This window comes from Paracoccus sp. R86501 (assembly GCF_042466435.1).
In the GTDB taxonomy this organism is placed as follows: domain Bacteria; phylum Pseudomonadota; class Alphaproteobacteria; order Rhodobacterales; family Rhodobacteraceae; genus Paracoccus.
On sequence record NZ_JAXHPZ010000005.1, the window covers coordinates 171,654 to 221,011 of the forward strand.

At 62.5% G+C, this 49,358-nt stretch carries 43 protein-coding genes and 2 pseudogenes (1 of these 45 only partly in view); 19 read left to right on the forward strand and 26 right to left on the reverse strand.

What is annotated here, in order from left to right:
• A protein-coding gene (locus SJY40_RS16840) for an NAD(P)/FAD-dependent oxidoreductase (protein WP_378949484.1) crosses the window boundary here: on the forward strand, positions 1-693 show its 3' portion. Its footprint begins 1,107 nt before the window's first position; 693 of the gene's 1,800 nt are visible here — the last part of the coding sequence; its start codon lies beyond the left edge, outside the window; the stop codon is at positions 691-693.
• 76 nt (positions 694-769) lie between these two features.
• Positions 770-1,822: a 2,3-butanediol dehydrogenase gene (locus SJY40_RS16845; RefSeq protein ID WP_378949487.1), complete on the forward strand. Its 1,053-nt coding sequence runs from the start codon at positions 770-772 to the stop codon at positions 1,820-1,822.
• A 914-nt stretch (positions 1,823-2,736) separates the two neighbouring features.
• Here the strand turns inward: SJY40_RS16845 and SJY40_RS16850 are convergent.
• Positions 2,737-3,972: an AGE family epimerase/isomerase gene (locus SJY40_RS16850; RefSeq protein ID WP_378949490.1), complete on the reverse strand. Its 1,236-nt coding sequence runs from the start codon at positions 3,970-3,972 to the stop codon at positions 2,737-2,739.
• Positions 3,965-4,780 carry an SDR family oxidoreductase gene (locus tag SJY40_RS16855; protein WP_378949493.1) on the reverse strand — a complete coding sequence of 272 codons (816 nt, stop codon included), beginning with the start codon at positions 4,778-4,780 and terminating at the stop codon, positions 3,965-3,967. The genes SJY40_RS16850 and SJY40_RS16855 overlap by 8 nt, the downstream gene beginning before the upstream one ends.
• A gap of 203 nt (positions 4,781-4,983) precedes the next feature.
• Here SJY40_RS16855 and SJY40_RS16860 point away from each other — a divergent pair, with 203 nt between their 5' ends.
• On the forward strand, positions 4,984-5,655 hold the full coding sequence (locus tag SJY40_RS16860) for an IclR family transcriptional regulator (protein WP_378949496.1): 672 nt from the start codon (positions 4,984-4,986) through the stop codon (positions 5,653-5,655).
• Positions 5,656-5,703: 48 nt separating this feature from the next.
• On the opposite strand, the gene SJY40_RS16865 is transcribed toward SJY40_RS16860, so the two are convergent.
• Positions 5,704-6,324: a response regulator gene (locus SJY40_RS16865; protein WP_378949499.1), complete on the reverse strand. Its 621-nt coding sequence runs from the start codon at positions 6,322-6,324 to the stop codon at positions 5,704-5,706.
• A gap of 287 nt (positions 6,325-6,611) precedes the next feature.
• Here SJY40_RS16865 and SJY40_RS16870 point away from each other — a divergent pair, with 287 nt between their 5' ends.
• The 5 genes from SJY40_RS16870 (at position 6,612) to SJY40_RS16890 (ending at position 12,322) form a co-directional block, all read left to right on the forward strand.
• A complete protein-coding gene (locus SJY40_RS16870) occupies positions 6,612-9,152 on the forward strand; it encodes an ATP-binding protein (protein WP_378949502.1) in 2,541 nt (846 codons plus the stop codon).
• Between the two features lie 299 nt (positions 9,153-9,451).
• Positions 9,452-10,264: a CsgG/HfaB family protein gene (locus SJY40_RS16875; RefSeq protein ID WP_378949505.1), complete on the forward strand. Its 813-nt coding sequence runs from the start codon at positions 9,452-9,454 to the stop codon at positions 10,262-10,264.
• A complete protein-coding gene (locus tag SJY40_RS16880) occupies positions 10,261-10,974 on the forward strand; it encodes a hypothetical protein (RefSeq protein ID WP_378949508.1) in 714 nt (237 codons plus the stop codon). The genes SJY40_RS16875 and SJY40_RS16880 overlap by 4 nt, the downstream gene beginning before the upstream one ends.
• A gap of 110 nt (positions 10,975-11,084) precedes the next feature.
• Positions 11,085-11,462 carry a hypothetical protein gene (locus SJY40_RS16885; protein WP_378949511.1) on the forward strand — a complete coding sequence of 126 codons (378 nt, stop codon included), beginning with the start codon at positions 11,085-11,087 and terminating at the stop codon, positions 11,460-11,462.
• A 236-nt stretch (positions 11,463-11,698) separates the two neighbouring features.
• Complete coding sequence (locus SJY40_RS16890) at positions 11,699-12,322, forward strand: YcbK family protein (RefSeq protein ID WP_378949514.1); 624 nt, start codon at positions 11,699-11,701, stop codon at positions 12,320-12,322.
• 76 nt (positions 12,323-12,398) lie between these two features.
• Here the strand turns inward: SJY40_RS16890 and SJY40_RS16895 are convergent, their stop codons facing one another.
• Complete coding sequence (locus SJY40_RS16895; RefSeq protein ID WP_378949517.1) at positions 12,399-13,433, reverse strand: LacI family DNA-binding transcriptional regulator; 1,035 nt, start codon at positions 13,431-13,433, stop codon at positions 12,399-12,401.
• Positions 13,434-13,843: 410 nt separating this feature from the next.
• Here SJY40_RS16895 and SJY40_RS16900 point away from each other — a divergent pair, with 410 nt between their 5' ends.
• The 7 genes from SJY40_RS16900 to SJY40_RS16930 all read left to right on the forward strand — a co-directional run bounded on the left by SJY40_RS16900 (position 13,844) and on the right by SJY40_RS16930 (position 21,078).
• Positions 13,844-14,986 (forward strand): ABC transporter substrate-binding protein, encoded by a 1,143-nt coding sequence (locus tag SJY40_RS16900; RefSeq protein ID WP_378949520.1) that lies wholly within the window; start codon positions 13,844-13,846, stop codon positions 14,984-14,986.
• 86 nt (positions 14,987-15,072) lie between these two features.
• Positions 15,073-15,918, forward strand: coding sequence for a carbohydrate ABC transporter permease (locus tag SJY40_RS16905; protein ID WP_378949523.1), 846 nt, complete (start codon positions 15,073-15,075; stop codon positions 15,916-15,918).
• Positions 15,915-16,751, forward strand: a complete 837-nt coding sequence (locus SJY40_RS16910) for a carbohydrate ABC transporter permease (protein WP_378949526.1) — start codon at positions 15,915-15,917, stop codon at positions 16,749-16,751. The genes SJY40_RS16905 and SJY40_RS16910 overlap by 4 nt, the downstream gene beginning before the upstream one ends.
• Positions 16,752-16,781: 30 nt before the next feature.
• Positions 16,782-17,825, forward strand: a complete 1,044-nt coding sequence (locus SJY40_RS16915; protein WP_378949529.1) for an ABC transporter ATP-binding protein — start codon at positions 16,782-16,784, stop codon at positions 17,823-17,825.
• Between the two features lie 8 nt (positions 17,826-17,833).
• Positions 17,834-19,111, forward strand: coding sequence for a hypothetical protein (locus SJY40_RS16920; protein ID WP_378949532.1), 1,278 nt, complete (start codon positions 17,834-17,836; stop codon positions 19,109-19,111).
• Positions 19,108-19,794, forward strand: a complete 687-nt coding sequence (locus SJY40_RS16925; RefSeq protein ID WP_378949535.1) for a D-lyxose/D-mannose family sugar isomerase — start codon at positions 19,108-19,110, stop codon at positions 19,792-19,794. Before SJY40_RS16920 ends, SJY40_RS16925 begins: the two co-directional genes overlap by 4 nt.
• Before the next feature lie 9 nt (positions 19,795-19,803).
• Complete coding sequence (locus SJY40_RS16930) at positions 19,804-21,078, forward strand: glycerate kinase (protein WP_378949538.1); 1,275 nt, start codon at positions 19,804-19,806, stop codon at positions 21,076-21,078.
• Between the two features lie 10 nt (positions 21,079-21,088).
• Here the strand turns inward: SJY40_RS16930 and SJY40_RS16935 are convergent, their stop codons facing one another.
• The 4 genes from SJY40_RS16935 to SJY40_RS16950 all read right to left on the reverse strand — a co-directional run bounded on the left by SJY40_RS16935 (position 21,089) and on the right by SJY40_RS16950 (position 23,615).
• The gene (locus SJY40_RS16935; RefSeq protein ID WP_378949541.1) at positions 21,089-21,730 is read right to left on the reverse strand and encodes a sulfite oxidase heme-binding subunit YedZ; all 642 of its coding nucleotides are present in this window, start codon (positions 21,728-21,730) and stop codon (positions 21,089-21,091) included.
• Positions 21,731-21,776: 46 nt separating this feature from the next.
• Positions 21,777-22,622 (reverse strand): NAD(P)H-binding protein, encoded by an 846-nt coding sequence (locus SJY40_RS16940; RefSeq protein ID WP_378949544.1) that lies wholly within the window; start codon positions 22,620-22,622, stop codon positions 21,777-21,779.
• Between the two features lie 69 nt (positions 22,623-22,691).
• Positions 22,692-23,183, reverse strand: coding sequence for a nuclear transport factor 2 family protein (locus SJY40_RS16945; RefSeq protein WP_378949547.1), 492 nt, complete (start codon positions 23,181-23,183; stop codon positions 22,692-22,694).
• A 129-nt stretch (positions 23,184-23,312) separates the two neighbouring features.
• On the reverse strand, positions 23,313-23,615 hold the full coding sequence (locus SJY40_RS16950) for a DUF2218 domain-containing protein (protein WP_378949550.1): 303 nt from the start codon (positions 23,613-23,615) through the stop codon (positions 23,313-23,315).
• Between the two features lie 96 nt (positions 23,616-23,711).
• On the opposite strand from SJY40_RS16950, the gene SJY40_RS16955 reads away from it, so the two are divergent.
• Positions 23,712-24,596, forward strand: a complete 885-nt coding sequence (locus SJY40_RS16955; RefSeq protein ID WP_378949552.1) for a LysR family transcriptional regulator — start codon at positions 23,712-23,714, stop codon at positions 24,594-24,596.
• Between the two features lie 81 nt (positions 24,597-24,677).
• Here the strand turns inward: SJY40_RS16955 and SJY40_RS16960 are convergent, their stop codons facing one another.
• The 3 genes and pseudogenes from SJY40_RS16960 to SJY40_RS16970 form a co-directional block, all read right to left on the reverse strand.
• Entirely contained in the window at positions 24,678-26,798 is a 2,121-nt protein-coding gene (locus tag SJY40_RS16960) for an RND family transporter (RefSeq protein ID WP_378949555.1), read from the reverse strand.
• Between the two features lie 507 nt (positions 26,799-27,305).
• A complete protein-coding gene (locus SJY40_RS16965; protein ID WP_378949630.1) occupies positions 27,306-27,797 on the reverse strand; it encodes a DUF6134 family protein in 492 nt (163 codons plus the stop codon).
• A 10-nt stretch (positions 27,798-27,807) separates the two neighbouring features.
• Positions 27,808-28,805: pseudogene (locus tag SJY40_RS16970) on the reverse strand (IS481 family transposase).
• Positions 28,806-29,004: 199 nt separating this feature from the next.
• Between SJY40_RS16970 and SJY40_RS16975 the strand changes: the two are divergent.
• Positions 29,005-30,276: an SLC13 family permease gene (locus SJY40_RS16975; RefSeq protein WP_378949558.1), complete on the forward strand. Its 1,272-nt coding sequence runs from the start codon at positions 29,005-29,007 to the stop codon at positions 30,274-30,276.
• 359 nt (positions 30,277-30,635) lie between these two features.
• Here SJY40_RS16975 and iolB read toward each other — a convergent pair whose 3' ends face one another.
• The 10 genes from iolB to SJY40_RS17025 all read right to left on the reverse strand — a co-directional run bounded on the left by iolB (position 30,636) and on the right by SJY40_RS17025 (position 42,192).
• Positions 30,636-31,454, reverse strand: coding sequence for a 5-deoxy-glucuronate isomerase (gene iolB, locus SJY40_RS16980; protein WP_378949561.1), 819 nt, complete (start codon positions 31,452-31,454; stop codon positions 30,636-30,638).
• A 171-nt stretch (positions 31,455-31,625) separates the two neighbouring features.
• Positions 31,626-33,467 carry a 3D-(3,5/4)-trihydroxycyclohexane-1,2-dione acylhydrolase (decyclizing) gene (iolD, locus tag SJY40_RS16985; RefSeq protein WP_378949564.1) on the reverse strand — a complete coding sequence of 614 codons (1,842 nt, stop codon included), beginning with the start codon at positions 33,465-33,467 and terminating at the stop codon, positions 31,626-31,628.
• Positions 33,467-35,389 (reverse strand): 5-dehydro-2-deoxygluconokinase, encoded by a 1,923-nt coding sequence (gene iolC, locus SJY40_RS16990; RefSeq protein ID WP_378949567.1) that lies wholly within the window; start codon positions 35,387-35,389, stop codon positions 33,467-33,469. Before iolC ends, iolD begins: the two co-directional genes overlap by 1 nt.
• Positions 35,382-36,374 (reverse strand): inositol 2-dehydrogenase, encoded by a 993-nt coding sequence (gene iolG, locus SJY40_RS16995; RefSeq protein WP_378949570.1) that lies wholly within the window; start codon positions 36,372-36,374, stop codon positions 35,382-35,384. Before iolG ends, iolC begins: the two co-directional genes overlap by 8 nt.
• Positions 36,375-36,396: 22 nt before the next feature.
• The gene (locus SJY40_RS17000; RefSeq protein WP_378949573.1) at positions 36,397-37,170 is read right to left on the reverse strand and encodes a TIM barrel protein; all 774 of its coding nucleotides are present in this window, start codon (positions 37,168-37,170) and stop codon (positions 36,397-36,399) included.
• A 1-nt stretch (position 37,171) separates the two neighbouring features.
• Positions 37,172-38,131, reverse strand: a complete 960-nt coding sequence (locus tag SJY40_RS17005) for a sugar phosphate isomerase/epimerase family protein (RefSeq protein WP_378949576.1) — start codon at positions 38,129-38,131, stop codon at positions 37,172-37,174.
• Entirely contained in the window at positions 38,128-39,153 is a 1,026-nt protein-coding gene (locus tag SJY40_RS17010; RefSeq protein WP_378949579.1) for a Gfo/Idh/MocA family oxidoreductase, read from the reverse strand. Before SJY40_RS17010 ends, SJY40_RS17005 begins: the two co-directional genes overlap by 4 nt.
• Positions 39,154-39,243: 90 nt before the next feature.
• Complete coding sequence (locus tag SJY40_RS17015) at positions 39,244-40,068, reverse strand: ATP-binding cassette domain-containing protein (RefSeq protein WP_378949581.1); 825 nt, start codon at positions 40,066-40,068, stop codon at positions 39,244-39,246.
• A gap of 11 nt (positions 40,069-40,079) precedes the next feature.
• Entirely contained in the window at positions 40,080-41,051 is a 972-nt protein-coding gene (locus SJY40_RS17020) for an ABC transporter permease (RefSeq protein WP_378949584.1), read from the reverse strand.
• A 181-nt stretch (positions 41,052-41,232) separates the two neighbouring features.
• Positions 41,233-42,192 carry a substrate-binding domain-containing protein gene (locus SJY40_RS17025; protein WP_378949587.1) on the reverse strand — a complete coding sequence of 320 codons (960 nt, stop codon included), beginning with the start codon at positions 42,190-42,192 and terminating at the stop codon, positions 41,233-41,235.
• 360 nt (positions 42,193-42,552) lie between these two features.
• Here SJY40_RS17025 and SJY40_RS17030 point away from each other — a divergent pair, with 360 nt between their 5' ends.
• Positions 42,553-43,578, forward strand: a complete 1,026-nt coding sequence (locus SJY40_RS17030) for a LacI family DNA-binding transcriptional regulator (RefSeq protein WP_378949589.1) — start codon at positions 42,553-42,555, stop codon at positions 43,576-43,578.
• A gap of 566 nt (positions 43,579-44,144) precedes the next feature.
• Here SJY40_RS17030 and SJY40_RS17035 read toward each other — a convergent pair.
• Positions 44,145-45,209: an ornithine cyclodeaminase gene (locus SJY40_RS17035; protein ID WP_378949592.1), complete on the reverse strand. Its 1,065-nt coding sequence runs from the start codon at positions 45,207-45,209 to the stop codon at positions 44,145-44,147.
• Between the two features lie 12 nt (positions 45,210-45,221).
• Complete coding sequence (ctlX, locus tag SJY40_RS17040; RefSeq protein ID WP_378949595.1) at positions 45,222-46,166, reverse strand: citrulline utilization hydrolase CtlX; 945 nt, start codon at positions 46,164-46,166, stop codon at positions 45,222-45,224.
• A 122-nt stretch (positions 46,167-46,288) separates the two neighbouring features.
• Here ctlX and SJY40_RS17045 point away from each other — a divergent pair, with 122 nt between their 5' ends.
• Positions 46,289-46,714, forward strand: a complete 426-nt coding sequence (locus SJY40_RS17045; protein ID WP_378949598.1) for an Lrp/AsnC family transcriptional regulator — start codon at positions 46,289-46,291, stop codon at positions 46,712-46,714.
• On the opposite strand, the gene SJY40_RS17050 is transcribed toward SJY40_RS17045, so the two are convergent.
• The 3 genes and pseudogenes from SJY40_RS17050 to SJY40_RS17060 all read right to left on the reverse strand — a co-directional run.
• Positions 46,715-47,968, reverse strand: a complete 1,254-nt coding sequence (locus tag SJY40_RS17050; protein WP_378949601.1) for an ATP-binding protein — start codon at positions 47,966-47,968, stop codon at positions 46,715-46,717. It abuts the gene before it with no gap.
• 154 nt (positions 47,969-48,122) lie between these two features.
• Positions 48,123-48,428 carry a hypothetical protein gene (locus SJY40_RS17055; RefSeq protein ID WP_378949604.1) on the reverse strand — a complete coding sequence of 102 codons (306 nt, stop codon included), beginning with the start codon at positions 48,426-48,428 and terminating at the stop codon, positions 48,123-48,125.
• Positions 48,428-49,358 (reverse strand): annotated as a pseudogene (locus SJY40_RS17060) (cytochrome ubiquinol oxidase subunit I); the annotation flags it as partial. The gene SJY40_RS17055 and the pseudogene SJY40_RS17060, both read right to left, overlap by 1 nt.

Consider the following 49,358-nt stretch of genomic DNA (forward strand, 5'->3'; position numbering starts at 1 on the left):
GATTCGCTGATGGAGATCGGGCTTGGCGCGCTCTACTCGGAAGAGGCGCTGGCCAATGGTGTCACGACGGAAAAGGCGGACATGATCTTCGCCTCGCTGCCCTACAGGATCATGCATGAATTCCAGATCCCGCTTTACGATAAGATGCGCGAACGTGATGCCGAGTTCTATGCAGGTCTGGAAAAGGCCGGCTTCGATCTGGATTGGGGAGACGACGGGTCCGGCCTGTTCATGAAGTATCTGCGGCGGGGGTCCGGTTACTATATCGATGTCGGGGCCAGCCAGTTGATCATCGACGGCAAGGTCAAACTGGCCAAGGGACAGGTGGATCATTTCGAAGACGATGCCGTGGTCCTTGCGGACGGCACGCGCATGCCTGCCGATCTGGTGGTCTTCGCGACAGGCTATGGGTCGATGAATGGCTGGGCCGCCGATCTGATCAGCCAAGAGGTCGCCGACAAGGTCGGCAAGGTCTGGGGCCTCGGGTCCGACACGACCAAAGACCCCGGCCCGTGGGAGGGAGAGCAGCGCAACATGTGGAAACCGACCCAGCAGGACCGACTGTGGTTCCACGGCGGCAACCTGCATCAGTCGCGACACTACTCGCTCTATCTGGCGCTGCAGCTCAAGGCGCGGATGGAGGGTCTGGAGACCCCGGTCTACGGCCTGCAGGACGTCCATCACACCGCATGATCGCGACGGTCACAACATGACAAAATTCCGCGGGCCTTCGGGCGCGCGGGACCATCATCACCCAAGGAGAGAGACGATGAAAGCGGCACGTTGGCATGGCGTTAAGGACATTCGCGTCGAAGACACCCGGACACCGACCCCCGGACAGGGCGAGGTCGCGATAAAGGTCGCATGGGCAGGCATTTGCGGCAGTGATCTGCATGAATACCTTGCCGGACCGATCTTCGTTCCCGTGGATCAGGAACATCCCCTCAGTCACGACAAGGCGCCGATCACGATGGGGCATGAATACTGCGGCACCATCACGGCGCTTGGCGAAGGCGTGACCGGTCTGGATGTTGGTGACCGGGTGACGGTCGAGCCGATCTTCGCCTGCGGTCACTGCCCCGCCTGTCGGGAAGGGAAATACAACCTGTGTGACAGTCTGGGTTTTGTCGGCCTGTCGGGTGGCCACGGCGGTTTCGCCCAGCTTTCGGTCGTGCCCGCGCGGATGGTGCACAAGATGCCCGATGAACTGTCGATGGAACAGGGTGCGCTGGTCGAACCGGCCGCAGTGGCATTGCATGCAGTGCGGATGTCCCGGATCAAGGCGGGTGACACGGCTGCCGTCTTCGGCGCGGGTCCCATCGGATTGCTGGTGGTCGAGGCCCTGCGCGTGGCCGGCGCGGCCCAGATCCATGTCGTCGAACCCTCGCCCGAGCGGCGTCGGAAAGCCTTGGAGCTGGGCGCGACCACCGCCATCGATCCGACGACCGACGATCCCGTCGCCAGCATCCGCCATGCCACCGGCGGCGTGCATGTCGCCTTCGAAGTGACCGGCGTCCCCCGCGTCCTGCCACAATGCATCGACAGCACAAGGCACGAAGGTCAGACGCTGGTCGTTTCGATCTGGGAGGGCGACGCCGCCTTCCATCCCAACACCGTCGTTCTGAAGGAACGTCAGCTTCTGGGGACCATCGCCTACAGGAACGTCTATCCCGCCGTCATGGCACTGATGGCTCAGGGCTATTTCAGCGCCGACAATCTGGTGACCAAACGCATCTCGATCGATCAGATCGTCGATCAGGGGTTCGAAGCGCTGGTCGCTGAAAAGTCGCAGGTGAAGATTCTGGTCGACCCGTCTGGCTGAAGGACGATCAGCTTAAGCAACCTTGACATAAGGGATTTTCCTGAGGGTAGAGGCCCGGTTCAAGCTGGTTTCCGCGATGGAGACCGGCTTGGCACCAGATCTTGTATCATACGAGGAATGGGCGTTTTTCGCGGGGGTTCATCTTCGCTGCCCGCGCCCCGAATGGATGCCGGCGGGACATCCACCGCTTCGTTTCCGCTGATATTTCCCAGAATGCACGCAACGGGCTGCCCTGCCGAAATCTCTCGGCGAACTTCGGCATATGGACAAATGTCTGTGGAAGGACATCATGGATGGCACATCCAAATCGGGAACGTAGCAAGCACCCTGCAAATGATCGATAGCACCGTGATCCGCGCATACCATCAGGCAGCGGGCGCTATGGGGGAACTGCGCGTCAGGGTTTGGGCCGTTCTCAAGGTGGCTTCACGACCAAAACTCACCTTTTCGTCAACGCGCACAGGCAATCAATGAATACGGAGATGACGCGAGGATAAACGGTGAACTATCCTGGTTTCGACCCGATCATGGGGAAAATCCACCCCTATAAGGTATGCCGCTCGCAGAACGCGGCCATGATGCAAGACGTATGGCACCCCCCTGCGATTAGACGACTGAAGGCTTACTTGGCTTGATTAATGTCATGGCTAACAAAAATATCGATCCTTGGGACCCGAAAGACAAGCGAACATCGGAGGCTATGTTACTGACGTAATGGGGCCAAAATGCGCTGATACCTTTCACTTTCAAGGCCGGATGTCATGTTTTGCGGGATCTGGCTTAACGGTCTTGCTGTCGCCGGACATTGCGGGGGTGATGTGATCGACGGGCCGATGAAGACTGGGACGTTTTGCTGCAAGCTCGACGCCGGTCCGCGGACACGTCTTCATCACCCGCCAATACATAGCTTCACATCACCGCAGGCCGCCCGCCAGTGAAGCCGAGGTCGGGATAAGCGGTGTCACCGTTGCTTGGAAGTCGTGATAGAGATCCTCGCGCGTGGGATAGACTGTCTGGCTTGGATGGCCTTGGGCGTTGACTTCGTGACGCCAGCCACCGGCATCGTGGTCGATCAGCCTGTCTGCGATGAAATCCCAAGCCTGACGATAGGTCGCCTCGAACCGTGGCTTATTGGTGCGGCGGTGCAGCATCAGGGCTGTATTCGCCAGCTCGGCCTGCACCCAATAGGCACGCACGGAAACCGAAACCGACCCGTCAAAGCCGACGGTATAGACCATCCCCGGCTGACCGTCCGGCGCCCAGCCCAATTCGACCGACCTGTCGAACAGGGACACGGCATCCGTCAGCAGCCAATCCATCGCCGGACGCCCGGCTTTTTTACAGGCGGCCTCGACCTTCAGCAGCAGGCCCGCCCATTCGGCGTGATGGCCGGGCGTCAGGCCATAGGGGCGCGTGTCATCGGCGGGCTGGTCCGCGCCATAATCAGGCAGCAGCGTCCAGTCCGGGGCGAAATGTTCAGGCAGCAGGCCGTCATGCGCTGCCGGAATGTCGTGACCAAAGCGACGTGCCAGCGCGATCGCGCGGTCCAGCCAGCGCGGGTCGCCGGTGGCGTCCGACAGGGCCAGACAGGCCTCGGTCGTGTGCATGTTGCAATTGGCCCCGCGATAGGCCTCGGGGTCGGACCAGTCGGCGGCGAAGGTCGGCTGCATCACCTCTTCCGAGGCGATCCAGAAATGCCGGTCGATGACATCCGTGGCGGCCTGCATCAACTCCTGCCCCCGCGGCAGGCCCGCCATCGTCGCCGAGGCCCCGGCAAGGGCCATGAAGGCGTGCAGATACGCCTTCTTGCGCGACGGACCGCTGGCGTCTTCGAACCAGCCCCTTGCTTCGTGATCGCGCAGGGGCCCGTCCAACAGCGCCGCAATGCCGTGATCGGCCAAGGTGGATGCGCCGGGAATGCCCATCAGCGTGGCAAGGCTGTAGCAATGCACCTTGCGCGCGGTGACGATGCCCTGCGGCACCTTGTTGACCAGCAGGCCATCGTTGCCCAAGGTGGCAAAGCCTCCGGGCACGCGGGCGCGGGCGTAATGGCGCAGCAGGCGGCGTCCCTCGGCGCGCAGCCATTCGCGGTGATCCCGACGGTCGGCCCAAGCGGAGGAGGCGTGGGATGCGGCGTGCAGATCATCCATTGGCGATCATGCCCCCGTTCACATGCAGGGTCTGGCCGGTCACGAAGCTGCTGTCCTGACAGGCCAGGAAGACATAGGCCGGACCCAGTTCCCGCGGCTGGCCAAGACGGCCCATGGGCGAGGACATTTCCTTCAGCATCTTCTTGTCGAAATCCTTGAAGACCAACTGGATTTCGGTGGCCACCGGTCCCGGCGCGACCTGGTTCACGCGGATGCCACGGTCCAGCAGATCCAGCGCCAGCGCGCGGGTATAGCCGACGATGGCCCCCTTGGTCGCGGTATAGGGCACCAGCGCGGCATTGCCGACAAAGGCGTTGACCGAGGTCGTGTTGATGATGCTGGCACCTTCGGACATATGTTCCAGCGCGGCGCGGGTGGTGTGGAAAATGCCGTTCATGTTGACATCGAAATGCTTCTGCCAGTCCGCGTCCGAGATCTCGGACTGGTTGTGATAGGGCTTCTGCATGCCCGCGTTGTTGACCAGCACGTCGATGCCGCCCCATGCCTTGACGACGGCGGCGACGGTGGCCGCGCAATCGGCGGGCGTGCCGGTATCGCCCTGAAGGATCAGGGCTTCGGCGCCTTCGGCCTCGATGCCGCTGCGGGTCTTCTCGGCGCTCTCGGCGTCTTCGTGATACAGAATGGCGACACGCGCGCCTTCGCGGGCCATATGCAGCGCCACGGCACGTCCGATGCCGCTGTCGCCGCCGGTGATCAGGACGCGTTTCCCCGTCAGCTTGCCGGCGCCCTTATAGGCATCGGTGATGTATTCCACGGGCGGCAAAAGGTCGTCGAGTTCTTCGCTCATCATGGTCTCCTTGCGATAGGGCCGTCGGGGCCGTCGATCAATTTCCACAGCACGTCGCGGCGTGTTTGCGGGGTTTCAACGGGTGATTTTCAGCCAAGGTTCCTGAAAAATTCTATCCTTCGGATTTTAAACCGATTGATCTATCAATTTAATTCCACGATGTTGAATATTTATCCTTCCGAAGGTCCGCCATGATCCAATCCGTGTCGCGCGCACTCCATCTTCTTGAAATTCTGGCCCGATCTGGTGGATCGGCGCGGTTGAAGGAAATTTCCGAAATCGCCGCACTGACGGTACCCACGACCCACAACCTGCTGAACACTCTGGTCTCGCTCGGCTATGTCCGGCGGCGTCAGGGGGATGCGCGCTACCATCTGGGCGATCGCATCCTGAACATCGCCCGGGTCGCGGGCAACGACGCGCGACTGCGTGAACGGCTGCGCCCGGTCCTGAAGCGGATGTATGAAACCACAGGGGAAACGGTCTTCCTTGCCGTGCCTTCGGGGGATGAGATCTATTTTCTGGACGCCATCGAAAGCCGCAAGCTGCTGCATGTCGCAGCCCAACCCGGCGAACGTGTCACCATGACGGGATCGGCCATCGGCCAGCTTTTCCTGGCCCATAATTCATCGCTGCGCGCACGGACGGATGTGCCCCCGGACATCCAGCATGAACTGGACCGGATCGCATGCGACGGCTATGCCACCGATCACGAACAGGTCTTCGACGGCATCGCCGCGGTCGCTGTGCCGTGGATCGAGGATGGCGAGATGCTGGCCGGTTTCGGTGTGGCGGCACCCGGCAATCGCCTGACGCCCGACCGCTTTGCGGGTCTGGCGGCCGAAATGCATCAGATCATCGCGGCGCATCTGTGACGGGACATGGCCTGTCCGGGCCGCCGGCTGGAATCTGGGAACAGTGGTTCAGACAAAGCCCGCATCACGGGCGATCATGGCGGCTTCTGTCCGGTTGCGGGCGTCCAACTTGCGGCACAGCGTCTTGACGTGCAGCTTGATGGTCACCTCCTGCAACTCCAGCTCGCGCGCGATCTCCTTGTTGGAGCGGGCTTCGATCAGGCCGCGCAGGACCTGCTTTTCACGCGCCGACAGGTCCTTTTCGAACTCGGTATCGGCAGGATCATCCTTGCCCGACATGAAGCTGAGCGGCGCATAGACTTCGCCCGCAGCCATGAAGCGCACGGCATTGACCAGCGACTTGACCGGCAGCGTCTTGGGCAGAAAGCCGATGGCCCCCGCCTCCAGCGCCTGTTCGGCCACCAGCCGCGTGGCCGTCCCCGAGATGATGCCGACCGGCTTGCCGCCATTGGCCTTGATTGCCGCATCCAGGCCCTGCAGCCCCCTCATGCCGGGCATGGTGTAATCCAGCAGCACAAGGTCGAAGGGGCCGTCGCGGTCGATCAGCTCCAGCGCCTCGGGCAGGTTGCAGGCAGGGACGGTCTGCGTCGCACCATCGGCATCAAGGAACATGCGGACGCTTTCGCGCACCATGTCATGATCGTCGGCTATCAATATGTTCAAGGTCATGGGTGGTCGGTCCTCTGCCGCCTGAGGGTCGCTTGCCGTTCGAAAGTACATGACAACCGGGATATGACATAGCAAAATTTGAATATCTCGGGTCTGACTATCCCTATGAACCCCATCGCTATGCCATCGCAGAGCGGCCATATACCTCTGCGCGATTTCGAAATGCGCCCTGTCCTGTCACAAAGGCTCCTTGAGCTCTGGTCCGGGCGAGGGCGGAAGCCCCCCGTCGTCGCGCCACCGGGAATGCCTGCCCCCGCGCCAGAGCCCCCGCAGCCGAGGACGAACCCATGCCGTCACAGCAGGCCCGATCAAGGTGCGGCAGCAAGGCCATGCTGGCCCTGCCGATACTGGCGACGGTCATCCTTGCCGGATTTCTGATCTTCGGCATCAGCAATGGCATCCGCAACCTTGGCGGCGCGCAGCGGGACAACACCGGCTGGCTCTATGCCCAACTGGAGGTTGACTATCTCAAGCTGGAACGTGCGCTGGCCGGTGTCGGAACCGGTAATGCGGGGGCGATCGACCAGTTGCGCCGGCGTTTCGACGTTTTCTACAGCCGCATCAGGATCGCCGAAAGACGCCAGGGGTCGGATCTGGACACGCCCGACATCGGCAAGGTCCGGCAGATGCTGGACGACATGACCCCGCTGATCGATCGCGACGACGCGGCCCTTGTGGCCAGCCTGCCGACCTTTGCCCGACAGATGGACGCCATCGCCGCCCTGCCCCGGATGATCGCGCTGGATTCGATCACCCAGACTGCCGCCATCGCCGAAGCCGAGCGCGAGCGGATCGTGCGTCTGGTCAAGATCCTGGCCGCGGCCATCATGCTGGTGACGGCGGGGCTGATGCTGCTGACGGTCTGCCTGGCCCGTCAGACCAGAACCCTGCGCACCGCGAACCATGACGCGCGCGACAAGCAGTTGCGTCTGGAAACGACCCTGCGCGCGTCGCTGGATGCGGTGGTCGTCGTCGACGCACACGGGATCATCCATGATTACAACGGCTCGGCCAGCCAGATTTTCGGCTATACGCATGACGAGGCCGTGGGGCGCGACTTTGTTGACCTGACCATCCCCCCTCATCTGCGCGACGACCAGCGTGGCGTTCTGGCGCGGTTCCGGCAGACGGACCAGACGCGCATCGCCGAAACGGGGCGCAGGGAATACGAGATGATGGATCGCGACGGGCGCATCTTTCCGGTCGAGATCTCGGTTTCCATCGCCCGGTCCGAAACCGGCCCGCTTTTCGTCTCCTACGTTCGCGACATCACGGAGAAAAGGCAGAAGGAAGAGGACATCCTCAAGGCCCGCGATGCCGCCTTGGACGCCTATCGCGAAAAATCGCGCTTTTTTGCCATGATGAGCCATGAGATGCGCACCCCCCTGAACGGCGTCATGGCGGCGCTGCAGCTGCTGCGGAACAGCCCCCTTGATGGCGAACAGCGGCGTTTTCTGCAGGCGGCGCTGACGTCGGGGGACATCCTGCTGGACCATATCGACGACGTTCTGGCCATCGAACGCAGCGAGGTCGAGGATCAGGACCGCCCCCGCGCCAGCTGCGACCTGTCCGAGCTGACCTTCCACATCCATCAGATGATGGAGCCGCTGGCCTCGGCCTCGGGCATCGATTTCGGTCTGGAACGGCAGGGTTTGGATGACAGGCTGTTCGACATCGACGGGCGGGCGCTGCGGCAGGTGCTGGTGAACCTGATCAGCAACGCCATCAAGTTCGCGCCGGGGCGGCAGATCACGCTTCGGGCTAGCTATCTGCCGGCGGATGACGGCGAAGGGCTTGCCCGCTTCGAGGTGATCGACACCGGTGACGGCATCGCGGCAGGCGACATCGACAAGATCTTCGACGATTTCGTTTCGCTGGACAGCCGCTATGAACGGCGCACCGGTGGGACGGGGCTGGGACTGGGCATCGCGCGGCGTCTGGTGCGCAACATGGGCGGCGATATCGGCTGCCAATCCGCCCCCGGAACGGGCGCGCGCTTCCATTTCCAGGTTCCCGCAAGGGCCGTTGCGCCCGATGCGGCCGACCGTCCGGACAGGGCCGCCGCGCCATTGCCCGCTGCCGGTCCCTTCGACCTGCTGGTGGTCGATGACAATGCGATCAACCGCGACCTGCTGGAGGCGATGCTGGTGGGGCTGGGTCACCGGGTTTCTTGCGCGGCGGGCGGGCGGCAGGCGATCGAATGCGCGGCGGTCAAAGTGTTCGATGCGATCCTGATGGATATCTCGATGCCCGAGGTGAACGGGATGCAGGCCACGCAGGCCATCCGTTCCGCAGACGGACCCAACAGGGCGACGCCGATCATCCCGGTCACGGCCCATGCCCTGTCGGGCGAACGCCAGGAATTCGTCAAGGCCGGGATGACCGGCTTTATCCGCAAGCCGATCGACATGACGGGTCTGGCGTCCACATTGCAGCAGATCATCGAACCCGATGCGGCGAACCGGCCAGCCCCCCCGCCAAATGCCGGTCTGGGAGAGGACTGCCTGATCGACCCGGCCCAATGGGAGCAACTGACCGAGCTGCTGCCCCATGACACCCTGTCCGAGCGGATCGCCACGATCATCCGTCAGGTCGATACCGATCTGCCGCTGATGATGACGGCCCCCTGCCCGGAAGACCTGCGCAGCAAGGCGCATGAGATGGCGGGCATGTGCGGCATGTTCGGCGCGCTGCGGCTGCACGCGCTGCTGAGTTCGGTTCAGGAAGCCTGCCGGACCGGCCATGCCGCATGGGCCGAACGGCTGCTGGAGCACCTGCCCGCGACCTGGGAAGAAACCCGCGACGCCTGGCGGGCCAAACTGGACTGATCCGCGCAGGCCCAAGGTCCGGTAACCACCCCAAATTCGCATCAATGATTCCCCCCGCCCCGCGGGGCCGAACCCGTTGATCCGCAAGATGGGTGCCGTCGGGACAGTCGCCCCGCCCATCGGCATCGCTGCGGCGCGAAAGCCTATCGTCGCTATACCAAAGCTGGCCCCGTTTACCTTGGTGAACACACGCAGGTGAACGCGCCTCGTTCTAATGTGAAGGAACGAAGGGAAGCGGAAACATGCAACATTCATTTGGAAATTGGCGGAGAGGCGCGGCGGCGTCGATCATCTGCACATTGCTGCTGGGGGCCTGCAATCAGGCCATCGAGCCAGCAAGACCGGTCCAGCCTCTGGTCGGACCGCCGGTCACCGACAATGTGACCCCCTACAGCGCCTGCCTGGTGGCCCTGGCTGCCAACCCCAAACCGAACCGCCCGACCTTTGCGGTCGGACAAATCAGCGACAAGACGGGCAAGAAGGCCTACGACCTGATCAACGACAGCACCGAGCTGTCGCAGGGCGTGTCGGAAATGGTCATCAGCGCCCTCTTCCGGACCCGGCAGGTCAATCTGGCCGAACGTCTGGACCCGCGGGTCGCGCTGGCCGAACAGCAGCTGATCCAGCAGGACCTGATCAAGCAACCGACACGTCCGGTCAATGTGGCCCCCGCCCACTTCCTGGTGCTGGGCGCCCTGACCGAGCTGAACTACAACATCCAGTCCGGTGGCGAACGCCTCTACGTCGCAGGCGTCGGCGGCAGCCGCAGGGTCGCGGTCATTAACGTCGGGCTGGACATGCGTCTGGTCGACATGGCCAGCCTTGGCACCGTCTATGTCACCAGCCTTCAGAAACAGATTATCGGCGTCGAGAGCGAGGCGGGCATCTTCCGCTTCTTCGGCGACCAATTCGTGGAATTCGACGCCGGCAAGGTTCGCAACGAACCGCTTCAGCTTGGCGTGCGATCGGTGGTGGAGATGGCCGTGTACCAGATCCTCACCGAAGGTCTCGGGCTGCCAGCCGAACCCAAGCGTGGCTGCGCACCTGGGGGGGGATACCCCGAAACGTCCGAAGTCAGGACGATCAAAGCTTCAACAGGAGAGAAGACATGAAAACGCAACTGAGCATCTCGGCACTGGTTCTGGCCATCGCAAGCCCGGCGTTCGCATTCGACAGCGTCACCTGGACCTGGGACGCGACCGTTCTGTCCGATGTCACCACCGGCGCCGTCAGCGACGTCGCCGTGGCCCCCACAGGTCTGGAACAGATCGAAAGCGAACAGACGGCACTGGGTGATTTCACCGCCCTCGGTTCGACCCTCGGGGTGACGAACGATGTGGTCAACCTTGGCGGCTTGACGCTGGATGATGTGGCGGCCGTGAATACCGGGGCCACCTCGCTTGGCAACAGCGCCTCGCTTGCCTCGGATGTCTCGACCCAGTTCGACAGCACCCAGTTGTATGGCGGTGCCAGCCTGGCGGTCGGAACCGGCCTGACGGGTGGCCTGGTCGACGTGTCGGTGCCCGGTCTGCTGACCTCGACCGCCACCACCAACGCGGTGGTCAACGCCACCGTCGACAACACCGCGACGGGGGTGGCCAACAACCTGACCGCGGATCTGACCACGATCTCGGATCAGGATGCCTTCATGATCGGCAACAATGTGCAGACCGCCTATGCCGTCGGAACCTCGACCTCGACGGTCGATCTGGTCAGCTTCACCGACGTCAATGATCTGGGAACGCTGGTTGACCCCGCCGTCTCCTCGGTCGCGACCTCGATCGGCAACAACATCGGCGTGACGATCGACGGCATCAACTAAGCCCATTCCCCATGCGGGGGATCCGCTTTCCACAATCACCGCATCGGGAAAGGTGGCCCGGTCTCGCAAGCCGGGCTGCCGCCCATTTGCCCGAACGAAAGGTTCAGACGTTGAAGGGGATCCTGATTTTTTGCGCCTGCCTGTCAGCCGGAACAGGCTGCATCGCGGGCGAGACAACCTTCGTCGCGGGTGCGCGCCCGTGGAACTTCCAACCCCGAAGCCGCGAAAACCACCTGCGTTTGCAGATGTCCGGCCCCGATGCCCTGAAGAGGCAGTCCGCAGGGCAGACGGTTGGACCGGCCACCGGTGCGACAGGCTATCAGATCCTGTCCAATTCCTATGCCATCGGCAACTGGATACAGGTGGACATGCATCTTGGCGACAACTCGGAAGGGTTGATCATGATCGAGAACCACCAGACCAACGAAGGCACGCAGCATTCGGTCTCGGACGTGCTGGATCAACTAATCGAGACCTACGAAGAATAACCCCAAAACCCCCTGCCCTGCATCGATCCCCGCCATTCCGCATGGCGGGGATCGATGCATGACGTATGCAGGCACGGGCCGGATGCGACCCAAATTCCATCAGGATAGTGACCGGTGCCAAACGGACAATGGCATGAACCGACGGACCCCTGCGCCCTGCCCATGCACCCGCCAAGGGGGCCCGTTTCAGGGTAAATTAATGGCCTTGGAATTCACTTGGAAAGCGGATCCGGAACATGAGCGAACAAGCAAATCCCCATCGTCGTGCCTTTCTTGCGGGCATCCTGTCCTGCACGGCCAGCCTGGCCGTCACACCTGCCTTTGCGAACATGCTGCGAATGTCCAGCGGGCGGCTGAACATGCAATCCTCGCGCACGGGCGAAAGGATCGACATCCGCTTCCGCTCGGCAACGGGCTATGACGGCGATGCCCTGCGGGCCATCGACCGGTTCCTGCGCGATTGGCGGACGGGTGAAAGCATGCCCTATGACATCCGCACCATCGAGGTTCTGAGCGCCATCCACAACCAGCTGGGAACCCGCGATCCCTATCAGCTCACCTCGGGGTTCAGGTCGCAAAGCACGAACCTGATGCTGCGCAGCAGGGGCATCGGAGCGGCCAAGAACTCGTTCCACCTCAGGGCGCAGGCGGTCGATATCGTCCAGCCGGGCGTGGCAGTCGAACAGGATCGCCGCCGTGGCCAAGATCTGCGGCGCGGGCGGCATCGGCTGCTATCGGCGCAAAGGCTTCGTCCACGTCGATTGCGGCCCGCAGCGGGTATGGCAGGGATGAACCCGTTTAAGGCCCATAGCTGCCTTGCGGCACGCGAAGATTGGCGACCGATGCAAGGGCCGTCCTGAGGGCTGCGACTTCGGCAATAACCGGGCTTACCCTGTTGAAATAATGTTCTAACTAGAGGCAGTTTGAGAAACAGGATCAACCACCCGAAGCCTCCGCCCGATTGCCAGCGGGCGGCCCTGACGTGGTGGCGCGAACCACAAGCTCGGCCGACACCTCGGATACGGTGACGGGCATTTCGGGGTCCTGAATGCGGTCCAGAAGAACGCGGGCCAGCTTCCGGCCAAGCCGATGCGGCGACACGGCCATGGTCGTCAGCGGCGGCGTCGCCACGGCCGCGTCCTGCACGTCATCGAAACCGATCACCGACAGATCGCGCCCCGGCACCAAGCCCTGCCGTTGCAACCCAAGGCAGGCGCCCAAGGCCACCATGTCGCCATTGCTGACGATCGCCGTCACATCGGGGTGTGATGCGCGTAGGCTCTCGATCGCTTCAAGGCCTGCCAGCTTGTCGTTGGCCGAGTCCCAAACAATTGCCGGGGCAAGGTCGCGTTCGGCGACCACCCGACGATACCCGGAAATGCGGTCCTCGCGCACGCGCGTCATGCCGGTGCCGCCAAGATAGGCGATGTGATGGTGGCCAAGGTCGGCAAGATAGGCCGTGGCCGTGGCCGTCGCTTCGGCGTTTCTGATGCCGACATGATCGATCCTGTCGTTGACCCGACGCAGGAAGGTCACGGTCGGAATGGCATGCTTGGCCAGCATGTCGAAGGTTTCGTCGGGGGTATCGATCGCGGGCACCCACAGCAGCCCGCCGCGGCCATGCCGGATGAAGGAATCCAGATGGCGGCCCTGCCTGATGGCATCATCGCGCGTGTCCAGCACCGAGACCAGATAACCTTCGGCTTCCAGCAGATCGACGACCCCGCCTATGACCTCGGCATTGAATGGGTTAGCCAACTGATTGATCACGAAACCGATTTCCCGGTTCTCGCCGGATCTCATCGATGCTGCGCGTGAATCCGGGATATAATGCAGGGTGCTTGCGGCTTTCAGGACCTTCTCTCGGGTCTCGGCCGAAATCCGGCCCGTGCCGCGCATGACCTGACTGACTGTCGGGATGGAGACGCCGGCCATTTCTGCAACGCTGGCGAGCGTCGGTTTTTTGCTCACTCCACTCTCCTTGGCTGATAGATCGTTTGCGCTGCGAGATGCCTATGTCGTGGAGACTTATCGCAGTCGGCCTTGGAAGTCCAAGTTGCCATTGAACAAAATTATCTTGACCCAAGATATATCGTTATATCATACTTGGGACAGGTTGAGCGAGTTGGCATCAGATCCCGACCCTCTCACTTCAATCAGAGCCGCTGGTGCATCGGCATCTCAACAGTGCGGCCAAGTTCCGACGGGACCAGACGAGGAGGTCTGCCCCGACCGTTCATACTGGGAGGAAACCATGTCACTACGTTTCGAACTCGCGGGCGCCGTGTCCGGCATCGCCATCATCTGCTCGGCCGTTGCGGCGCAGGCGGATGTGCTTTTCTGGTTCAACACAAGCCCGCCCCGCAGAAGAAGCGCAGGCCATGCGCGAGGTGGTGCTGTCCGGCTCGGATGTCGCGGTCGATTATCAGCCCAATGAAACCGGACCTTGGTTGACCCGTCTTCAGGCCGAAAGCCAGGCTGGCACGGGCACGATCGGCCTGCTTGGGTCGCTGCATGGCGATTTCGCAGCGCTGGACCCCGCGATGCTGGCCCCATTGGACGATCTGGGCCTTTCCGCCTCCAGCGAGACCTTCAATGAACTGTCCAAGCTGGGCACCGACGGGATGAAATACATCCCATGGATGCAGGCAAGCTATGTGATGGCCGCCAACAAGAAGGCGCTGCCCTATCTGCCCGAAGGCGCCGATATCGATGCGCTGACCTATGACCAGCTGATCGAATGGTCGGCGAATGTGCAGGAAGGCGAAGGACGCCCGCTGTTCGGCTTTCCGGCAGGCCCGAAGGGGCTGAAGCACCGGTTCTTCCAGGGCTATCTCTATCCCTCCTACACCGACGGCGTGGTGCGCACCTTCGCCTCGGCCGAGGCCGAAACGGCATGGCAGAAGTTCCTGAAGCTGTGGGATCACACCAATCCAGCCTCGACGAACTTCTCGTTCATGCAGGAACAATTGCTGTCGGATGACGCATGGATCGTCTTCGACCACACCTCGCGCCTGGCGCAGGCCTTCAATGACCGGCCCGACGATTTCGTCGCCTTCCCGGCACCCGCCGGTCCGACCGGGCGGGGTTTCATGCCAGTTCTGGCCGGGTTGGCCATCCCCTCGACCGCTGCCGACATGGAAGCATCGAAGGCCGTTCTCGACTACATGATGCAGCCGGAAACCCAGATCGCCACCCTGCGCGCCACCAACTTCTTCCCGGTGGTCGATGTGGAACTGCCCGATGATCTGCCGCCCGCCGTGAAGGCCACCGGCGCCGCCATCGCAACGATGAGCGCCGCCGAGGACGCCAATCCCGGACTTCTGCCCGCCGGTCTTGGCGATCAGGGCGGCGAATTCGACCGCATCTTCGTCGACACCTTCGAGCGTATCGTTCTGGCACGCCAGCCGATCCGTGCCGTGCTGGACGACCAGAAGATACGCCTGAACGACATCATGCAGGAAACCGGCGCGCCTTGCTGGGCGCCTGATGCGGCCTCTGACGGCCCGTGCCCGGTCGAGTGATCCTCCCCGCTCGTCTCTGACGCGGACCTGCCCGGATCCTTCGCGGTCCGGGCACCCCCACCCCCCATTTTGATCGGAGCGATGCGATGAACGCGCGACTGCTTCCCTATGTCCTGATCCTGCCGGTGACGGTCTTCCTGTGCATCTTCTTCCTCTATCCCTTCGTGCTGGTCGCCCAGCAGGCCTTCGGTTCCGACACGGGGTGGTCGCTTGAGAACTTCCGCGATGTGGTCAGCCACTGGAAGTTCTCGATCTCGCTGTGGAACACGCTGCTGCTTGCCGCCGTCGTGGTGCCCGTCCAGCTGGCCCTGTCGCTGCTGATGGCGACGATGGTCACCAAGATGAAGAAAGGGCGCGATCTTGTCCTTTACGTCTGGACGATCCCCCTCGGCATCTCGGACCTGGCGGCGGGCATCATCTGGCTGGCGATCTTCGAACAGTCCGGCTTCCTCAATTCGATGATGCACGGGCTGGGCTTCATCGATGCGCCGATGAACTTCATTTCGTATCAGAACATGACGATGGTCTTCATCGCCATCGCCCTGGCCGAGATCTGGCGCGCCACGGCCATCATGCTGGTGATCCTTGTAGCGGGCATCGGTCTGATCCCCAAGGAATACTATGAAGCCGCCGAGGTCTTTGGCGCATCGCCGTGGAAGCGGTTCCTGAAGATCACGCTGCCGCTGCTGCGTCCGTCGCTGCAGACCGCGCTGGTGCTGCGGGTCATCCTGGCATTCGAGGTCTTCGCCGTCGTCGCGGCCCTTGGTGGCACGCTGTTCCCGGTGCTGATGGGCGAGACCTATTCCTATCAGTTCGACCTGTCCAACAGCGGCGCCGCAGCGGCCCTTGCCCTGATCATCCTCGCCATCTCGATCGCCTCGACGCTTGTCATTCTGCGCGCGCTGCGCGTCCCGAAAGGAGCAACGATATGACCGCCGCCACCGACGCGCCCCTGATCGATGCCCGTCGCAGCGGACGCTGGCTTTATGTCGCATCCGTCATCCTGCTCTGTGCCTGGGTGCTGGTTCCGCTGTACTTCCTGTTCATCAACACGCTGTCCTCGCCCGAGACGGTGAACAGCTTTCCGAAATCTCTGGTCCCCGAGTTCGACTTCGGCAGCCTCAGGTTCTTCGCGGGCTTTCAGGGCATGATCGATGCGCTTTACAATTCGGTTCTGGTCGCGGTGCTGACGATGATCATGTCGATCCTGATCGGCGCCCCCGCGGGCTATGCCCTGTCGCGCTTCGATTTCCGCGGGAAGGAGCTGTTCCGCATGCTGATCCTGCTGACCCGCGCCTTTCCGCTGCCGCTTCTGGCGCTGCCGCTGGCGGTGCTGTTCATCCGCGTCGGTCTGGACGACACCGCCTTCGGTCTGGCGCTTGTGCATACCACGCTGGCCATCCCCTTTGCGGTGCTGATCACCTTCTCGCTGTTTTCGGGCATCCCGATCGAGCTGGAGGAAGCCGCATGGACGCTTGGCTGCACGCGCCTTGGCGCCTTCACCAAGGTCGTCCTGCCGCTGATCCTGCCGGGCATCACCGCATCCGCGATCTTCGCCTTCGTGATCTCGTGGAACGAGGTCTTCGCCGCCGCCGTCCTGACCATCGAGAACCGCACCCTGCCGGCCTTCCTGCTGCAGAGCCTGGCGGAAAGCCCGCTGCATCTGAAGTTCGCGGGCGGCTTCATCCTGGTCGTGCCGGCGCTGATCTTCATCTTTGCCGTCCGCAAATACCTGTTCGCCATGTGGGGCATCGCCAACCGCTGAGGCGGGGCGTATTCGAAAGGAGCCAAGTCAATGGCCGAAATCCAGATCAAGAATGTCGCCAAGACCTTCGGGGCATATCAGGCCCTGCACGACATCAACCTGACCATCGCGGACCAGGAATTCATGGTCCTGCTGGGCGCATCGGGCTGCGGCAAGACCACGCTGCTGCGCATCATCGCCGGGCTGGAAACCGCCACGACCGGAGAGGTCTGGATCGGCGGGCGCCGCGTCGATCACCTGGCGCCCAAGGACCGGGGCATCGCGATGGTTTTCCAGAACTATGCCGTCTTTCCGCATCTGACGGTCTTCGAGAACATCGGCTTCGGTTTGCGGATGGCAAAGGTCGCCAAGGACGAGGTCACCCGCCGCGTCGAACGCGTCGCATCGCTGATGCATATCGAACAGCTGCTCAAGCGGTATTCAGGCGAACTGTCCGGAGGTCAGCGACAACGCGTCGCCGTGGCCCGCGCCCTGGCAATGGAGCCGGACGTGATCCTGATGGACGAACCCCTGTCCAACCTCGATGCGCTGCTGCGGCTGGAAATGCGGGCGGAACTGAAGGGCGTGCTGGCCGACAGCAAGACCACCGCCATCTATGTCACCCACGATCAGGTCGAGGCCATGAGCCTTGCCGACCGGATCAGCGTCATGCACCAGGGCAAGATCGTGCAGGCAGCCTCGCCCATCGAGGTCTATCGCAACCCCGCCGCGCATTTCGTCGCCTCGTTCATCGGCAACCCGCCGATGAACTTCCTGCGCGCCGAGCCCGCCGGAAGCGGCAAGTGGAAGGTGGCGGGCGAAACGATCGACGGTCCGGTCAGCGCCGCCACGCCGCTGCAATTCGCCATCCGTCCCGAAGACATGCGCCTTGCCGATCACGGGCTGAAGGCGCGCGTCAAGCTGGTCGAACCGCTTGGCGCGCATCTGCTGGTCACCTGCGATGTCAACGGCACGATGATCCGTGCCGTTCTGGACAGCGATCTGACCGTGAAGGTCGGCGATATCCTGACCCTTGCCCCCCAGCCCGACCGCGTGCGCTGGTTCGACCCCCAATCCACCCTTGCCGTTGCCTGAGGTCCTTCATGTCCGACACAATGATCACCGCCGCCCGCGCCATTCTGGCGCAGAACGACCGCGGCACCTATACCGTGCCGACGCAGGGTCTCTATCCGTTCCAATGGAACTGGGACAGCTGCCTGAGTGCCATCGGCTTCGGCCATTTCGACGAGGCCCGCGCCTGGACCGAAATCGAGACGCTGTTCGACCATCAATGGGACGACGGCATGGTGCCGCATATCATCTTCCATGAATTCGACGACGGCTATTTCCCCGGCCCCGGCGTCTGGCAGACCGGCCGCAAGGTGCCCACCACCGGCATCACCCAGCCCGCGGTCGCAGGCTTTGCCGTGCGGCGTCTGTTCCAACGCGCCCGCGACAGCGACATGGCCCGCAGTCGCGCCCGCGCCCTGCTGCCCAAGATCGCCGCCTGGCACGACTGGTTCTTCCGCTGCCGTGACCCGCAGGGCACCGGGCTTGTGGCCATCATCCATCCGTGGGAATCGGGTCGCGACAACTCGGTGGACTGGGACGCAGCCCTTGACCGTGTGCCGACCGAGGGCGTCGAGCCCTTTACCCGCCGCGACACCCAGCATGCCAACCCCGCCCATCGCCCTACCGACGATCAATACAACCGCTTCATCTGGCTGGTGCAGCACTTCCGCGACATGGGCTGGGACAATACCAAACTGCACGACGCCTCGCCCTTCCGCGTGGTCGATCCGGGCTTCAACGCGATCCTGATCCGGGCTTGTGCCGATCTGGCCTGGCTGGCCCACGCGCTGGACATGCCGGACATTGCCGCCCGCGCCCAAATGCAGGCGGACAAAGGCATCGCGGCCATGGAAACGCTGTGGAGCGATACACATGGCCAGTATCTCTGCTTTGACCGTGCCATCGATGCTTTGGTGCCAAGCCCGTCCATCGGCGGTCTGCTGGCGGCCTTCGCGGCCATCCCGCAGCCGCGTGCCGCAGCCATTGCACAGCGCATCGCGACCCTTGCCGAAAAGCTGCCCTTCCTTGTGCCCAGCCATGATCCTTCGGCGCCGGAATATGACGGCAAACGCTATTGGCGCGGGCCGATCTGGCTGATCGTCAACTATATGATTGCCGACGGCCTTGCCGCGGCGGGCCAGACGGCGGTGGTCGAACGCATCGTGTCCGACAGTCTGCGCCTGATCGATCAAGGTGGATTTGCCGAATATTACGACCCCATCACCGGCGAAGGCTGTGGCGGCGGCAGCTTTACATGGACCGCTGCCATGGTGATCGAATTCCTGACCGGCGAAAGACAGCCCGCATGAAACGTTCGGAAATCAACGATATCCTTTTGTCGGCAGATGACATGATCCGGCGCCACGGATTTGCCCTGCCGCCTTTCGCCTATTGGACGCCCGAGGAATTCAGGGCCAAGGCGGATACGGCGCGCCATCTGATCGACACGCGTTGCGGATGGGACATCACCGATTATGGCGCGGGCGATTTTCAGGGGATGGGGCTGTTCCTGTTCACCCTGCGCAACGGCCTGTTGTCGGATCTGCAGAAAGGCGGCGGCATGTGCTATGCCGAAAAGCTGCTGATTTCACGGCGGGATCAGATCAGCCCGATGCATACCCATGCGCTGAAGGCCGAAGACATCATCAACCGTGGCAGCGCAACGCTGGTGGTCGAACTGTTCGGTTCGGACGACAATGGCGCCTTCGCCGAGGATCGCGGCGGCACGGTCTGGTGCGACGGCATCCGGCGCGATTTCGCGCCCGGTGAAAAACTGCGCCTTGCCCCCGGTGAAAGCGTGACCCTGCGCCCCGGCGACTGGCATGCCTTTTGGGGCGAGGGCGGCGATGTGCTGATCGGCGAGGTCAGCACAGTCAACGACGATGAAACCGACAATATCTTCCGCGATCCCATTGGTCGTTTCGCCACGATCGACGAGGACACCACCCCTGCCCATCTGCTGGTCAGCGATTATGCGTCCTGGTTGGGTTGATCAATGGACATGAAAGCCGACCTATCCGATCCGCGCCGTTTCCTGACACAGCTGTTCGATCACGCCGTCGCGGTGGCCGATCCCATGCGGGTGGTGGCCGCCCATCTGCCCCCGCTGCCCAAGGGTCGTCTGGTGGTGATCGGCGCGGGCAAGGCCAGCGCGCGCATGGCCGAGGCGGTCGAGGCGCATTACGGACCATGCGAGGGTCTGGTCATCACGCGCTATGGCTATGGCAGGCCGTGCAAGGGGATTGAAATCGTCGAGGCGGCCCATCCAGTCCCCGACGCCGCGGGCGAGGCGGCAACTCGGCGCATGCTGGGTCTTGTGTCCGGCCTTGGTCCCGACGATCTGGTGCTGGCCCTGATTTCGGGTGGCGGATCGGCCCTGCTGTGCGCGCCCGCCGACGGGCTGACGCTGGATGACAAGATCGCGGTCAATCAGGCGCTTTTGGCATCCGGGGCGCCGATCGGCGAGATGAACGTGGTGCGCAAGCACCTTAGCCGCGTCAAGGGCGGTCAGCTGGCCGCAGCCTGCCATCCCGCGCGCCTGCTGACGCTGCTGATTGCCGATGTGCCGGGCGACGATCTGGCAGCGATCGCCTCGGGGCCCACGGTGGGCGAGGCATCGACGGCCAAGGACGCCTTGGCGATCCTGAACAACCGGCGGATTTCGATGCCGGCGGCGGTGCGTGTCGTGCTGGAACGCAGATCATCGGTCCTGCCCCCCGACGATCCCCGATTGAGCCGCGCGAACACGCGGATCATTGCAGCCCCGTCACAGTCGCTGGATGCTGCCGCGCAGGCGGCAAGGGCCGCAGGCATCGAGACGCACATTCTGGGGGATGCGCTGGAAGGCGAGGCGCGGATGCTGGGTGCGGAACATGCGGCGATGGGACTGGATCTGCGGGCCGAGGCCGCAAGGCTGGGCCGTCCGATCGTCCTTCTATCGGGTGGCGAATGCACGGTGACCCGGCAGGGTGACGGGATCGGTGGTCCGAATGCGGAATACGCGCTTGCCGCCGCCATCGCCTTGAATGGCCAGAGGGGTGTACATGTGTTGGCCTGCGATACCGATGGCGTTGACGGAGCGGCGGAAGTGGCCGGAGCCTATGCCGGCCCTGCGACACTTGAAGAGGCAAGGCAGCGTGGCATCGATGCACAAGCTGCGCTGGCAAACAACGACGCCCACAGTTTCTTCGGGGCGATCGACGGATCCATCGTGACCGGCCCGACCCTGACGAATGTAAATGATTTCAGGGCCGTGCTGGTGCTGCCGCAGGGCTGAAAAATATGGGCTATTGGAACGTCTGGCGGGTCTTTTGGGAGGACAAATCGACGGCACGGCGGTGGCGCCGTGTTTGGGTTGACCAGAGACGATAGGTCTCCAGAAGCGCCAGCGGCAGGAAATGCACCATCGCAGCGCCGATCCCGCCCCAATCGTGCAGCGCGGCCCAATGGACAAGGGTCAGCACGGCAGCGGCATAGATGAATTTCTGCAGGGCTTTCCACCTTCGGCCAAGCCTGCGGACCCATCCATCGGTCGAGGTTATGGCCAATGGCACGAAGATCAGAAACGCCAGCCACCCCGTCCAGATAGACAGCCTGGACAGTTCGGCCCCGGTCAAGGCGACGACGCCCATATCACCAAGATAAAGCACGGTATGGGCAAGGGCGTAAAAGAACGCGGCCACCCCCAGGTAACGCCGCCGCTTCATCAGCCAACGCGGCCATCCGGCGTTTCTGAACAGCATCATCAGGGGCGTGATCATCATGGCGACGATCATGAACCGCGCGGCAAATTCGCCTGAGGGATGCAGAACATTGCTTAGGGCGTCCGGCCCCCCCGAGGTCAGCCCCACAATCATGGGGATGGCAGGAAGGCAAAGCAGCGCCCAGAAGGTATAGGGGTGATCCCAGATGGCTTTCGGCAGGGGCATGGGAGCTTCTCCGATCAATCGGTGGCGACACGGGATGGCGGCAATTTCAACCTGCCAGGTCAGCGAAATAGTCGTCCCAGCTTTGGTGGGGGCGCCCGGTGACAGCCTCGAAGTCGCCGGGGCGATCATAGGCGCCATGGCGAATTCCGTCATAGATCCCGCCGATGATCGGCCCGATGAATGCCCCAAGTTCAGCGGTGCGATCCGCGACGAAATCCGCCGATTTCATGGCGCGATAGCTTAGATCGGTCCCAAAGGCCTTGTTCAGATACAGGGCCAACTGCATTTGCGTGATGGGCGTGCCGTTCAGGTCGAACGTCTGGCCGTTCAGATCTTCGCGTATCGCCAAGGCCGCATAGGCATGGGCCAGCTCTGACCGGGTGGTATAGCCGCAACGGCCATTCCCGGCGCTGTTGGCGATCGTGCCCGTGGCGCGATAGCTGTCGATATATTCGACATCCGGTTCGATATAGATGCCATTGCGGCCGATGGCCCATTCCGGTCCGCTGGCTTGGACATCCGCCTCGGTCTGGCGATTGCTTTGAACCACGGGCGAAAAGGCCGTGCCCGTATCCGGACCCTGAATGCTGGTATAGATGATCTTGCGCACGCCGGCAGCCTTGGCGGCCTCGATCACATTGCGATGCTGCTGGATGCGGTCGTCGGGCGGGGCCATTCCCGACACAAGGACCAGCGCGCCGACGCCCTGCAAGGATGCGACAAGCTGATCGGGTTCGTCATAATCACCGGGGCGAACCTCGACGCCAAGGTCGCTTGCACGATCAGGCGTGCGGGCAAGGCCAACGACCTGCCCTGCGCCAAGCCGGTCCATCAGCTTCAACGCGATTTCCCGCCCCAGGTGGCCTGAGACAGCAGTAACGGCACAGATCATATCGCACGCCTTCTTCGGTTTGGGGTCTTGCGGCCTGTGGGCGACATTGCCCATGCCATGATGTGCGGATCAGCCGTGATAGGCTTGGCTGACGGCGAAGGTGTCTTCGAACCAATGCCACAGCACGACCTGACCGTCGCGCACCTTGGCACGCAGCGCGAAGGTGAAGTCGCCCGTTTCCTGGCCCGACTGCGTGGTGATGGCGTTCATCACACCGAATACCGCCACGGTATCACCCGAGGCAAAGGCGTCGGTGTTTTCCCACTTGGTGGTCTGAAGATTTTCGGAGAACACCCCGAGGAATTCAAAGATGTTTTGCTTGCCGCGGGTCTCGCCGATCCAAGGCAGGCTCTTGTCGCCTTCATTGTGCCAGACCATGTCATCGGCCATCAGGCTGCCCATCTTGTCCATATCGCCCGCCCCCATGGCGCCCATGAACGCCATGACGGTATCGAAGGAAGCCTGGGTTTGTTCGTCCATGTTCTGCGCCTTTGCCTGTGTTCCAAGAATGATCGCCAGCGATGCGCCAAGCGTGGTTTGGATAAGTGATCTGCGGTTCATCTTCTGGTCCTTTCGGTGGCACCCGTAGTGGGCTGGAATATCGGTTTTTTACGTGTTCACTCGGTCATGGGGCCGGGTTTGGCCTTGGGGGCAGGAACGCCCCCGAGCCGCTGCAATCGGGGTTTGGGATCATGCCGCGTTGGTGGGACCGGACGCCTGGTTCCATTCGATCCGCGGGTTCTCGCGAAAGGCAAAACGTTCAAGATGGCTGACGATGATCTGCGCCACCTTGTCGAGGTCGTTCTTCGTTTCGGCCGATACTTCGATCTGCAGCACGGTGTCATCCGCAGTCAGCCGGCACTTACCAAACGGCAGTTCGATCAAGCCAAGATCGCCGTCCAGCTGCACCGGGACCTTATGCCCGAAATGCTTGAACAGCGTCGCAAGGTACCGTCTTGCCTGATCTGTCCCGAACGTCGTCTGCGCGTTCATCGGCTTGCTCCATCATTGCTGAATCAAGATCTAGCCCATCACCGACATTCTGTTTAGCTTATGAATGGCGCCCTCATACTTCTGGAAAACAGAACAGTGATCGACTATCTCAAGCATATGGCCGTCTTTTCACGGGTCGCCGACAAAGGGTCCTTTCGCGCGGCGGCGCAGGATATCGGCGTTGCGCCGTCGCGGGTCAGCCAGATGGTCACCGATCTGGAAAACCACATCGGTGCGACCTTACTATATCGGACGACCCGCAAGCTGGCGCTGACACATGAGGGACGGGCGCTGCATTCCCGCGTGACCGAGATGCTGCGCAGCGCCGAGGCGGGCTTGAATGAGATCAACGCCGCCACGCAGGATCCGGTTGGCGCGCTTCGCATATCCCTTCCGGCTTTTCTGGCGGTATCGGATGTTTCGTCCGCCATGGCGGCATTTATCAAACGCTATCCGAATGTCGCCCTGTCGCTGTTCTACAGCGATCGAAGGATGGAGATCATCGAGAACGGCTTCGATCTGGCCATCCGCGCGGGATCGCTGTCGGACAGCGCAATGATGTCGCGCAAGCTGGATGTCGTTCCCCGCGCCCTGGTGGCAGGGGCCGCATATGCAGGGGCGCGTTCGGTCCCCGCACGCCCTGCCGATCTGGAGGATTGGGACTGGATCAGATACAGGCAGCGATCCGACACGATCGAAATGACATCGGACAAGGGCAAGATCGAAAGCGTTACAGGTCGTTCCCAGATCGAGGTCGATAACGCCGGTGCGCTTTATCATTTTGCCACTCAGGATCTGGGCGCATCCGTCCTGCCGGAAAATCTGGCTGCACGAGGTGTCGCCAATGGAACGCTTGTCCGGCTTTTGCCGGATTGGCGGCTTGAGGACATCGAACTGCATGCGGTCTGGCCCGATTCTTCGCGGCGTGAAAACCTGACCCTGATCTTCGTCCGGTTTCTGGCCGAAGCATTGCGTCGCTAGGGTCAGGCTTCACAACCGTCATCTGTGGGTTATGAATGCTGACCCTAGGTGGTGGTCACGGGTTCCTCGGCTGAACAGGCATCAGGGGCGCGCTGCCTCGTTTGGCACCGCCTCCCGGGCGATCTGGTCGCGGTCCGCGGTGCGCCATGTCAGCAATGCCGGCAACAACATCAGGTCGATCAGCAGCGCCGCCCAAAGCGTGACAATCATCATGCCACCGAACAGACGGATCGGGGTAAAGCCGCTGAACAGCGTCACGCACAAGCCGAAGGTCAGCAGCAACGTGGTCAGGACCATCACCTGCCCCGCCGATCTGGCCGCCGTGTCCACGGCCTGTGTCGCGGTCTGCCCCTTGGTCCGCGCATTCGAAACGCGGCTGAGGAAATGGACGGTGTCATCAATGGCGATGCCAAAGGAGATTGTCAGCGCAAGGACGGCGGTCGGGGTCAGCTGGCCGTCAGCCCAAAGTTGAAGCGACGCCCCGGTCATCATCAGGGGCAAGACATTGGGAATGATCAGAACCGGCACCAGCCTGAACGACCGGAAGGCCACGGCGACGATCAATGTCGCCCCCAAGGCCGCCAAGACCAACCCCGCCGAAAGCTGTTTGATCAGGTTTACCGCCTCTTGCCGCATGATGGTGGGCAGGCCGATAATGTGGTCCGCACCGGCAGCAAGGGCCATGTCGTAAAGCCGGTCGAACTGCTTTGCCGTCTGTTTGTTGCGCATCGGTTCCGGGACGGCCACGAAAACACGGGACTGGCCCGCGTCACCACGCAATTGCGTGGTCAGTTCCTGCGGCAAGCGGTCCAGTTCCGATTGAGTGGGACGCATGTCGGGATGGCCCAGCCAGCGGGCCAGATTGACCTCGGACAGGACGGTTTTTGGCGGGCTTATCCCTTCGATCTGATCGACCAGGGCGCGGGTTTTCGCCCAATCCGTGCCGGTCTCGAGGATCATGTGGAAGACGCCGCCGAAATCTTTGGCAATTGCATCATTGGCCGACAAGGTGGGGCTGTCATCGGGCAGGTTCTGGTACAGCGGATACCACGGCTTTGTCTGGGTGAAGGCGAAGGTAGTGCCAGCCAGAAGAAGCAGGCAGATCGCAATCGTGACACGCGGACGCCATGTCCCGGCCCTGACACATCTTTCGGCAATGGACAGGGTGACCGGCGGAATGGGCTTTTCCGACAGGGTGATCCGACGGCCCAGAAGCGCGATTGTCACGATGACGATCCCAAAGGACAGCATCGACCCGATCGCACCCAGGACGGCGAATTCGAACAGTTGCGCGTTATCGGTCACCATGATGCTGGCGAAGGCGACCGCAGTCGTCAGCGCCGTCAGGGCACATGCCGGTCCGACGGTCGTCAGGGTTTCGCGCAGGTCACGGCTTTCTTTCAGGTGGCCAACCAGATGCACACCATCCGCAACCCCAAGGACCAGCAGCAGGATCGGCACGACATTGCTGAGCACGGTGATGGAATAGCCAAGCCAGACCGACAGCGCCAGAACACCCGCCGCCCCGAACATGGCAGGTATCACGGCCAGCACAGCCATGCGCACATCACGCAACAGCGCCAGTGCGGCCAAGGCAATCACCAGCGCCCCCCACAGGTTGAGGGCCACCAGATCATCCTTCAAACCCGACACGATTTCCGCGCTGATGACATCTTCCCCGGTGATGTTGGCCGAAAGCCCATCCGTCAGGCTGCCCTGCACTTCGGCCTTGATGCCCGACACGGCCGCGCCAAGTGCCGATTGTCCGGTGTCGATCGAAACGCTGATCAACATCGCTGTGCGCAGGTCGTTCACCAAGGTCGGCAGACCGGTCTCCAGCGCGTCGAAACGGCCAAGCGCGTCCGGGAATGCCGCATCGATCTGCGGCCCGAAAACGGGTGTGCCAGATGGCGTTTCCGCCGTGGGAGGGAACCTGAGACGGAACGGGGACGCGACCGCAGTCACGCCGTGGATCGCCTCCAGATCCCGGGTCATGTGGCGCAGCAGGGTCATGTCGCCTGCGTCAAACGCGTCGGGCGACCGGATATCGATCAGAACCGTGCTCAGGGGCGGGGACTGCTGGGCCTGATACCTGCGCTGCGCCTGCGACAAAGGGCTGTCCGACAGAAACGCCCGATTGATATCATCATCGAACGAAACGTGCGGCAGGCTGACCCCGATCAGGATCAGCAAGGCGAACATGCATATTGTGGCACTGCGCGGAAACCTGAACGCAGCCAACCCGATCCGTTCGGCACCAAAGCCGATTCCCCATGACATCGTCTAAACGATCCGCAATTTGCGTGGGGCCGGATGCAAAGACCGCATCAGGGTTACGTCCCGCCGCAACGGATGCCAGCTTCGGGCGCCAGGGTTGGGATGCCGATCGTGGTTACGTCCCTTTGATCGTGGGGCGCGATGCCGTGACAGGGCCATCGGGATGCCGTCTGGAAACGCCATGAATACAGCCCCTTCACACATTCGGGCCTGATCGGCAAAGCGTCAGCCCGTGTTCTCGCAGATCCAAACCTGCGACCGACCCTTTCGTTCCGCCACGCCTGCGCTTTGTACCTGCGGGCGGAAGGGTGTTGGTCGGATCGGCAGGTCCGTCGCTGCGCAGGCCGGTCCACCGATGGCTTGGACCTGTGAGGCCATCGGGATGTGCCATCATCGAACCGCGCCGTCTGTCGCACGGGATGATCGCCGTTCTTACCGCAAGACGTAATCGACCTGCGACCCGTCCTCGGCGAAAAAGCGGACATGCACCAGCGACCCGTTGGCATACCACAGATCTCGCTCCAACCCGCCGCGCACCGCGTAATGGGTGGCCTGAACGGCGCCCGATCCGGTCGCGATGCTTTCATTGCCCAGATTGCTGACCCGGATTGCATCGGTGCTGCCATCGATGGTGTTCAGCAGCTGCGCCGATCCCAGCAGATCCGCGTTCCACAGGCTGGCCGGCACCAGAGAGGTCGCGCCGACCTTGATGTCATGCGGCGTCCCGTTATCATCCTTGCGCGAGGTCAGCCCGGCCAGATGGCCATTGCGCCATGACTCGGTGCTGGTCTGGCGAAAGCTATAGGCGCTGACGCCGATGATCGGCACCTTGACCATGATGTCGGTCTTCAGATCGACGGTCACGTCATTGCCCTGGCCGCGGAAGGTGACGATGTAATCGCCGATATCCTTGCCCTTGCGCAGAACGTCAAAGCTAGGTGTTCAGTCCCGGCATCTGGTGGATCGGATTTAGGATGAATTGGTCTGGCTCGGATGTCCAGATCTTGCAGATGTATTCATAGGGCGTAAGGCCTCCGAGTGCCTTGAGCCGCCGTGCGAAATTGTATGCGGCCATGAATTCCGCCAGGTGGGTGCGGAGTTGGTGGTGATCGTCGTAATGGAAGCGTTTGACGGTCGCGTCCTTGATCGTGCGGTTCATCCGCTCGACTTGGCCATTCGTCCAAGGGTGGTTTGGCTTCGTGAGGCGGTGCTCGATCCCATTGGCCTCGCAGATCATGTCGAAGCGCATGGGCCGGGAGTAGATGGTGTTGCGGTTTCTGGGCTGCTCGGCGAACTGAATTCCGTTGTCCGTAAGAATGGTGTGGAACTGATACGGAACAGCCTCGAGCATGTGCTGCAGGAACTCCCAGGCCGTCTTCCTATCCGCCTTATCGACCAGCTGGGTCACGGCAAATTTGCTCGTGCGGTCAAAGCCGACGAACAGAAACAGCTTGCCTTCGGCGGTCCGAACTTCGGCGATGTCGATGTGAAGGAAGCCGATGGGGTAGCGCTTGAACTTCTGCCGTTTCGGCTTGTCGCCTTCCACGTCAGGCAGCCGAGAAATGCCGTGGCGCTGAAGACACCGATGGAGCGCTGAGCGTGTCAGGTGCGGGATGGATGGCTGCAGGGCATAGAGGCAGTCGTCCAGCGGCAGCAGCGTGTGCCGTCGGAAAGCGACGATCATCGCCTCCTCAGCCTCGGTCAGGATCGTCGAGCGTGGCTCCTTCGGCCCGGTCTTGAGATCCTCAACCGTCTGGCGCTTTCGCCATTTCGCAACCGTCTTCGGGTTAATGCCAAGATCCCGGCTCAGCGTCGCGAGCGAAGCTTGCGATCATTCGGGCCAGGCCCTCGGACCGATGGCGGGCCAGCCCTCATGATTGCAGCTCTGACGGCGTACGTGGTCGTGGCGCTCCCGTGACGAACTTGTCCCATAATGCTTCCTTCCAAGCTTGAGAAAAGATCGCACCATTAAACCGTGGGATCAAACACCTAGGCAAAAGACGCATGGGCGCCATGCCCCGGTGGGCCCGGCTGGCTGTTCCCAGACAATTCAACGCCTGTTTGCGCCACTGCTCCGGTGGCTTCTGTACACGTGCGGTCCCCCGATCGCCCGCGACTTTGGGAGGAAACCATGAGTCCGACAAACATTACCCTTCTGCTGCTGTTATTTGCCATCGTCATGTTCATCTGGGAACGTATCCCGCTGGCATTGACGGCGATGATCGTTTGCCTGTCCCTTGCAATCACCGGAGTGCTAAGCCCCGCCGAAGCATTCGAGGGCTTCGTCAACAGCAACGTCATCCTGTTCGTCGCGATGTTCATCATCGGTGGCGCATTGTTCCAGACGGGCATGGCGAACGAGATCGGCGGCCTTGTCACAAGGTTCGCCCGGACGGAACGGCAATTGGTGGTGGCCATCATGCTGATCACCGGCCTGATGTCGGGCCTGCTGTCGAATACCGGGACGGCGGCGGTATTGATCCCGGTTATCATCGGCATCGCCGCCCGCTCAGGCTTTGCTCGCTCGCGGTTGTTGCTGCCGATCGTCTTTGCAGCGGCTATGGGTGGAAACCTCAGCCTGATCGGCGCACCAGGCAACCTGATCGCGCAGGCCGCACTTGAACCGCAGGGGCTGCGGTTCGGGTTCTTCGAATATGGCTATATCGGGCTGCCCATTCTGCTGGCAGGCATTCTGTTCACGGCCACAATCGGCCTTAGGCTTTTGCCGGACCATAAGGTCGAAGGTGAGAATCAAGCGGTCGCCATCGGCGATGGGTCAAAGCCCGATGTGCCGCGCTGGAAGAAGAACATGGCGCTGGCCGTTGTGATCGTCACCGTCGTGGGCATGGTCTTCGAAAGCCAGATCGGCATCCGCCTGCACGTCACGGGCGCCATCGGCGCTGTCGCATTGGTCTTGCTGGGTGTTGTCACCGAAAAACAGGCCTATCAATCGATCGATGCGCGAACGATCTTCCTGTTCGGCGGCATCCTGTCGCTGGCAACGGCAATGGACACGACCGGGGCCGGCACGTCGGTTGCCAACGCCGTCCTTGGCCTGATGGGACCCGACACCCCGATGTTCGTCATCATGCTGGCGATTTTCCTGATCGCGGTCGCCTTGACGAATTTCATATCGAATACCGCCACCACGGCCCTGCTGGTTCCGATCGGCCTTTCGATCTCGACCACCATCGGCACCGATCCCCGTGCCTTGTTGATGGCGATCGTCATTGGCGGATCGCTTGCCTACGCCACGCCCATCGGCATGCCGGCGGATGTCATGGTGCTGGGTCCGGGTGGCTACAGCTTCAAGGATTACGCCAAAGCCGGGCCGCCGCTGATTCTGGTATCGACCGTCGTCAGCATGATCCTGCTGCCGATCCTGTTCCCGTTCTTCCCGTGAATCCGGTATCCCGGCCTTGCAGGAATCCGTCCGCTATGAACTGGTGTTCATGGCTGACAATTCCCTGGTCGGGATACATCCGCAATGACGATCAGGGCATAAGCGTCATTGCGGCACCGGCGGACTTTATCCCGAAGCGGTATAGCAAACGCACGGTCGGGGCCAAGTTCGAACGATGGGTGGTGCTTGCCGGGGTCATTATGGTCGCGCCATCGGCCCACGACAATTCCCCGCGCGGTGCCCCTTGGGAAACGCGTCACGATCCGGTTCGGCAGGCTGCAGATGTGGCGTCCGACCGGAAACGCTGTCTGAAAGCCGCGTCTTAGGCCGTAGCCTTCGCGCAGACCGACCTTTGCCCATCAATCCTGTTTTTTGGCATCTTGTTGCATGATCCATTCGACCTCGGGCGCGGGGACAAACCGCCACTTGCGCAGCGGACCCGCCATGACGTTGAGGTGATACATCTCGAACCCGTGGGGCGCGCCGCACGGATGGTGGCCGCGCGGAACACAGACGACGTCTCCGTCGTGAACGGCCATCGTCTCGTTCAATTGCAGATCAGCGGTATAGACGCGCTGGATGCCGAACCCTTGGGCTGGGTTCAGGCGATGATAATATGTTTCCTCAAGATAGGTTATGCGCGGAAAATCATCCTCGTCATGGCGGTGCGACGGATAGGACGACCAGTTCCCGGCCGGGGTGAAGACCTCGGTCACCAGAAGCGAGTCGCAGTAATCCTCGTTCTCCATCGCGATGTTGTTGATGTGGCGCGTGTTGCTGCCGGTGCCGCGCGGCGTCAGCGTGATGCCATCGGGACCGATGCGGCGCGCTTCGTGATTGCCGTGCCCGGGTGCCTTGCAGACGGCGATGGTGCAATCGGTCGTGGCCGTCGCGGCCCATTCCGACCCGTTCGGCAGGTAAAGGCAATGCGGGGCGGTCTTCTGGAATACATTCATCCGGTCGCCCAGTTCCCCCCAGTCCTGCCCTGCACCGTTCAGCTTTGCCTTGCCTTCCACCATGACCAGGATCACCTCGTCATCGCCGGTCACATCGGTCACGGTTTCTTTGGCGCGCAACCGCCACAGGTCGAAGCCGACATAGCGCCACCCGGCAGAGGCCCGAGTGATCTGGTGAACCTTGCCATGCGTACCATACGGGCGTTTCAGCAGATCGGGCATTGGTTGTTCCTTCAGATCGATGTGGTTCCTTTGGCCGGATGCCTTCGCGCAGCAAGACCAGCCGCCCGGCAAACAGGCCGGCGGGATATTTTCGGGCTGCGGCGACAAGCCGACCATCATATCCATGTTCACCGCGCGATGGGGGCGGGTCCGGATTGGATTATCCCGGGCTCAGTTCACCAGGCGTTGACGTTGCTGGTTGTCCAGATAGGCGGCATAGGCATCGGCAAGCTTTTGCGTCGTGCCGGTCTGGGGCACCGCGACATCCCACCAATGGCCCGCATCACCAAAACCCGGCCCCTCGGTGGCATCGGTGTCGATGACGATCACGGTAGGGATGTCGCGTGATCGCGCCTGTGCCAGTTGCGCTTCCAGATCGGCGATATCGGTGGCCTTCACCGCATATGCGCCCATCGATGCGGAATGCGCGACATAGTCGATCTGTGGCTGCTGTTTGACGTTGCTGTCGTGATACATGTTGTTGAACGGTGCGCCGCCGCAACCCTGCTGCAACCGGCTGATGCAGCCATAGCCGCGGTTGTCGGTCAGCACGACGGTGAAGGGCACCTTGCGCATGACCGCCGTGGCCAGTTCGGAATTGGCCATCATATAGGATCCGTCGCCGACAAAGCAGATCACCTCGCGTTCGGGCACGGCCAGTTTCAGTCCCATGGCGCCGGCAATCTCGTATCCCATGCAGGAAAAGCCGTATTCCATGTGATAGCCGCCCTGCCCGGCCTTCCACAGCAGCTTCATTGCGCCGGGCATCGTGCCGGCAGCGCACATGGCGACGGCGTCATCGCTGCTGGCGCGCTGGACGGCGCCGATAACCTCGGCATCGCTTGGCAGTTGACCGGCCGGACGCTGGCGGCCGCGGCAATGGTCGGTAACGGCATCCAGCCAAGCCGTGCGCAGACCGGGGTCAAACCAGTGCGACCTGTGGCTGCCCAAGGCTGCAGCGACGGCTTCCAGCGCGACCTTCGCGTCACCCATGACCGGAACGGCACCGTGCTTCATCGCATCATAGGCCGAGACGTTGATCGAGATCAGGCGCCGTTCCGGGTTCCGGAATAAAGTCCAGGATCCCGTCGTGAAGTCCTGAAAACGCGTGCCGAGGCCGATGACCAGATCCGCCTCGGCGGAAAGGGCATTGGCGGCGGCGGACCCGTTGACCCCGCTTGCACCGAAATTCATCGCATGGCTTTGCGCCAGCGCCGATTTGCCCGCCTGCGTTTCGACCACGGGAATACCATGCGTTTGCGCGAATGCGGCAAGCGTCTCTTCGGCCCGGGAATAGATCACGCCGCCGCCCGCGACGATGACCGGCTTTTTGCTGCCCCTGATCAGTGCCACAAGGTTCTCGATCTCATGCGGATCGGGCCGGGGGCGGCGGATGCGCCAGACGCGGGGTTCGAAGAATGCGACGGGATAGTCATATGCCTCGGCCTGCGTATCCTGACAGAAGGCCAGCGTGACCGGTCCACAGCCGGCAGGATCGGTCATCACCGCCAACGCCCGTGGCAGCGCCGTCAGCAGATGCTCGGGGCGGCTGATGCGGTCGAAATAGCGTGACACGGGGCGCAGGCAGTCGTTTGCGGATATGGTGCCATCCTCGAAATCCTCGATCTGCTGCAGCACGGGATCGGGGCGGCGATTGGCGAAAACATCGCCGGGGATCAGGAGGATCGGCAGGCGGTTCACATGCGCAAGCGCCGCCGCCGTCACAAGGTTCGTGGCCCCCGGCCCGATAGAGGATGTGACCGCCATCGCCCGGGTGCGCTTCTTTGCCTTGGCATAGGCGATGGCCGCATGGGCCATGGTCTGTTCGTTCTGGCCCCGCCATGTCGGAAAATCCTGCTGCGCTTTTTCCAGCGCCTCGCCCAGGCCGGCCACATTCCCATGACCGAAGATACCCCAGATGCCTTCGATGAAGCGGTCGCCATCTTCGGTTATCTGCACCGAGAGCCATTTGACCATGGCCTGCGCGGCGGTCAGTCGGATCGTTTGTGTCATCATTGCACCTTTGCTGCCGCATTCGGTGCGGCCTTCGCGCGAGCCGCATCCCAGATATCGCATAGCCGCGAATAGCGTTCGGCCATCAGGTCCGTCGCCTCGGGGGCCGTCATCTCTTGCTTCATCCAAGCGCGTGCCGCATCTCCAAAGATCGTGCGACCGACCGCAAAGCCCTTGACCAGGGGCTGCCGCGCCGCCAGTTCGAAACTGGCCGCCAGATCGGCCTCGGGGGCATCAAGGCCCAGCACCACGATACCGCGGGTCCGGGGATCGTTGCGCTCGATCGCGGCCACGGCATTCGCCCATGCGGCATCTGTCCGGAAGGGTTCCAGCTTCCACCAGTTGGGGAAGATGCCCGCATCGTAGAACCGCTGGATCAACCGCGCATTCGTGTCGTCATCGACCGGGCCTACCTTCGAGGGGATGATCTCCAGCAGGAACTCCAGTCCGTTGCGGCGTGCCGCAGTGAACATCCGCGCGACCCGGCGGATATGCTTGTCCATGGTTGCCGTGTCGTCGTCGGGATGTGCGAAGACCAGCAGCTTCACCACGTTCTCGCGCGCCCATTCCCGAAGCTGGCCCAGATCCTCGCCCAGCTCGGGTTCGAATTCGATGGGGCGCGAACCGGGCAGTTCGACCGGGCGTCCGATCCACAACCCGCTTGCCGATGCCCGGTGCAGGGCCGTGCGACCGATGCGGTTATCGCACAGGATGCCATATCCCCGCCGACCGGCCTGCACCCTAAGGGCGGCATCCAGACAGAGTTCCTTGAAGGCGGACCCCTTCTGCGGGGTATAGCCGTCCATTTCCTCCAACTGCAGACGATGATCGAAGGCGAAGGTCCTGACCTGCGACCAGTCGCCATGCCGGTTCGTCGCCCAATGCACCTGTTCCAGTTCGGCGTCGTTGCGCAGATCGCGCCGGACGATGCCGCGCTTGAAGAAGAACTGCAGTTCATCCCACGACGGATAGGCGGGGGTGCAACCGTGCCGCGATACGGCGAAAGCGCCGCAGGCATTGGCGTATTTCAAGGCCGTGGACCAATCAGTTCCGTCCAGCCAGCCTTTCAGCAGGCCGGACATGAAGCCGTCCCCTGCCCCCAGCACATTGAAGACCTCGATCGGGAAGCCGGGGCCAGTCTCGCCCTGATCCAGATCAGGGGGGATGTCGCCGGTGAAGGCCACCGCCCCCGCCGCGCCGCGCTTGCAGACAAGCGTCGCCCCCGAGATCGCCCGCACCGCGCGCAATGCCGCAATGGTATCGGTGCTGCCCCCGGCGATGTGGAACTCTTCCTCGGTGCCGACGATCAGGTCGAACAGGGGCAGGCTTTGTTGCAGCTGGTCGGTGACCGCGCGACTTTCGACGAAACGGCTTTCGCCCTCTCCATGTCCTGCGACGCCCCACAGGTTCGGGCGATAGTCGATATCAAGCGCCGTGCGGATCCCCGTCTCGCGTGCGATGGTCAGCGCCTTCAGCGTCGCCGCCTCGACCTTGGGGTTCGACAGATGCGTGCCCGTGGCCACCACCGCCCGGGCGCGACGGATGAAATCGGGGCTGATATCGGCCTCGGTCAGGCCCATATCGGCGCAGTTCTCGCGATAGAAGATCAGCGGGAACTGTTCGCGGTCGCGGATGCCCAGCAGTACCAGCGCGGTCAGACGGTCGGGATCGACTTTGACGCCCTGCGTATCGACGCCTTCGCGGGCCAGCTGCCGGATGATGAACCGGCCCATATGTTCGTCGCCGACGCCGGTGATGACCGCAGATTTCAGCCCCAACCGCGTGGTGCCACAGGCGATGTTGGTGGGCGAGCCGCCGATATATTTGTCGAAGCTGCCCATATCCTCCAACTGCCCGCCGATCTGCGCACCATAGAGGTCAACCGATGACCGGCCGATAGTGATCAGATCCAGATCAGACATCGGCCAAGCTCACCGGCAGGCCCAGTTTCGCGGAACGGGTTGCGGCCTCGGCCATCGCCAGGGCTGCCACGCCGTCGGCCAGCGTCACGGGCATCTCTCCTCCGGCCTGAATGGCGCTGACGAAGGCGTTCCATTCGGCAGCATAGGCCGGCATATAGCGTTCCAGAAAGAACAGGACGGGCTTGGCGCTGCTGACGCCCTGCGTCGTCGATTTGACCAGCAGGTTTTCGGTGAGGTTGCCGACCTGCAGCATCCCCTCGGAACCCTGCAGCTCGACCCGCTGATCGCCATAGCCTGCGCGGCGGGTGTTGCGGATGGTTGCGATCCGCCCGTCCGCATAGGTCAGCGTGACGGCGGCGGTGTCGTAATCGCCCGCATCGCCGATGGCCGGGTTGACAAGGCAGGACCCCACCGCCGAGACATGGACCGGCGCATCGCCCATGATGAAATTCGCCATGTCGAAATCATGGATCATCATGTCGCGGAAAATCCCGCCCGAAACCTTGATATAGGCGATCGGCGGCGGTGCCGGATCATAGGATGTGATGGCCAGCATCTCGGCCTTGCCGACCTCGCCCGCATCAAGCGCACGCTTCAGTGCTGCGAAATTCGGATCGAAGCGGCGGTTGAAGCCGATCATCACCGGCTTGCCGGATATGGCGGCATTCGCCTGACAGGCCCGTGCGCGTTCAAGACTGAGATCGACCGGCTTTTCGCACAGCACCGCCTTGCCGGCCGCGGTCGCAGCCTCGATCAGGTCGGAATGCGTATCGGTTGACGTGGCGATCAGCACCGCGTCGATGCTGTCATCGGCGATGATGTCTTCCGTCGTGCGCACGACCGAGCCGTATTGCTCTGCCAGTTTCGCGGCCTGTTCGGGAATGAAATCCGACACCGCTGCTAGGCAGCTTGCGGGGTTCGAGGTGATGGCGGTGGCGTGAACGCCGGCGATGCGGCCCGCGCCGAGGAGTCCGACTTTGATCATGGTCTGCAACTTTCTATCAGTGTCAAAGGGTGAAGGCGGTCCGGAAGGCATCAAGGGCCGCTTCCGCATCGTCCTTCGCAAAGGCTTCCATCCCGACCGGGCCGTCATAGCCCATGTCATGCAGGGCATGCGCGATGCCCCGGTAATTGATCTCTCCGGTGCCGGGTTCGCAGCGACCGGGGTTGTCGGCGACCTGAACCTCTCCGATCCACGGCAGGCATGCCCGGGTCCAGCGGATCAGGTCACCTTCTCCGATCTGGGTGTGATAGAGGTCCAGATTGATCCGCAGCTGCGGACGGTTCACCGCCGAGACGAGGGCCAGAACCTGGGATGTCGCGCCGAAGGGGCAGCCGGGGTGATCCAGCGGGTTCAGGTTTTCCAGCGTGAAGACGACGTCCATCTCCTCGGCCATGTCGCACAGCCGGTTCAACGTATCGCGCGCCCGCTGTTCCATACCGGGCGAGAACGCGCCGTGGAGGGGGATCGGGATGCCGCCGTCGCCAAGACCGCTTCCGTGCAGGTTCAGCCGCTGGACGCCCAGACGTTTGCCCACCTGCGCGGTTTCGCGTGCCGAACGCAGCAGCATTTCCGCGCCATCGTGATCGGTCAGACGGCCTTCCAGATAGCCGTTCATGATCGTGAAGGTCGCGCCGGTCCGTTCAAGTTCGTTCAGGTCCCACGCGGGCCAGTTCCAAAGGCCGACCCCGAACCCCATTTCGTGCAGGCGGGCGGCGCGCCAGTGGATCGGCTTTTCGGGCCATAGCATCTCGGCGCATGCAGCAAGTTGGAATGCCATATCAGATATCCTGCGGTTTAAAATCTGCGGGGTCGCGCGGCATTACGTTCTTCAAAAGAGCCACGGATTTTTCCAGCCCTTCCAATGAATTAAGCAGCACATCTTCATGTTCTATCGAAAGCCAGCCGTCATAGCCCGCCATCTTCAGGCGATAGCAGAACTGACGCCACCATTCCTCGCCATGGCCGAAACCAAGCGTGATGTAGGACCAGGCACGTGCGGAAATATCCATCAGCGGACCGTTTTCCAGCAATGAGTTTACGGCCTGAACGGGGGCGTTCAGCATCGTGTCCTTGGCATGCACATGGTAGATCAGATCACCCAATGCATCGGCGGCGACCAGCGGATCTGCCCCCATCCAGAACAGATGCGACGGATCAAGGTTCGCGCCGATGACGGGGCCTACGGCTTCGTTCAGCCGCTTGAGGGATGCGACATTGTAGACGCATTGGTTTCCGTGCAGTTCCAGTGCGATGCGCGTCACGCCGTTTTCGCGGGCAAGCCCGGCGATCTCGGACCAGAAGGGGATCAGCTTCTCCTCCCACTGGTATCGAAGGATCTCTTGTGTTTCCGGGGGCCAGGATGACACCACCCAATTGGGCATGGTGTCCCGGGGGCTTCCGGCCGGCAGGCCCGACATCGTGCAGACGGTGGTGACGCCCATGGCGCCCGCTACGCGGATGGTGTCGCGCAGGTCCTGGCCCTGCGTCGCATCGGTCGGATGCAGGGGATTGCCATTGGCATTCAGGCTAATGATTTCAAGCCCGCGATCCTGAAACGCGCGGTGGAAGTCGTCCCGTTTCCGGCGGTCTTCCAGCATGCCGCGCAGGTCGAAATGCGGGGCGGTGGACCAGCCGCAGGTGTTCACCTCGACCCCCGACACTTCCATACGTGCCGCGTGGTCCAGCATCTCGGTCAGGCTTATGCCGCCGAGGCTGTCGGATACGAAACCCAGTTTCATGCCGCACTGCCTTTCTGGATCGAATAGAAATCCGGCCTGTCGATCATCCGGACGGGCGTCTTCTGCCCGCTGTCTAGCGCCAGGGCGCCCGCTTCCGCGACAATTGCCGCGCAGTAGCCATCCCAGCAGTCCGAAGCGATGGCCGGGAAGACCCCGGTGTTCACGAAGCGCAGGAAATCGCGGTTCTGACGGACATAGGCCTCGTGGTAGCGACCGCGCCAATCTGCGTCATATCGGGTGGATGCGGCCAGCCTCATGTCGGTCCGGCTGTAGGCCACATTGTTCATCGCGACACTGCCGCGTTCACCCACAAGTTCGGCGCGCACGTCATAGCCGTAGTCGGCATTGTTGTTCACCTCGATGGTGACGACCTGACCGCCGTCGGTTTCCAGCACCATCACGACCGGCGCCACGCGCCCGTCCGACCGTATGGGTTGGGTCGCGGTGACGCTGGTGAATTCGCAGCCAAGGACATGGCGGACGACGTCGAAATCATGCGGCGCGGAATTGGTGATCGCCATGGCGCCGGTGAAATTGGAAGCCGGAGTTTCGACGTTGCGGTGAAAGTTGTGCATCATCAACGCATGGCCCAGCTGGCCTTGATCCAGCGCCTGTTTCATCTCGACATAGGCCTGATCATAGCGGCGCATGAAGCCCAGCATGACGCGGCGCGTGCCGGCATTCTGTTCGGCCTGCATCACCTGAAGACATTCACCGGCTTTCTGCGACAGCGGTTTTTCGCACAGCACCGGCTTGCCTGCCGCGATGCAGGCAGTCGACAGCGGTGCATGGGTGAAATCGGGCGAGGCGATGATGACCGCATCCACGTCGTCGCGCGCGATCACGGCCTGCGGGTCGCCGGACACGTCCTGCGCCCCGCAACCATCGGCAAGTGCCCTGGCGCGGTTTGCGTCCATGTCGCAGATCACCTGAAGCTGCGCGCCGGTCATATCCTCTGCGACGATCTTTGCGTGATCCGCGCCCATCAGTCCCGCGCCGATGACGGCAAGCCTGATTGTCATTGCAAGTCTCCTCCCGTCGGGTCGGAACAGATCCGCCCGTCGAATTCTGGGGTCGTTGGGATCGGGCAGATCCTGTCTGCCCCTGTCTTGTCAGAGCGGCGCCACGGCCGTTCGACCTTCGGCGGCATCCGCCGGGCCCTCGATGCTGGCTTCCAGATCGGCCATGCTTTCACCGCCCGCCATCAGATCGGCGATCTCCTCTCGGGTTCTCTCTCCCTTGCGGAAATCGGCCGCGATCGCTCCGCGGATCAGAACCGCGAAATGGTCGCCCACCGCCATCGCATGCATGACCTGATGGGTGATGAAGATGACGGCAAGGCCCCGGCGCTTGGCCTCATTGACGATACGCAGGACATGAGCCGCCTGCTTTACCCCAAGGGCCGCGGTCGGTTCGTCAAGGATCAGGACGCGGGCACCGAAATAGACGGCCCGCGCGATCGCCAGCGATTGCCGTTCACCCCCCGACAAGCCGCCGACAAGGCGGTCGCCATCGGTGATGCGGGTGATGCCCATCTTCTGGACTTCCTCGACCGCGATCCGGTTCGCCTTCTCGCGGTCGAAGACCCTGAAGGGACCGAAGCCGCGCGTCGGCTCCATCCCCATGAAGAAGTTGCGCCCGATCGACATCAGCGGATAGGTCCCGCCGAACTGGTGCACGGTGGCAATGCCGCGGGCCTGTGCATCGCGCGGTCCGCTGAACCTGGTTGCCTGACCATCCATCAGGATCTCGCCGCGCGTCGGCTGATACACTCCGGCAAGCGTCTTGATCAGCGTCGATTTTCCCGCGCCGTTGTCGCCAAGCAGGCAGAGCACCTCACCCTCGCCCACCTTCAGGCTGATTTCATGCAACACGTCGATGGGCCCGAAAGACTTGTCGATATTGCGAAGTTCGATAACAGGGGTTCCACTGGACATCGGCCGTCTCCTTACTTCTTCTTCGTCGACCAGCTGGTGGCCAGTTTGCGGAAGGTGTCGTTCATCAGAACCGCGATCAGAAGCATCACGCCGATGATCAGGAAGGACAGGTTCCGGTCGATTTCCGTATAACCGATCCCTTGCTGCACCACGCCCAAGGTCAGCGTGCCGAAGACGATGCCCATCACCGTGCCGAAGCCTCCGGTCAGCAGCAGCCCGCCGACGACGCATGCGATGATCGTGTTGAAGATCATCCCGAAATTAGCCTGCGATGTCGCCGCGTTGAACTGGATCGTCTGCAGCACGCCCGCGAATGCGGTCGATGTAGAGCTGAGCATGAACAGCCCGATCTTCAGACGCTGCACGGGGATGCCGGCGTTGCGCGCGCTTTCCTGATCGCCGCCAAGCGCAAAGACCCAGTTTCCCCAAGGGCTTTTGTGAAGGAAGAAGATGAAGCCGATGATCATCGCGATCCACCAGAAGACCGATGACCGGAAGCCACCAAGCAGCCGCCCGCCGAACAGCGTCTTTGCCCAATCCGGGGCGTTCAGCGAAGTTTGGGTGGTGTTGATGAAGACGATCGACAGCGACAACGTCAGACCCGCCACAGCGAACAGCGTGGCCAGCGTGACGATGAAGGACGGAACCTGCGTGCGGGTCACGATCATGCCGTTGATGAAGCCTATGGACGCACCCATCGAAAGGGCCGCGCAGATCCCCAGCATGATCGGCATTTCGTAATAGCCCGAGATAACCGCAACCGTCATGGCCGAAGCCGGCAGCACCGCACCGGTCGAGATATCAAGCTCTCCGGCGATCATCAGGAAGCCGACCGGGATCGCGATCATGCCGACGGTCGAGGCAAAGTTCACCCAGGTCGAAACCCCGCCCACCGACAGGAAATTGCGCTGGAACCCGAAGATGGCGAAGACGGTGAATACCATGGCGAAGCCCATGAAGGCGCCGGCGGCCGGGCTGCGCATGAGTTCGCCAAAGGATAAGCTGGGCAAGGGTTTCTCGGCGCCCGGGCTTTCCGCCGGACCACTTGTGGAAGTCGTGTCGGTCATGGGGTGTCTCCAGAATGGTATCGCATGCGCTCCACGTCATGCGGGGCGATGAAAGGGACCCGCCCGGAAAAGGCAGGTCCTGTTTTGCTGGAAAGGATCAGCGCGCGCCGAGCTTCACGCCCTCAATCGCGGTGGAGACATTCGATGCATCGACGATGGCCGGGCCGGTCAGCACGGGCTTTGTCGCCAGTTCGGTGCCGAACTTGATATGCGAGAACAGCATCGAGGTGGACAGGAAGCCTTGCAGATAGGGCTGCTGGTCGATCGCCATCACCTGTGTTCCGGCCTCGATACGTTCCAGAACCGATGCCGACATGTCGAATGTGCCCAGCTGAACCTCTTCGGCCTTGCCCAACTGCTCGATGGAGGACGCCGAGGCATCGGCCGCCCAGGATGCCAGATTGATCACCGCGTCGATGTCGCCGTCCGCGATCAGTTCGGCCTTGATCGCCTCGGAGGTGCCGACCATGTCCTGATCCATGTTGGCCGGAACGCGCAGGATATAGGTCTCGACCCCGGCTTCGGTGGCGCCGTCCTGAACGCCCTTGCAACGGGTTTCAAGGTTCACCGCGCCCGGATTATGGATGTGGCACATGATCTTGGCTGCGCCGTTCTCGGCAAGGTATTTGCCGCCCGCGACACCGGCCAGATATTCGTCGGACCCGAAATAGTTCAAGGCGTCATACTCGCCGATCTCCTCTTGGCCCGCGTTGAAAGACATGATCGTGATGCCCTTGTCGGCCGCGGCCTTCAGTGCGGGGGTTTCGGATTCGGGCAACCAGTTCGGAATGGCGATCCCGTCGGCACCCTGGGCCACGGCCTGCTCGATCAGCGACACCAGATCGGGGCCAAAATTGTCATAATTCGGCGTTTGCAGGAAATTCACCGATCCGCCATTGGCCTCGACGACAAGGGCCGCATCTTCGACGCCTTTCTTGACCATGTTCCAGAAGCCGTCCTGCGCCGATCCGACGATGACGGCAATGTCCTGCGCCATAGCGCCCGTGGACATGCAGGCAACAACGGCACCGGCCGCAATGGTGGGGGTAAATTTCATGACATGTTCCTCCTCTGCCAATCCGCCGTCCCCGTGACCGGGAATTCCCTGCCCGCATCGCGGACGGCGCCATGTTTCAGGCACGCGGAAAGCCCCGGCATGCTATCTGAAAACTTTGTATCTGCTTGATTTCGGACCCGACCCACCCCGCTGTCGCGGTCCTCCGGTGATCGGTTCCTATCCTCTGGTATTGCATCTAATATGCGCTGGTCTTCCAATCTTGGAAGCCAGCTTGTCGTATTATTTTGATGTATTTAACATCATTATATGGCCGCAGCCGTTCCAAATACTGCGAAATCCGCGTGATTTCTTTCGTCCCGTAATTTCTGATGCAAAACAGATCATAATAAGGAGAATAAGATGCCCTCAAGTCCCCCGACGGGCCGGTGGAAAGGACCGACGGTTCAGGAAATCGCCAAGCTGGCAGGTGTTGGCACGGCATCGGTCAACCGCGTTTTGAACAACCGTCCCGGCGTGAAGGAAAAGACCCGGACCCGTGTTCGCGCGGCCCTTGAAAAGCTGACACGCGAACAGGATGACACCGCGGGTTCGCTTCGGGTGAAGCTGCTTTGCGAATCCGGAACCAGCTTCAACTTGATGGTCGAGACGGCGGTCGATCGGGTGAACCGCAGCATGGCGGGCATCCAGATCGAAGGCCAATACGTGTCCACGAATGAATCCGACCCGGTTCATTTTGCCCGCCATATCGAGGATGCGGCAGAGTTCGACGGGGTGATCGTCGTCGCCCGTGAACACCCGGCAATCAATCGCGCGATCCGCAAGGTCGTGGGTGCGGGCAGGCCGGTTGTCACGCTGACCAGTGACCTGCCGTCGTCACGACGTTCCGCCTATGTGGGAAACGACCAATATGCCGCGGGCAGTGTTGCCGCCCAGTTGATCGGCAAGATCCTTCCAAAGCAGCGCAGCAGCATATTGCTGATGTTCAGCGTCGCGTTCCGGACCCAGCAGGAACGGGAAATGGGCTTTCGACGGGTCCTGCGAAGCGACTTCCCCCATCTGAGGATCGAGGAGAAGATGACGTCGGACGACAGTACCGAAACAACTCGTGCCCAGCTTGCCGCGCATATCAAGACCCACGGTTGTCCGGCGGCGATATATAACCTTGCAGGTGCAAACCGTGGCGTTGCCGAAGCCCTAGAAGCGGTCGGCAGGGCCGAGGATACCGTCTTCATCGGCCACGAGCTGACCCCCTATAGCCGGGCATTGCTGGAAACCGGCACGCTGGACTATGTCATCTCGCATGATTTCATCAGCGAGGTCGGCCAGGCCGCTGAGTGGATCCGTTCCCATGCAACCGGCTCGGGGACATCGGACCCGGCACCCACGCAGATCACGATCCATACGCGGTACAACTGCGGATTATAGCGCCGGTCGGCCTGCGAGTATCGCCTGAGCAATCGGTAATTCCCCATTTTTGCAAGCAGGCTGCAAGCCGTTTTCGCGCGTTCAGATACCATGGCATCGATCATAATCGTCTCTTGGTCGGCACCTTCAGGGGCCTAACCGACCATGATCCGGGCGAAGACCCGTTTTCGCTTCAACGCTTCCAGAGATTACAAAGGGTCTTGGCTGGCCAATATGCTGTCAATGCTGCAGCGCAATCGGCCTTGCCTGATATGCCCATGGCACTGGTGACGATGGTCATTCTGGACCACGCTGCGAAGTAGCCGCGCAGTACATCGCCCATAGCCTTCCCAGCCAAGGTCCCGCACCATCACTCGGGGGCGCGTCACAGCGGATCGCTTGCATTGGCCGGGGGGTGGTTCGCAGGCCCGCTTTGCTCTTTGCCGACCTGCAAATATCCACAATGGTCAAGAGACCGAACGCACCACGCCTCAGACGATCCACTTCCAAGGCATCGAGTACGGCGGGATGATGACATGGCCGCCCTTATCCCGCGGCCCGTATCGGTGATATCGCTGCGGGCGGGTCTAATTGCCCATGGTGTCGGGTTTAGCCCGCTGTAGCATGCCGAACAGATCACGCGGGTCGTCGGGGTCCGCGATCATGTCCAGCGGCGCGAAGAACGGCGTCCCCACGATGGCCTTGGCGATGAAGCGCAGGGCGCTGAAATCCTCGATGGCAAAGCCCACGCTATCGAACAGGGTGATCTGCCGCGCGTCGCTGCGGCCGGGCGCCTGTCCGGCAATGACCTGCCACAGCTCGGTCACGGCGTGGTCGGGGTCCAGCTGCTGGATCTCGCCCTCGATCCGGGTCTGCGGCGGATATTCGACAAAGATCGAGGCGCGATGCAGGATGTCCCGATGCAGCTCGGTCTTGCCGGGGCAATCGCCGCCGATGGCGTTGATGTGCACGCCGGCGCCGACCATGTTGTCGGTCAGGATCGTCGCATACTGCTTGTCGGCGGTGCAGGTGGTGATGATCTGGGCGCCCTCGATGGCCTCCTGCCCGGACCGGCATTGCACCACCGTCAGACCGCTGTCCGCCAGGTTTCGGGCACAGCGCGCCGTCGCGGTCGGATCGATGTCGTACAGCCGCACGGTGTCGATCCCGCAGACCGCCTTGAAGGCCAGGCACTGGAATTCGGACTGCGCGCCATTGCCGATCATCGCCATGGTCCGCGCACTTTCGGGGGCCAGGTGCTTGGCCGCCATGGCGCTGGTGGCCGCCGTCCGCAGCGCGGTCAGGATCGTCATCTCGCTCAGCAGCTTGGGATAGCCCGTCACCACATCGGCCAGAACCCCGAAGGCGGTGACGGTCTGCAGGCCCTCGGCGGTGTTCTTGGGGTGGCCGTTGACGTATTTGAACCCATAGGTTTCACCGTCCGATGTCGGCATCAGCTCGATCACGCCGATCGCGGAATGCGAGGCGACGCGCGGCGTCTTGTCGAACGCTGGCCAACGCAGGAAGTCGGCCTCGATCTCGGCGGCAAGGTCGGTCAGCATCTTTTCGACGCCGATATGATGGACCAGCCCCATCATGTCGGCGACCGAGACGAAGGGGACATAGGCAAGTCTGGAGGGAAGCGGGGACATGGGATGCTCTCTTTAGCTGTTCAGGGGGCGGGCGCTCAGGTGCAGCCCCGCGATCATGCAGCGGACGGAACCGCCCGCGTGTTCGATGGTGGGAATATCCAGCGGCAACAGGGTCGCATGACGTTCTAGCGTCGTGCGCTGGCCCCCGTTCAGCGACCGCAGCGCGCGCGACGACAGTGCCAGCACCAGACCGTCGCGGCCCTGCAGTTCGATGGCATTTCCGGCGAATTTGGCAATCTGGGCGTGGCCAAGCGGGATGATGTCGCGTTCGCCCCGGCGCAGGCGTTCGGCCACTTCGTGGCGGCGTGCCGTATCGGGAATGCAGTCCAGACCGATCATCGCGAAACCGGTGCCGATGCACATCACGACATTGGTGTGATAGATCGGCTGGCCGGTTGCATCGACCGCGTCGAAGACCACCGGCTCATAACTGAAATGCGTGCAGAACCGTTCCAGCAGGATCTCGCTGGTGCGTTTGGACCGGGCGGCATAGGCGACACGTTCGAGGTGGTCGATCACCATCGCGCCGGTGCCCTCAAGGAACAGACCATCCTGTTCCAGCCCCGAGTAATCGATGATATCCTGCACCCGGTATCGTTGCTTGAGCATCTCCAGCACATCGGGACGGCGTTCCGCCCGGCGGTTGGCCGAATACATCGGATAGACCGCCACATGCCCCCCCGAATGGGTCGAGAACCAGTTGTTGGGAAAGACCGAATCCGGCGTTTCGGCACCCTCGTCCTCGAACAGATGCACCTGCACGCCCGCCGCCTGCAGGGCATCCGCGACGCGCGTCACCTCGTCATGGGCGGCTTTTGCGACGGTCGCGGCATTCATCGGGGCGGTCGTCTGGAAATGGTTGTCCCGCCGCGTTTCGGCGTTGGGGGTGAAGCCGTGCGGGCGGATCATGACGACCGACGCAGGGGCCTGAAGCGAGGAACGCGACATATGGGGCATGGGCTTTCGAAGGATGTTCATGCATCGAAGATAGCCATGCCGCCTGAAGGATTGTATAATCATGCTGTCCAATCTGGACACTCATTCTGTGCATATTGCCAAGACAGGATATAAGAACTGCCATGCACCCCTATGACGACCTTGATCGCCGACTGATCGGCCTGCTGCGCGAAGACGCGCGGGCGCCGGTCTCCAAGCTGGCCACGTTGCTGAAGGTGTCACGCGCGACGGTGCAAAGCCGGATGGACCGGCTGGTGCAATCCGGCGCGGTGCTGGGGTTCACCATCCGCGCGCGCGAGGACAGTGGCCCGCAGGGTGTCCGCGCCGTCATGATGATCGAGGTGTCGGGGCAATCGACCACGCAGGTCATTCGCAGCCTGCGGGGCATCACCGCGCTGCATCAGCTGCATTCGACCAATGGCAACTGGGATCTGGTCGCACAGCTCAGCGCCGAGAGCCTGGCCGATTTCGACCGCGTCCTACGCGAGGTCCGCGGCATTCCCGGCATCACCAACAGCGAGACGTCGATCCTGCTGAGTTCGGTCTGATCAGGCGTTGTCCGACGCAAGCAACGGCAGCATCGGCAGCCGGAAGGAGAACGTCGTGGTGCCGCCCTCGCAGATGACCTCGACCGAACCGTTATGCGCGGTGGCGATGGATGAGGCGATATAGAGACCCAGCCCCAACCCCTCGCCCACGGCATGATTGCCGCGACGGAAAGGCTGGAACAGCCGGTGCTGCAGATCGTCGGGGACGGGCGGCCCCTGATTGGCCACGCTGATGACCAGCCCGCGTTCGTCCAGCCCGGCATGCACATGGATGCGCGCGCCCGGCGTTCCGTAACGCACGGCGTTCGACAGAAGGTTCGATACCGCCTGCGCGACCCGCGGCGCATCGCAGCTGACGGGGCGGTCGATCGCCACGTCCAGCGTGATCGGATGATCGGGCGAAGCCGCGCGGATTTCCTCGACCACCTGGGTCACGGCCCCGCCGATGGGCGCATCGGCGGTCGCCGAAATACGGATGCCGCCGCCCAAGCGGGCCTTGGCGTGCAGCATGATGTTCTCGATCAGATCGTTCATGCGGCGCAGCGAGGATCGCATCAGGGGCAGCAGGATCTGCGCCTTTTCGGTCATCGGTTCCTTGTCCAGCTGGCGGAAGCCCGCGTCCAGCGCCGCCACCGGGTTGCGCAGATCATGGCCCAGCACGGCGACGAATTCCTCCTGGATGCGCGACAGTTCGCGTTCATGGGCGATCATCAGTTCCTGCGCTTCCAGACGTTCCTCGGTCTCGAGGCTCTGGCCGATGACCTCGGCGAACATTTCCAGCATCGCCTGCGCACGCGGCTGCTTGATGTCGCGCGGTTCGGTGTCGATGGCGCAAAGCGTGCCGAAGAAGGTGCCGTCGCTGCGGTGGATCGGGATCGAGGCATAGCTGGCGATGCCGAATTTGGCCGCGATGGGGTGCCCGCCATAAACCTCGTCGGTGGCGGCATCGTTGAACACCACCTTGGTCGAGGTCCGGCGCACCGACTGGCAGAAGGTCGAGTCGATCTCGATCTCGTCGCCCGCATTCAGGCCGAAGTTGACCTCGTCAACGGTGCGGCAGGCGATCCAGCGGTCGTTCGTCACCCGCGCGACGGCGGCAAAGCGCATGTTCGTGGCCAGCATCACGGTTTCAAGGATCGTGCCGATCAGGCTGCTGTCGGCAAGCTTGTTGATGTCGGCCTGAAAATCATGCGTCCCTTGCAGAAAGGCGGCATGGTTCTGGATGATCGCCTGTCGCCCTGCGCCTTGGTCCATCTGCTTGGTTCCTAACTTATTCGTTGAAGTCACGCGTTTCAGTTCTGCAGGGAATGGCCCGTGAAAACAACATGCATTCCCATATCCGGCCGCTTGGCGGTGAAGCCGAGACAATCGCGGCGCGACAAACGAATATCACACGCCGCCCCGCCGTTCAGATGCAGTGGCTGAGCATCAACCCCGGAACCAGCGTCCAGACCGTGCCGATCAGCGCCACCGCCGCCAGCGTCATCGCCACGCCGCGAAGCACCGGTCCGGCGGCGCGCCAATCCGACCGCCGCAGCCAGAGGATCAGACCCGCCTGCACCGCGACCGCCAGCAGAACGGCGGCGGCCAGCACGGCGCGGGCCGTCGCATCCCCCAGACCCGTCGTGCACAGCCAGCCGTTCAGCCCATAGACCGCGCTGAAAGCCGCCAGCCAGACCGTCAACGGCAGGGCAAGGCGGATGACGGTCCCCATCAGCCCAACCCCGGCAGCAGCGCCGCCCCGATGCCCAAGACTGAAACCGCTACGGCGTAATCCGACCACAGCCGCGCGGTGTTATGCAGCCCACCCGTGGTCCGGGGCGCATGGCCCGCGATCCGGGTCGCGCCGAAGAAGCCCGCCATGATCAACGCCAGCATCTGGTGCAGGATGGCATAGCCCGCCAGCACCCAGACCGTCGCAGCATAGGCGTGCTGACCGGGGTCGGGCACTGCGCGCAGAACCATCACCGCCGCCATCGTCATGGCCAACGCCCCGGCGCAGGTCAGCGGCCACAGCGACCTGACGCGTGCGGCGACAATGCTGATGCTCGCCCCGCCGATCAGCAGTGCCACGGGCAGCAGGCCCGGCTGCGCCCATGCCTGCGGGGGCCAGTTCGGCGCGATGGTCCAGAGGAAGGCATATCCGAACAGCAGCGATCCGAAGAATGTGCCGTTCGCCAGCAGCAGGAACAGCGACCCCCACCAGCCGGGGGGATGGGGGACCTCGGACGCAAGGGGCAGCGACAACCCGCGCCCGACAGGCAGCGGGCCTTCGGGTGTGGGCCGTTGCAGCCCCCATGCCCAGACCAGCGCGCAGGCCAGAACGCCCAGGGCCGCGACGGGCACCAGCCAATAAGCCTTGATCAGCATCCCCAGAAAGAACAGCCCCGTCACGGCCGACATCAGCATCGGCAGGGCGGTGTTGCCGGGAAAGACGACAATATATTCCGGCGTGCCGGTGGCGGGTTCGACGGTCAGCGTCTCGCGCCGGTTGCGGGATGGATCGCCCAGGAACCCCTCGCCCCGCGCCAGTTGGACGGGCAGATCGGGCGTGTCCCACAAAGGCTCGCGCGAGGTGATCTGCGGCAGGCTGGCGAAGTTATAGGGCGCGGCGGGCGTCGGCATCGCCCATTCCAGCGTGGCC

Coding starts and splice junctions, on each gene's coding strand:
- SJY40_RS16845 (WP_378949487.1), top strand. CDS start 770: ATGAAAGCGGCACGTTGGCATGGCGTTAAGGACATTCGCGTCGAAGAC.
- SJY40_RS16850 (WP_378949490.1), bottom strand. CDS start 3,972: ATGGATGATCTGCACGCCGCATCCCACGCCTCCTCCGCTTGGGCCGAC.
- SJY40_RS16855 (WP_378949493.1), bottom strand. CDS start 4,780: ATGAGCGAAGAACTCGACGACCTTTTGCCGCCCGTGGAATACATCACC.
- SJY40_RS16865 (WP_378949499.1), bottom strand. CDS start 6,324: ATGACCTTGAACATATTGATAGCCGACGATCATGACATGGTGCGCGAA.
- SJY40_RS16870 (WP_378949502.1), top strand. CDS start 6,612: ATGCCGTCACAGCAGGCCCGATCAAGGTGCGGCAGCAAGGCCATGCTG.
- SJY40_RS16880 (WP_378949508.1), top strand. CDS start 10,261: ATGAAAACGCAACTGAGCATCTCGGCACTGGTTCTGGCCATCGCAAGC.
- SJY40_RS16890 (WP_378949514.1), top strand. CDS start 11,699: ATGAGCGAACAAGCAAATCCCCATCGTCGTGCCTTTCTTGCGGGCATC.
- SJY40_RS16900 (WP_378949520.1), top strand. CDS start 13,844: ATGCGCGAGGTGGTGCTGTCCGGCTCGGATGTCGCGGTCGATTATCAG.
- SJY40_RS16905 (WP_378949523.1), top strand. CDS start 15,073: ATGAACGCGCGACTGCTTCCCTATGTCCTGATCCTGCCGGTGACGGTC.
- SJY40_RS16910 (WP_378949526.1), top strand. CDS start 15,915: ATGACCGCCGCCACCGACGCGCCCCTGATCGATGCCCGTCGCAGCGGA.
- SJY40_RS16915 (WP_378949529.1), top strand. CDS start 16,782: ATGGCCGAAATCCAGATCAAGAATGTCGCCAAGACCTTCGGGGCATAT.
- SJY40_RS16920 (WP_378949532.1), top strand. CDS start 17,834: ATGTCCGACACAATGATCACCGCCGCCCGCGCCATTCTGGCGCAGAAC.
- SJY40_RS16925 (WP_378949535.1), top strand. CDS start 19,108: ATGAAACGTTCGGAAATCAACGATATCCTTTTGTCGGCAGATGACATG.
- SJY40_RS16930 (WP_378949538.1), top strand. CDS start 19,804: ATGAAAGCCGACCTATCCGATCCGCGCCGTTTCCTGACACAGCTGTTC.
- SJY40_RS16935 (WP_378949541.1), bottom strand. CDS start 21,730: ATGCCCCTGCCGAAAGCCATCTGGGATCACCCCTATACCTTCTGGGCG.
- SJY40_RS16940 (WP_378949544.1), bottom strand. CDS start 22,622: ATGATCTGTGCCGTTACTGCTGTCTCAGGCCACCTGGGGCGGGAAATC.
- SJY40_RS16945 (WP_378949547.1), bottom strand. CDS start 23,183: ATGAACCGCAGATCACTTATCCAAACCACGCTTGGCGCATCGCTGGCG.
- SJY40_RS16950 (WP_378949550.1), bottom strand. CDS start 23,615: ATGAACGCGCAGACGACGTTCGGGACAGATCAGGCAAGACGGTACCTT.
- SJY40_RS16960 (WP_378949555.1), bottom strand. CDS start 26,798: ATGTTCGCCTTGCTGATCCTGATCGGGGTCAGCCTGCCGCACGTTTCG.
- SJY40_RS16975 (WP_378949558.1), top strand. CDS start 29,005: ATGAGTCCGACAAACATTACCCTTCTGCTGCTGTTATTTGCCATCGTC.
- iolB (WP_378949561.1), bottom strand. CDS start 31,454: ATGCCCGATCTGCTGAAACGCCCGTATGGTACGCATGGCAAGGTTCAC.
- iolD (WP_378949564.1), bottom strand. CDS start 33,467: ATGACACAAACGATCCGACTGACCGCCGCGCAGGCCATGGTCAAATGG.
- iolC (WP_378949567.1), bottom strand. CDS start 35,389: ATGTCTGATCTGGATCTGATCACTATCGGCCGGTCATCGGTTGACCTC.
- iolG (WP_378949570.1), bottom strand. CDS start 36,374: ATGATCAAAGTCGGACTCCTCGGCGCGGGCCGCATCGCCGGCGTTCAC.
- SJY40_RS17000 (WP_378949573.1), bottom strand. CDS start 37,170: ATGGCATTCCAACTTGCTGCATGCGCCGAGATGCTATGGCCCGAAAAG.
- SJY40_RS17005 (WP_378949576.1), bottom strand. CDS start 38,131: ATGAAACTGGGTTTCGTATCCGACAGCCTCGGCGGCATAAGCCTGACC.
- SJY40_RS17010 (WP_378949579.1), bottom strand. CDS start 39,153: ATGACAATCAGGCTTGCCGTCATCGGCGCGGGACTGATGGGCGCGGAT.
- SJY40_RS17015 (WP_378949581.1), bottom strand. CDS start 40,068: ATGTCCAGTGGAACCCCTGTTATCGAACTTCGCAATATCGACAAGTCT.
- SJY40_RS17020 (WP_378949584.1), bottom strand. CDS start 41,051: ATGCGCAGCCCGGCCGCCGGCGCCTTCATGGGCTTCGCCATGGTATTC.
- SJY40_RS17025 (WP_378949587.1), bottom strand. CDS start 42,192: ATGAAATTTACCCCCACCATTGCGGCCGGTGCCGTTGTTGCCTGCATG.
- SJY40_RS17030 (WP_378949589.1), top strand. CDS start 42,553: ATGCCCTCAAGTCCCCCGACGGGCCGGTGGAAAGGACCGACGGTTCAG.
- SJY40_RS17035 (WP_378949592.1), bottom strand. CDS start 45,209: ATGTCCCCGCTTCCCTCCAGACTTGCCTATGTCCCCTTCGTCTCGGTC.
- ctlX (WP_378949595.1), bottom strand. CDS start 46,166: ATGCCCCATATGTCGCGTTCCTCGCTTCAGGCCCCTGCGTCGGTCGTC.
- SJY40_RS17045 (WP_378949598.1), top strand. CDS start 46,289: ATGCACCCCTATGACGACCTTGATCGCCGACTGATCGGCCTGCTGCGC.
- SJY40_RS17050 (WP_378949601.1), bottom strand. CDS start 47,968: ATGGACCAAGGCGCAGGGCGACAGGCGATCATCCAGAACCATGCCGCC.
- SJY40_RS17055 (WP_378949604.1), bottom strand. CDS start 48,428: ATGGGGACCGTCATCCGCCTTGCCCTGCCGTTGACGGTCTGGCTGGCG.